The sequence below is a fragment of the Desulforhabdus amnigena genome, from assembly GCF_027925305.1.
GTDB lineage: Bacteria > Desulfobacterota > Syntrophobacteria > Syntrophobacterales > Syntrophobacteraceae > Desulforhabdus > Desulforhabdus amnigena.
Genome location: NZ_BSDR01000001.1, coordinates 736,372 through 794,042, shown reverse-complemented (window position 1 = coordinate 794,042; position 57,671 = coordinate 736,372). Strand labels below are relative to the sequence as shown.

The following is a 57,671-nucleotide window of genomic DNA, read 5'->3' as shown; positions in this document are numbered from 1 at the left end:
CTTACGGTATGTCCTTCCTGGCTCAAAAGCTTTTCAAAGCTCTGCCGCAGATGCGCATCGTCGTCGACAATCAGGATCGAAGCCAAATGCCATCCTCCTTACAGGGAAGGGTGATGGTAAAAGTCGTGCCCTTCCCTTCCTTTGAGCGAACATTCAACCACCCCTTGTGATCTTCTATGATCCGTGCGGCGATGCTCAAGCCCAGTCCCGTGCCTTCTTCCTTAGTGCTGAAAAAAGGCTGAAAAACTTTGTCCTGGAGAGATACAGGAATTCCCGGCCCATTGTCGCTCAAACGGATTACGGCTACACGCCCCAGAGGGTCCGCTACCCCTTCCTCTTCCCGGATCATTATCTTGCCCCCATCCGTCATGGCTTCACAGGCATTGACGATAAGGTTGACCAAAACTTCCTTCAATTGTTCGGCATCGCCTTCGATTTCGGGCAGCCTCCGCTGACGGTAGAGTTCCACTTCTACGCCGTACGATTCCAGGCGGTGGCGCAAGAGTTGAATGGCCATATCCACCACATCGGAAGGGCTTACGCTCTGAATCTTCAGTTTGGGAGGCCGGGAGAATTCCAGAAAATTTCTTACAATGGTATCTATATGGCGGATTTCATCAGAAATGACTTCAAAATCTTCTTTTTGAGTGGGAGAAAGTTCCAACGATCTTTCCATGGAGAAGAGACGCATCTTGACGGAAGTGAGTGGATTGCGGATGGTATGCGCTACACCGGCAGCAAGCTTTCCCACCATGGCCAGCTTTTCCGTTTGTAGAAGGTGCTCCCGGCTTTGCTGTAATTCTGATTGAGTCTGATCGACATCCTCCATGAGACTGGTGACCCGGCGGCTCAAGGCCTTGACTTCGTCGACAATCCGCCCGCTCTTGCCGTCCTTTTCCCCGGCATATGCCAGTTGCCGTATGGGTTCCAGTACCTGATTGAAAAGGATATAGAGCAGGAGCGCACCCAATAGAATTGCGCCGGGCATGGCCGTTATGGCCATGATGTTGACGAAGCGGAACTCGGAGCGAATTTCCTTGCGAGCCGCACGGATACTCTTTTCATGCTCCGACTTGTACTTTTCGCACAAATCACGTATGGCGAAAAACTCGTTTCGTATCTGCCTGTGCTGTTTGAATCCCTCTTCTCTATCTCCGCTCTTATACAGTGTCAGCACCTGGTCACGGCCGTAACTATAACGGATATATTTGGATTCAATCTCATTGAGGATCTGACGCTGTTCGAGTGTGTAGGCCGTAGTTCTGGCTTTTCGGAGCCAATCCTCAAAGGCTTCCTGGTACTGATCGAGCTGTTTGAGCCACGCCGCATCGCCATCCAGAAAGAAGTAAGTCAGAAAGCCCTTTTGCATAACGAGAGAAGTTTCCAATCCCTGCGCCACATTGAGCGCGACAACATTGGTATCGAGGACAGAGGTGAGCGTCGAACCGATACGATAGATCATGGACATGGTCAGGCCACTGCCCGTCACGGTGATCAACACCAGTGCCGCAAGGATGAGAAATATTTTGGTTCGCAAAGCGATCTGTCTGAACATCGTGGATTTCCCGATTGTGCCTGTATATAATATATACGATTGTAATTATTTAAATAACATACAAGTGATCCCCCGGAGAAGGTCCAAACTTGCCGGGAACCTGTCTGAAAAATGCCATCCGGATGCACCTTAAGAATTCTTCGACGAAGGCCGCTCGAAGGTCCACACCCCATAACGCACTCAATCCATTACCGATTATTCGGCATGAGGGCAAGTATATATTGAAGAAAAGCATCGATGCGGATAGGATAAAAATTTCGAGGACAAACAAAACGAGGATCGGCATTTTCACTGTTTATTCCGGTGAGTCGGCCGTACGGAAGGGACTTTTTTAAACGATCATAGGGAGTGCATCAAAGATGCTGGAGAAACTTAATATTCTCAACTGGTTCAGATCTTCAAAACCCAAACCGTCCAAAGATGTACTCTCGGAAGTTTTCAAAAGCAAGTACGAACGGTTCAAAGAGTTGCTGGATTCCAATGCGGAGCTTTCCAAGATCATCACGGATATGGAACAAAAACTCTTGGGGCAGCAACTCTTCGGAATGTCCTACCTGAGGTCCCAGTCGGCACGCGCAGTCTTTCATACGCTGCGCATGGTTAAGAGCCTGGATTCCCTCTCGGGGCATAAGTATCCTGCGCTCTTTACCATTCTCGAAGAGATCAACCAAAAGATAAAGGATGACCTCGGCAAGAGAAAAGAAAGCCCCATGACGGAATGGATCCTGCCCTATTCCCGCGTGACCAAGGAAATGGTTGACTGGGTCGGAGGCAAGAACGCCAATCTCGGGGAAGTGTTGAATCTGGTCAAGCTGCCGATTCCCGAAGGGTTTGCCATCACGACTCAGGCTTACAACTATTTTCTGGCGGCCAACGATCTGGTGGATGAAATCAACCGCATAAAAATCGAGCTCGACCCCGACAATCCCGAAAGCATCAATCAAATCAGCGAAAACATCCAAAGACTTATCATCTCTTCTCCCGTCCCTCATGAATTGGGCAAAGCCATTCTCTACGCTTATGATCATATGATGAAAAGAATCAAAGCCAAGGGAAGCGGTGATTTCTCGACATCGGTTTCCATGCGGAGCAGCGCCATAGGGGAAGACAGCGAACTTTCCTATGCCGGTCAGTATCTTTCCATGCTCAATGTTCCCCGCGACCGGCTTGTTCAGACCTACAGTTTCATTATCGCCAGTCTGTACACTCCCCGCGCCATATCCTATCGCGTCAGCAAAGGCATTCGCGATGAAGACATTGCCATGAGTGTGGCCTGCATCCAGATGGTGGAATCGGTGGCAAGCGGTGTCGCTTATTCACGTCATCCCTACAAGATACTCGATGACAACGTTCTCATCAGTGCTGTCTGGGGTTTAGGCCCTTATGCCGTCGACGGCGTGATCACTCCCGATTCCTACAAAGTGGCAAAAGATGCCCATCGGACCATCCTCCAGACTGAAGTTTCCACTAAGCCGGTGCAGCTGGTCAGCAATCCCGACGGGGGGCTCATGGAAGTTCCTGTGGAAGCGGACCGGCGGGACACCCTCTGTCTTTCTCCCGAACAGATTCGCTCTCTTGCCGATTACGCCATAAGGCTGGAGCAGCACTACGGCTGTCCACAGGATATGGAATGGGCTCTCGACCGCGACAATAACTTGATGGTCCTGCAGACACGTCCCCTGCACCTCGAAATTCCCGAACGGCAAAACCTTGCTGAAATGGATACACAGCTTTCCGGCTATAAAGTTCTCCTGGAAGGTGGCGAAGCCGCCTATCCGGGTGTGGGTTGTGGAAATGCCTTCCATATTCACAAGGAAGAAGACCTCACCAATTTCCCCGAAGGAGCGATCCTTGTGGCCAGGCATTCTTCACCCAAGTTTGTCGTTGTCATGAACAAGGCGCAGGCCATTGTGACGGATTCCGGCAGTGTGAGCGGCCATATGGCATCCCTTGCCCGAGAATTCGGGATTCCGACCCTCATGAATGTAAAGCACGCCACAGCAACCATTGCCAACGGCACGGAAATAACCGTGGATGCCTATTCAGGTAGAGTCTATGAAGGGAAAGTTCCTGAACTCTTGAGTCTTCAACCCGTACGTGAATCCCATATGAAGGATACGCCCGTCTACGAGACACTGAAAAAAGTGGCGGATTCCATTGTATCCCTTCATCTCTATGACCCCAAGGCTCCTACTTTTACTCCCCAATACTGCAGATCCCTGCACGACATCATGCGTTTGGTGCACGAATTTTCTTATACGGAGATGTTTACCATCAGCGACTACGTCTCTGATGGAGAAGGCTGTGCATTGAAACTCGCTGCCAGGCTTCCTCTGGACTTGTACGTGATCGATCTGGGGGGAGGACTGGAAAACCCGGGTGAAAAAGCCAGAAAAGTGGAGGTGGAGAAGGTTGTCTCGACCCCCTTCAAAGCTCTCCTGAAGGGAATGTTGAACGAGGAACTACAGCACCAAAAACCGCGTCCCGTTCAGTTGAAGGGATTCTTTTCCGTCATGAGCGAACAGATGCTTTCCAACCCGCACAGCGCCGACCGGTTTGGAGACCGGAGCTATGCCATTGTTTCGGACAAGTACCTCAATTTCAGTTCCCGTGTGGGTTATCATTATAGTATTCTCGATTCGTACTGCGGCAAAACGGTGAACAAGAACTACATCACCTTTTCCTTCAAGGGAGGCGCGGCGGACGACGTGAGACGCAGCCGGCGTGTCCGTTCCATTGCCATTATTCTGCAAGAACTGGATTTTTCCGTGGAAGTCATGGGCGACCGTGTGGACGCCCGTTTCCAAAAATACGAACTCCCGGTGATCGAGGAAAAATTGGACATGATCGGTCGTCTTCTCATCTTCACCCGGCAGATGGATATGCTCATGCACAGCGAATCGAGTGTCAACGCCATTGCTGCGGCATTCCTGAGAGGCGATTACCATTTCGACGCCGATTCTTCCAATGGAGCGAACGCATCCCGGCAAACCGCCTGAGGAAGACATAACCCGATAAAAGAATACACAGAGCTTCAGTTTTCATGCAATCCTGCCGATATGGATCCAGGCGATGGCGCAAGAGTATACGGGTTGGCATTCTCAATCAGTGGAGGAAATGAAGGCCGTGAAACAGCCCGAACCGGACATGAGAATAGAATGGTTCAAAAGCCTTACTTTTCCGAGGATCTTTCCCTTCGCACTTTTCATGGCCTTCGTCGGGCTCGAGGAACTGGCCCGATTCATGGAAAGGCATTGGGCCCTTCCCTTCCATGAACACCTTACCTTTTTCGTGTATCCCATGAAGGCGCTGACCGTCGGTGCGGCTTTGCTCTTCTTTCGGGCTCTCTACTATGAAATAAAATGGAGGGACCTGACGAAGCTCTCCCATTCCTTGACCAGCTTAGGTTCTGTTGACATTTGGGTTCTAATTAACAGATGTCAACAGCACTACTACAAGATGAAACATGGTTGAAGATCCTCCAATTCCTTCGCTCCTGTGTGGATGTTTACGTAGGAGAAGAAGGTGATTGCCGTCTTTTCATTGAGGCACTCCTTTGGATTACACGAAGTGGTGCTCAGTGGAGACTGCTCCCGGAGAAATTCGGTAACTGGAACAGTGTCTATAAACGATTCGCCCGCTGGTGTAACAAGGGTATCTTCTCCAGAATGCACGAGCACTTCATAGATGATCCCGATATGGAGAACTTCATGTTTGACAGCACCATTGTTCGTGCCCATCCCTGTGCTGCCGGAGCCCTCAAAAGATCCGGTGGACAAGAGACACAGGCTCTCGGGCGCAGCCGAGGAGGTTTTTCCACCAAGATCCACGTAGCGGTAGATGGCTTGGGAAATCCCCTGAGGTTCATTCTCACTCCCGGTCAGAAGAGTGACATCGAACAGGGACCGGCTCTTATCGAGGGTTTCACCTTCGCTCATGCACTGGGAGACAAGGGCTATGATTCGGATGCCTTCGTCCAGGCGATCACCCAATCTGGAGCTACTGCTGTGATTCCACCCCGGTCCAATCGCAAAGAGCCCCGTGAATACGACCAATGCCGCTACCACGAACGACATCTGATCGAGTGCTTTATGAGCAAGATCAAACATTTCAGACGCATCTTCTCCAGATTCGACAAGCTCGACAGAAGCTTCTTGGGCTTTCTTGGCTTTGTCGCAGCTCTCATCTGGTTGAGGTGAAATGTCAACAGAACCTAGCAACGGGGGTTCTCGTATTCGTCATGTGGATCAACGTGGACTACTCTTTTGGGGCAGAAGGAAAGGGTTTTGACCCGACCCTCCTGAAGGGGGATATGGCAAGAGCCTTGAGCATCGCCGTCAGGCTGCTCGGAGCTGTCGTGATTGTGCCCATTATGGAAGAGCTCTTCTGGAGATCCTTTCTCATTCGCTATATCACCGACAAGCAGTTTGACACGATCCCCATCGGTTTCTTTTCCTGGCCGTCGTTTGTCATAAGTTCGATTCTCTTTGGCCTGGAACACCACCTGATCATTGCCGGAATCCTCGGAGGGCTTGCCTATAATCTCCTGCTCTACGGCACCAAAAGCATCTCTCAATGCATTCTCTCTCATGGAGTCACTAATCTTTGTCTTGGCATCTATGTGCTTTCGACCGGCCAATGGAGGTTCTGGTAGCCGCAGCGGTTTCGCCATGCAGGTCGGATTCTTCATCAATACGCGAATCCCAAAAATCAGATGGAGCCATCGCCGGACTGCCCGGGGGCGCGGAACAACTGACCCATCTGTTTGCCGTTGCCTGCGGGAGATCCAGCCCTCTCGGATCGCCCCATTAGCCATTGCACAGCACGAGTCGAGATCTGGTTCAGCATCCTGGTCAGAAAGCTGCTAAAGCGTGCAAGCTTTCTCAGCACCAACGACCTGAAAGAAAAGCTGCCCGCATTTATCGACTACTTCAATCGCACGATGGCCAAACCATTCAAATGGACATGCAAAGGAAAGGCTCTGAGTGCGTGAGAGGGGGGCAGGAGGATTTCCGCCAAGCTACACCTAGGTTTTGTTGACATTTCATCTCAGCCAGATGAGAGAAGCGACGAAGCCGAGGCACATCAGAAACCGGTGAATAAGAAATCAAGTGCAGCAATGATGTCATGACGCTGGTCTTTTAGCGAGCTGACCTTCTCTCCCATAAATCGAATGTGGATACCGGCCAATTCCGCTGTGGACATAAACACTGGGGTATCTCTTATTGTGAATTGAGGATTGAGATGCTTTATGGGTTTGCCCATAGCTGAGGAGGCTATGAGCGGGACAACTACACGTGTTGAAAGGCCATCGAGCAAGTCGGCCTGGACGTCGAGTAGATAAGGAATTGCTTGATTGGTTTCTTCATTGGGATTTTCAAAGACATCAAACTGTGCCATCAAAACCTCCTCAAACCATCACTGAACACTCCACCTGCTTCGATGCGGCGATTGTAGGCTTCAATGGCCTCTCGATTCTCTTCCCGCCATTCCCGGCGTTTTTCCTCCAATAGAATTTCGATAAGACGTTGTTCTAAAGCCTTGGAAAGGTTGATGCGATGATCTTTCGCCTTCCGAAGGAGGTCGCTGTTAATACTAAGATTTGTAGACTTTTTTGGGGCTTGGGCATTATAGAGACTCTCTTGCATGACGATCTCCTTTGCGCATTCACGATGCGCATACTTTATCCTCTTTCATGGGGATTGGCAAGAGATTTTAATGAGCTACTTCCATTGGCTTTTGATCATCTGATTGCGGCGCTCACCTGCGGAGCGGACGGCAAGCTGCAGGCTTTACGGACGAACTGTTAGGTGAAGTACCTTGTTCCGAGGCGCGCTTCGCGCCCTGGATGTCTTCATGTCGGCATACCATGCCTGGAGCGGTTGCTCCGCATCGGGGTGTCTCTCTCAAAACTCCTTAAGTCTTTTCCGCGATATAATCCTCATAAATCAAAAATACCATGATCCCAATATGGGATTAACTCGGCTTTTTCTGTTTCCCGCTGACTCTCGGGTACACGGGCACAACTTAAGCGTAAGCGGCCTGGCCGAAATGATACTGAATTTCGGGCAAAACCGCTGATTGTGATAGCACCACGGATCGCCGGGTTCGCTTGAGGCAGAGTTCGAGACGCCGCAGGCGACGCGAACCATTATCAGGCCAATTAGATGATCATCCTTGTAGACTCGCTTGACAGCGTATCTCCTCTTACGCATTTCACGACTCAAGGCGAAACGGAATCAGCCGTTTTTTTCAACATCGGGGCCACTGGCGCTGGGCCTCGTACCTGTAACGCCCTTTGCGATCGCGAAGCCGGATATCGCGGATAAAATCGGAAGTCCCGCTTCTGCGGTAATGGTCTTTGTAAGCAGAAGAATAGTGAGAACGATGATGATCAGAACAGCGACTAGCACTTGTCCATACGTAGTCCAGAACTCGTTTCGACGCTCAAGATAGTCAACATATGCCTCCATGAAATGTCGAACCTGCGGGCGCACACCGTCACGATCCCAGAGTTCAAGCAGTCGGATGAAGAATGGATTGTCGATCCAATACTTCTTGACGTTAAGCGTAAAGATGCTCAAGCCAAAGAAGACAATTCCGGCCACCACTGTGAGACCTACAAAGCTTACGAGAACACACAACCAAAAAGTCTGATCCATTTTTGCATCCTCCTTCTATTGGTTTACGACTGATGGAATGGAGAATCTGCGCGTCTAATCGGGATAGGGCAAGGCCTCGCAACCTCTCCCCGGCGACTCGATCTGGGGGAGAGTTCTCTCCTCCGGCTCCAGGAGGACTTGCACCTCACAAGCTCTGTGCCATGCCCGGCACACACGCCGGGGGCTGAGTGGCCCGGCTGAAACGGCACTGAGCAACGAATTGCAGCTCGGATTATCAGATGGCATGTGGCCGCCGGGTCCGCTTGAGTCTTTGTGTACGCCTGGCATGGGCGTGAACTCATGGGGTGCAAGTCCCTGTACGTGAATCCTGCAAGTGTGTTTCACACTGGCACAAGTACTAGCCGAAGGCAAGGGCGGAACCGTGAGGGACCGTCCGGAGGAAGCCGGAGCGCAAAGCGGTGAGCCGACGAACAGAAACAGCATACAAGGCCGAGTCCCTGGGCAAGTCGGCACGACATGACGGAACCCCGGATTCAGGGGATACGGTAAATGCCGCGGTTGTGTCGTCACAGTTCACGTCCTTATCCGGTGAGACCTACCTGGCATGCACCTGGCCCATCCGGATGATGACCTACTGGAGCGGATTCTATCCCGAGAAAACATGCAGCAAGCCTGGAAACGGGTCAAGGCGAATAAAGGAGCGGCCGAAATGGACGGCATGTCCATCAAGGCCTTTCCCGATTACGCCCATGACCACTGGGAAGAAATCCGTGACTCGCTATTTGCAGGTACCTACCAACCCTCACCGGTCCGCAGGGTGGAGATTCCAAAAGCGACGGGCGGGACCCGCCCGCTCGGCATCCCCACGGTCCTGGACCGATTGATCCAACAAGCCAGAGCCCAGATGCTGACGCCGATCTTTGATCCGTGTTTTTCGGATGCGAGCTTCGGCTTTCGCCCCGGGAGGTCTGCCCATGATGCGGTGTACCAGGTTCGGGAAATCATCCGAAAAGGCTACCGCATTGCCGTAGATCTGGACCTGTCCAAGTTCTTCGATACTGTAGACCACGATGTTTTGATGCACCGCGTGGCCCGAAAGGTCCGCGACAAGCGAGTCCTGCGCCTCATCGGACGATACCTTCGCGCCGGGGTTTTGGTTGATGGTCAGCTTCAGGATACCCGAATCGGGGTCCCCCAAGGGGGACCTCTTTCACCCCTGCTGTCCAACGCCGTCCTGGACGACCTGGACAAGGAGCTGGAACGTCGAGGTCATCACTTCGCCCGTTACGCCGACGACTGTGCGCCACGAAGGCGCAGAAAGGAACTGGAAATGTAGCTCTTAAAACTGCAGCCATGCTGCACGGAAGATGAGGGCAGGCCCCTCGGAGCCGCCATACAGGTGGAGGCTTCAAACCACCTTAAGCTGCTGTGGTCAAAAGCCATGGTGGTGAGCGTTAAGGAAAAGGTGCAGCTTGACTGCATCAGGTGAGCGCCATGGAGACGAACACAAGTGAATCGCTGATAAAGTGTCGAAAGCGTAGGGACGCCATCAAAACCGGGGGGGGAGTCGTTAACCCGGGATGAGCCTGGAGAAGACCTGCTTACTGTCCAGGTGGTGGCCGGCATGAAGGCGGTGCGAACGTGGTGCAGGCTTCTGTGCGGAACGTGGGAACCTACGACTCCGATGTGAAGGGAGAAATCCAAGTGGAGGCCCCACAAGGATGAGAGTACCGATGCGGAGTATAGGGGCGGAACAGTCCGTGGTAGTGAGGAAGCCCCTGTAATGGGGGTGGAGCGAAGGGGGTAACATGTCCAAAGTTTTAAACGGATCAACCGGAAACGGGAGGAATCCGTGAGTAACGCAAAACCTACTGCGGTGGGTGGACATGAAGAGCCGTATGAATCGAGAGGTTCACGTACGGATCTGTGAGAGCCTGGGGGTGAGATTCCCCTGGGCTACTCGACTGAGGGCTGGGGGAGACAGCAGTGAAGATCCAGTAGATCTAACCACAGCTCAAAAGTGCTCCCATGGCGTTCAATGCAGTTGATCCCAGGTTGAAGATACAGCTATCCCATGTGCACTCATTCTGGTGCTGTTTATAAAGATTTATAGATGTATGGGGGATCAGAGCCTGGAACATGGACATCCTTCAGGAAGTGTCAAATCGTATTTGGAATGGCTGTGCCCGGACTCTATCGAGGAAGTCCCGAGCGAGCCTGAGGTTGCGCCAAGCTTCGAGAAGTCTGAACGCGATGTTTTTGGCCGATCCCACTCCCGTGGGGAAAGCTCTCCGAAAGAGACTGCCTCTTTGGATGAGCTGAAAAAGAGTGCAGGCGATCTGCAAGAGAAGGTAGAAGATCTTGCAGGCGACATCATTGTTGCTGTAAACATGTTCCAGTTCAAATCCCCCGTTTTTTTGGACATTGAAGCCCTCGTTTTCAATGATCCATCTGCTCCTTCCTCCATCGTTGGCTATTTCGATGGCGCTTGCCTGACTGATTTTGAAATTGGTAACCCACTGGAATCGAGTGGTCCTGATCTGCCCTGTCTTATCCGGTTTGGTCTCAAGGCACCGGAGAACGCAAAGGGAGTGCTCTCTGTTTTCAGTATCGATATAGGGAATGTTGTTTACCCACCGGTATTGCTGGTGAATTCTGGCTTCTTTGCCTGTCCGGTACTCGAGGTGACACTCAGGATGGAATCTCTGGAGGGCCTCGAACTGTTGCTCAACGGAGGGGAGGTTATCCTTGTGAACGATCAAGAACTTCCAGCCGTATCGGTTGCACAGGTCAAAGGTGGGGCCGCCGGCAAAGAGGCTATCGAGGCTGATGCACAGGGGAAGCCGGGGGAATCTTTCTTTGAGTCTTTGTGCAAGCCGGTAGAAAGCCTTGAGCTCACAGTCCTGTTTGCCGGGATTCTCCCCGGGGTTCTCGATGAATTCCGTCATAAGGGAGAAGGCGAATCCGTTTGGGGTCACGAGCTTTGCCTCGAGCACCTCGTGGTAGTAGATCGTCTTGGTTCCGTGAGTCCGGGTGAGACAGTACGGGCAATGTCTCTTGTCGAAGGAAATGGTCCCCGTCCCATCGACAGCCACAACATAGTAGATGCCCCGAAGTCTCCAGCGAGAGAGCACCTTCTTTCTGATGAGGGTTTCGGCCATCCCGGTAACGGCCTCTTGAGCCTCTTGCGGAGAGAGCCTGAGGTAGAGATCATTAAGGGTATCACCATGGGGAAAGGAGTCGACACCGAAAAGGATCTCGAACTTTTCCCTGGAGGGCTCATTCTTTCGGAGTTGGTATGTGACCTGTCTTCTGGCTCCGAGTCTCAGCAAGAACATGAGAACTCCTGCAAAGCAAAGAGATGCAAGAGGGTAGTTGATCTTCCTCTGGTCTCTCGGATCGGATGCGCCTCCAAAAATCTTCTGGAAACCACCGAAGAAATGCTCCACCGTCTTGATGAGAATTCCGATCAGAGCTTCCTGCTCCTGCTCAGCGCTGTCCGTGGTAGGATTCATGGTTCGGAAATCAAAAATGAGATTGTTTTTCAATGCGGCCTCCTTCACCCAACGGGAACTCCAGTTGAGCGTGAAGAAATTATTTTCTCTCTTGAGAGGAAGCCCTCTCGTTTTTTGATTTTATCCCGATTTACTGTGCGAAGAAAAATCAATCGTTATTGCTGTGGGGGAGAAAACCCCCCGGCTACCCGATTAGCGTCTACTCATATCAGGGCTATATCAAACCTGCCTCACGGTACATGTTTATCCCTTGTTTGACAACCGACAGCAACAATTCAGGCATTTCTTTTTCATATATTTGTAAGCGATCAGGGAACCCCATCTTTCGGGTAAACCAATAGTGTGCCAAGATCGCCTCACACTTTATGAAGGAGGCGATCAATGAAGAAGACCCAATCGACTGACAATGAAGTAAGGCAGAAATTCTGGGAGCACCACCTGGCTCAATGGCAAGCAGGTGGTCTGTCGCAGGCCGAATACTGTCGAAGGCATGGACTGAGCGTCAAGACCTTCGGCTATCACAAACGCACGAAAGGAACAGACTCGCTCTGCCTTGTGGAGGTCCCCCTGGCAGCTCCGGTTTGCTCTCTCCCTAAGCCCCTCAGTCTCACCGTGGGCTCCCGGTACACCATCCGGATCGAAGCGGGCTTTGATGCAGACACTCTGCGCGACCTCCTCGAGGTGCTCGACCGATGATCGCCCTGCCGCAGCACACCCGGGTCTATCTTGCTTTGGGCAGTACCGACATGCGCAAGGAGATCAACGGACTCTCGATTCTTGTGGAAGGGACGCTCTCGCTCGATCCTTTCTCAGGACATCTTTTCGTCTTCTGCAGAAGTCGATCGACCGTAAAGATCCTCTATTGGCAAAGGAACGGGTTCTGCCTTTTTCAAAAGAGGTTGGAGAAGGAACGGTTCCGCTGGCCTGAAACCAGAGAGCAGGTGATGGAGATCGGTCTGAGGGACCTGTCTTTCCTTCTCGAGGGGCTCGATTTCACCGCCCTCCATCCCCACCGGGATTTGCACTACTCCACCCTTCTCTAAAAGCGGTTTATTCTCCGGAATCATTACAAAAGGAACTGTTAAAGAAGGCCTTTTTAATGAGGTCCTTTTACCCAATAATTTTGAACTGCTCAAAACGATCATCCGAGATCAGGAAGCGGCGTTTCTCGACCAGAAGCAACGGTATGAATCCCGCATCGAATTCCTGGAGGAACGGTTGAGGCTCCTTCAAAACGAGCTCTTCCGGCGCAGTTCTGAAAAACGCCCTGTGGAGGAGGACCCTCGCCAGCTCCATCTTTTCAACGAAGCTGAAGTGAGTGCGGAAGAAAAGCCGGTGACCGAAGAGATCGAAGTCCCTGCCCACACCCGGCAAAAACCCAGGAGAAAGCCTCTTCCCGAACATCTGCCTCGCGTGGAAGTGATCCACGATATTGCCGAGGAAGAGAAGATCTGTGCCTGTGGAACGACACTTTCGCGGATCGGCGAGGAAGTATCGGAGAAGCTCGACATCATCCCCGCCAGGGTTCAAGTCATTCGCACCATTCGCCCCAAGTACGCGTGCAAAGGCTGCGAGGGAGTGGAAAGCGAAGGGGGAGCGGTCAGAATCGCCGAGCCTCCTCCAGAGATGATCCCCAAGGGGATTGCCACGGCAGGGACCCTTGCTTATGTGGCTACCGCAAAATACGCCGACGGCACCCCGCTCTACCGGCTCTCAAAGATCCTTGAGCGTTACGGAATCGAGATCCCCCGATCCACTATGGCCTCCTGGATGGTGATGGCAGGCGATCGGTGCCGCTTGATCATGGAGATGCTTCAGAGGGAGCTCAAATCGGGGGTCCTCATCAATTGCGACGAGACTCCCGTGCAGGTCCTCTTTGAGCCGGGACGTGCCAACACCACGTATTCCTACATGTGGGTCTTCAGGGGAGGAGACCCGCAAAAACCTGTTGTCCTCTTCCACTATGCCCCTACAAGATCGGGGGATGTTCCCAGGGAGATCCTCGAGGGGTACCAGGGGTATCTGCAAACCGATGCTTTCTCGGCCTATGATCAGTTCGACAGGCCGGGGTCCAGGATTGTGCTCATCGGGTGCATGGCGCATGTGAGAAGAAACTTCGTCAAAGTCATCGATGCCCGGGGAAAGGGGGCGAAGAAGACCGGGAGTGCCGAGGTCGCCCTCGAATACATCCGAAAGCTCTACGCCATTGAAAAGGTGGCGCGGGAGCGCAAGCTTACTCCTGACGAAATCCGTGCTCTCAGGAAAAAAGAAGCCGAGCCGATCCTCAAGGAGTTTAAAGCCTGGATGAAGGGGCGCCTGCCGCAGACCCCACCCAAGGGGCTTCTGGGCAAAGCCCTGAGCTATGCCCTCAACCACTGGCACAAACTCATCCGCTATCTGGAGGACGGCCGCATTCCCATAGACAACAACATGGCGGAGAATGCCATCCGACCCTTTGTGGTCGGTCGAAAAAACTGGCTGTTCAACGGGCACCCCAACGGAGCCAAGGCTGCCGCCACCCTCTACAGCCTGATTGAGACAGCCAAAGCCTGCGGCCTGGAACCTTACCAGTATCTGCGCTATCTCTTTGAGAGACTTCCCTTTGCCCGCAGTGAGGAAGATCACCTGGCTTTGCTTCCTCAGATGCTCACCCCGGAGCAGTTGACTCGCTCTCTCCAGTAGGTTACCCCTGCCTTCCAGTACGCGCTCGTCCGTCATCTTCAAGGATTCATCCTGCCATGGCCGGTGGCAGCCTTCGGCTTGGAAGGTGTACTTGCCAAGACGCTTATGCAAAACACGAAAAGATGCCCTGAAAACGGGTCGAGCTCCAAAGTCCCTTCCACCAGAACCGACAGTCCGTTGATGGCTTTGCGCATGTCCGTGTTTCCAGGAGCCAGGAATACCCGCGTGTTTGAAGGAATACAGATCATAGGCTTCTCAAAACCCGGACCACGCCGTCCAGCAGTCCTGGATCGAACCCTTGCCCGATCTCAATACGATAGCGCCCCCCTACCACCACGCAAAGCGGCCCCCCAGAAGCAACGACGCTGCTTTTCTCCTCCTTCGTCCCCGACCACTCCACCAGGGAGACGGTGGACTTTTGCGGACACTTTTTCTTCCAGTAAATGAAGCGGTTCACTTTGAGCCTGTTTTGCCGGCAGTACTCGTTTTGGGTCATCCCACTCGTTTCCCATCTCTTGAGGTGCTCTTCCCAAAACCTTCGCTTCTCCTCGTTTTCTTCTAACCGTGGCTTCTTCTCCATCTTTGACCTCCTCCTTCAACTTTGGAGGTCACTCTCCCATAAACGAGAGCCTAAAAAAAGATGGGGTTCGCTGATCGCTTACCAGCTACTCAACCTACAAGAACTGTCCGCTGGCAACTCCCGAGGACAGGCTGCTCTTTATGCTCATGTACCTGAAGAACAATCCGGTACAGTCCCTACACGGAAAGCTCTTCGGAATGCCGCTTGGCAAAACGAACATGTGGATCCACGTGCTGCTCCCCATTTTGGGAAATACCCTGAGAAACCTCGGCTTTGCACCCAGTCGCCAAGTCGAGCATCTGCGGGAGAGGCTCGAAATCAAGACCGATCCCCCCTTTTTTGCCACGATGGAACCGAGCGGCCGATCCAACGGCCCAAGGATCCCGAGAAGCAGAGGAGCTACTACAGCGGGAAGAAGAAACACCACACCATGAAAAACGTCATCTTGATCAATGAGTTCATGTACATCCTCTTTCTGAGCCTGACGCATCCAGGTTCCGTCCACGACAAAACCATTGCGGACTCGAGCAGCTATCCCCTGCCGAAGGAGAGTTACCTCATGCAGGATCTCGGGTTTCAGGGCTTTGATCTGCCTGGTGTCGAGATCATCATGCCCCATAAGAAACCGCCTGGTGGAAGTCTCACACCGGAACAAAAGGAAGCCAACCGGGAGGTCTCCAAAGTGCGTGTGCGTATCGAGCATGTGATGAACAGCATCAAACACTGCCATATAGTCAGGGACACGACACGTCTTCTCAGACAGGGAACAAGAGACCTCGTCATGGAGATATGCTGTGCGCTCCATAACCTCCGGGTGACACTCAATCCATGGGGTTCCATGGTCTAATCGAGAAGGTGTCTAATAGAGGGGTGGGATGCTTTTCCCCACCCCTCTATTGCTCCCCTCTATCCTTGTAGGTTATATGGTATTTGTTGCTATGTTATCCACCACCTGGCGGACATCAGCTAAACATCAGCGACGTCTCGGATTCTTGTGAGCGCAATCACATCCACCAATTTTCTTTTCGTGTGCAATTTTTTCGAGAATCATCGAACGTCCATTTTCTAAGTAGTCTTCTTCTATTTGTTTTCTCGTATATTGGAAACAATAGCACACTAAATCATTATCCTTGAATTCGCTCCTTTCTTGGTCGAGAGGATTAATCTTAATCATACTCATTCTCCATATTCTGACCGTGTGATTGCCATATAACAAGTGATTGTATAGTTTCTGTATATCTCCGGGACGTAGAACAAGTCGTAGATTCTCAACGTGGAGAATCGAGGCTGATTTGTGGAGCTCTGTGGACAAACGGTTCACCTATCGTCCTGATGTTATTTTATATTTTATAGATAAAGTCCTTGCAAGGATTTTCCGATATTATGGGTGGTCCTTTCCGACTATCATGAAAAATGGAAGGATATCCTGAAACTGGAGAGCTCGATATGCTCAACATCCATTCGGCTTTGCGGGCACAATTCGTGGAATGACTGCGGAACAGGGCGGTTCCGAACAATGCGCTTGCATCCTACCTGAAGTGGCTGCGCTATTATTTGGATTTCTGCGAAAAGTATCACTTCCACAATGCACGGACCGACAGCCTTTCCCATTTTCTCGGTAAATTGAAGGAGATGTCGGCTTCGACGCGGGTGCAGTGCTTCAATTTCGATGCGGAAGTCCTGACGGTTCATGACGGGAAAGGCCGGAAGGACCGAACGGTCCCCCTTCCGAAGACGATCCTCCCCGAGCTTCAAATACACCTCGAGTCCTTGAAGGATCTGCACCAGCGCGACCTCGACAAAGGCTATATAGGGGTCTTTCTGGCGAATGCGCTGGAGAAGAAATACCCCTACTCTGCAAAGGAATTCATCCGGCAATGGTTTTTCCCCGCCATACTAATCCCGAGGGCTTTTACGTTCTGTGATTTGACGCAAACTGTGCTCAAGGGCCGGCGAGGGTATCTCCTGCCCCATCCTCCTTGCGGTAAAGGTGCACGTGGGTCACCCCCTCTGAGAGGGGGGTCAGAAGGTGGCAGATGGAATCGGGGATATCCACGGGCCTTGGCATGGCGACGGTGAGCTGGCACCTCACTTCATCCAGTAGACTCCGAATGGTTTCCAGTGCCCTGGCATCGAGCCGTTCCGCCTCGTCCAGAGCCAGCAGCAGCATACCACGTTCACTGTGGTTGCCCTGCTCTCTCCCCATAAAGAAAAGGATCGCCAGGCAGAGAGCCAGGTTGACTCCGAGAGCCTCTCCGCTCGAGAGCCCGCTTTCCCTGGCGCGGTCATTGGCGTCCAAAACGATGCGGCGGATGCGAATATACGACCGGTAATCGGCGATCTGTTCTTCCGTCAGGGTTGTGTTGGATTCCTTCTTTATAAATGCACGCAGCTTATCGACAAATTCCTTCAGGGTAATGGATTCTCCCCTGCTGATGAGCCGCAGAAGGCTTTCCAGTTTTTGCAGAGCGTGATACGCGGGAAGTTCCTCCAGTTCGAGCGAAATCTTCTTGATCTGACCAAATCGCAGCGAAGACAGGATCCGGTTCACTTTGACCAGTTGAGTTCTCAAATACCGGATTTCCATCTCCACATTGGACCGCACCTCTTCCACGCGGCTTTTGATTTTGTATTCGATCTGCTGCAGTTCATGCTGCAGGCGGCCATACTGGGCTTCGAGCTGGTCGAGGGCGACTCCCGAAGGCAAGAGAAGCTGCAGAAGCTGTGGAATCAGGCGATCCGGTTGATCTTCCTGGGGAAGGTGAAATTCATACTTGCGACTCACTTCGGCTATCCGGGACCTCAAAACCTGGACAAGGTTGTCCCAAACCGCCTTGTACCTCTCCCGCTCATCGGGGCGGGCGCCGAAGATATAGTCGGCTTCTTCTTCGGGATAATACCTCGTCCACAATTCCAGAGCCCTTTGATGGTCTTTTCGGGCATAATCGAGATCGCGCCTGGCTTTTACCAGGGCTTCACTTTGAGTCCGGTAGCGGTTCCGCAGTTCTCCGTTTTTCCGCTCGCCCAAAAACAGTTCATTCTGCGCCTTTGTCCGTTCTTCATCCAGTTCTTTGATTCGCTTGGCCAGTTCTTCAGCGCGTCCAAAATCCACGCATCCCTCGAGAACCTCTCTGGGTTCCTCCTCTTCCAGCCTGGAACAGATGGTCTGTGCACGGTCCAAATCTCTGGTCAATGCCTGAAGGCGGCCTTTCAAAGAAGCGAGTTCCCTGGTGCATTTTGCATCTTCGTTGTTGAACCCCTTCACTTCATCGTCCATCTGCCTGTAGCGAGCATGGATCTCCTGAAGCTGTTTTTTGAGTTTTTCCATCTCTTCGGAAGCATGAACAAAATGGAAAAGCTCACTGCGCTGGAATATCCGCTGGAGCATGGGATAGAGCTTCTCTACGCCGGGCGCCGTTTTTTCGAGCTGAGCCAGGGTCTGATTCAGCTCTTCAGCCCTGAGAGGAGCTTCAACATCCGCCAGGGCATCCAGCTTGGGAAGGAAATCCTGAATCGCCCGTCTTCTCCTGGAAATCAGATCCTCCTGAAAGGCCAGCTGCTTGATCTTGCCCTCCACTTCCAGGATACTCTCCTGAGCTCGCTGTATCTGTTCCCGCCTGGCCTCCGCCCCGATCCAGACAGGCCCATGAGGCGTATACCAGGCGATGCCTCCCAACCCGGCAATAGTGCCTTGTTCGGTGCGCTCCAGAACACGAAACTCTTTCCACACATCGGGAGACAAAATCAACCAGAAGGGTTCCTTTCCACACGCCAGGCCGGCCAAGGATGGTTTCGTCTCTTCGGTTTCAGCCCGTTTTTCCTCCATGGGCTTTTGTTTCTGGGGTGAACCTGCCGGCAAGAGAGATACCGGTTCGATGGCTCTTGCAAGAGGCCCCATGGTCTCCTGGCAGTGTCGCGCCTCATCCAGCCCCAAGTGATCAAAATGCCGCGTGAAGGGACAGGCAAGCCCTTTTTCCACCAGCTCGCCGGCAGAGGCAGGAAGGGGCATACGGCCCCGCGAGAGTTCATCGATGAGAGCTTTGAGCGGTCCTTTGCTTGCCGAAAGCTCCTGCCGCTGCACCGCTACATCCTTTTCCAAATTGCGAAGCTCCGTCAGAGCCCTGTCGAGCAAAGCCCGATCCGGCGTTCGGCCATTGAAGAAATCGGGCCACAGGTCGATCATCTTGCCGGCGAGTTCCCGGGCGACATTGTGCGCCCTGGCCCGGGATTGCCATTGCCCCAGGAGCTGCCGAAGCGGCTTGACCTCCTGAACCTTGCGCCGTGCTTCGTTGATTTCTACCCAGGCGCTTTCGAGATCGGAGAGGGATCGAATTTCCCGTTGCAGCAGTATCCCCGCCCGCTCCAGGTCTTTTTTGAATTCCAGCCATTTCCGAACCTGACCCTCCAAATTCTCTTCCCCGCTTTTCAGCCGGGCCAGTTCATTGGAAAGGAGCAGCATCTCTCCTCGAATCTTTTGAGCCTTTTCACGAACCTCTCGAATCTTTTCTTCGAGGGGGAGAATGCCCTCTGCGGCCGCCGCCAGTTCTTTTTGAATCTCTTTCCTGATTTCACGATTCTCCATGTATTCCTGGTAGTGCTTATACTTGCGGCTCCACTCCCCCTGTTCCCGAAGATACCGGTCGCGTTCCTTTCCCAGTGCATCCAACCGCACACGGACGCCGTCCAGTTCCTGGTTCAGGGCTGCAATGCGTTCATCCAACTGCTGAAAACGCTTCTCCCCCTCTTCAATATCCTTTAAAAGACTTTCCTCCCGGCGTTTCGACAATCCAAGCTGAACAGAGAGATAACGCCGCCTATGATAATCGAGATCACGCGCCTTCCCCTGCAACTCTCCACTCAATTCCTTGAGTTGCCAGAGTTGATTGAGCTGCCTCTCTGTATGGAGACGCTCATGCATGAGTTTTTCCACATCTTGAAAAGTCAGCCTCTTTTCGGGTTCGTGGCAGAGGGTCTGCTGCAGAAAATTGTTGAGTTCACCCAGATGAGGCTGTGTAGCCTGCCGCCACAGGAGAGAAAACTGTCGCCTTCCTCCCCGTGAAAGATCCAGGGGCAGAAGGCCTTCCTCATATAGAAAGCGGTGATAATCGTTGATACTGCCGAATTCTTTGACTCTCGCCCCGGAAGAGAAGCGTTTGATGCTCTGATTGAGAGCACGGAGGTCTGAAGCGACCTCCCCCTTGTCACGATTCAGAAAGAGGTTCTCCTCAGGCGGAATTCCGAGAAGGGCGAAGGGTTTCAAATCGACATATTCCGCGGCAGCACGCCGGGCGAGGAGGACTCCAACGGCCTGAATTTTAGAATGTCCTCCGATATGAACCAATGCCCATCCGATTCTATTTTGAAGCTGTCCGCCGAGATCCCGGTCGTTTTGCCCCGACGCCACATTGAGGTGCAAGTATCTCTGGTCGGCAAGGATCACGGTCTGCAGGGCATCGAGGAGAGTGGTCTTTCCCACGCCATTGCCTCCCGAAAGAAGGGTCAGCCTGGGATGCAGTTCCACGCGGGTGTAGGGATAGAGGCGGTACCCCACCAGTATCAGTGCCTTTGCATGAACCTCCTGGGGGCGGAAAAAGGGAAGATTCACAGATCCTCTTCCTCCGTTTCCGAATCCACGTTGCCCCAAACTTGAGCCACCACACTATCGATATCGATGTCCCGGTCGCTGCCGCCGTTTCCACGCACGTGCAGAGCCAGCTCCCAGAAGCGGTAAAGGGCGGGAAGCCTTTGCACGACAAGATCTTCCCAATCGGATCGGGAACCTGGCCTGAGATCCACAAAGCGGTATTTTGCCAATTCCTGAAGTTCCTTACGAATATACCCCCGCAGCTTCTCGGCCTGGTCTTCGCTCAGTTCCAATGGGCTGAGATTTCCCGGCTTTCTGATGAAGATGGATCGCAAAAAATGAAATTTATAGCTGCTGATCAGTCTTTGAAAGATGTCGTTTGCGGAAATCCAGCCGGATTCCCCCGGCCCCTCCATGAAAAAATGCCACGCCAGATAGAGTCCCAGAAATGTCGCTCCCCTGCTCAATCGGGACCGGCCGGCCAAGTCAGTAGCTGGATCCAGGTAAAAGAAAGGATTCCCACCCAGTTCACTGCGTCTCAATCTATACCCCATCCATTGAAAAAACTTTTCCCACGCCGATGGATGGTTTTCCAGGAATTGGAATTCCTCGGCCAGGTAGGGATCGATATGCCTGCCTCCCAACAATGAATGAACGACCTTTTGGGCGGAATCCGGCCTTTTCCATAGAACCAGAAAAGCATCTTCCTCCTGCGGGTTCTCCTTTCGATCGTAACTTCCCAAAATGAACCACTCCTAATTCGACATTGTCAGATGATCAGTTCCATTGTTTTGGGTTTCGCTCCACTCATCCATCCCACGCCTTGAACCCTCAAGGGACAGGAACGATAAAAAACGCCTCCATCATCCACTCTTCACCCAGCGGCACCCAAACACCTTTTTGATGCTCCAGCGTGATTTTGGGTATCCATTTCGGCCAATCCTGGCTGAGATACCAGACCGCAAGGGGTGGGCTCTCACAAGATTCCGGTATCTTATCACCAAGCCTTCGCACCCATTCCCCAAAATCGACCTTTCCATGCCGGGACAAGGTTTTCCACTCTTTTCTGGCCAGTTCCAGAAGGGGCTCTTTCCAGGCAGGCTCCACGGGAGGCAGCTCAGGAGGGGAATAAGCTTCAAGTGTCTTTAACCGTTGAACGTCAAGAACCACTTGCCTTTCCCGAACCTGAGGATTCCACTTGAAATCCAATCGAGGCAGCTGGGGAGGTTCAAGGAGCGGCATACGGATTTCATGCTCCAGGGCATGAGCGATTATCCTTTCCTGAATGCGCCGCAGGCGATCCCGGGAATCCACCGTAAACGCAAGAGAGCGGAATGCGACACAGTCGTGTATAAAAAGGACGACATCTTTCAACATCACATCCACCCGGCTCCGAAGGATATAAATGAAATGCAGAGACTGCTCCAGGATATCACTCAGTTCAGGCGCCTGTCCTTCATTCATACAACTGTGCAAGAGTCCTTCCAGACGCACACAAGCCGAAGACTCCTGCACGGCATCCACGAGCTCCGTCAGAGCCGTTCGACAATATTGTATATTCCTGATTGCACTTTCAAAGTCCGTTTCATTCCTTCCTGAATAGGCTCGTCGTACGTCCCTTTTGCGTTCCGCCAAATCTTCTTCGATGGCCAGGAGTTTGAATTCCACTTTTTCCCGTATGGTCCCCAGAAAAACATGCTGCAGGTATTGCAGGAGGGTACCTCCACCTTCTTTCAGAATGGCATCCACCTCACGAAGGGCGGAATTCAACAGTACATTCAACTGTTCAGAACTATAATCCGTTTCTTCGATCAAGTTTTTCGCCAGGCTTCGGCCCAGTCGCGTCAGGCAGTATCCCTTCCTTTTACTGTCTGTAATGGTGAGTCTCAAGACACCGAACCGCATCAACCTCTGGACCACCTGAGGCATTTGTGCAGATTCCATATTCAACTTCAGGTGCTTACCCGCCTCTGGAATCAGCCACCTGATGTCCGATTCGGAGATCCCCTGAGACCGTGTTTCCAATTCATAGAAATAGAGCCAGCCGGCCAATGCAAGATCTTCCCGGCTCAAATCCATTCCCTTTGGGAAACGTCCCATAAGAAAGTGCAACTTTTGTACGATGCCGTGTTGATTTGCCTGTGGTGTTTCGACCGCCATCCGTATCCTTTGGGCTCTTACCACTCATGAAGGTTCAAACGCTCCGCCCTGTCCTTCTCAACAAAACACGCGATATGGGCATATCCGCAGATTACGCAGATATCGCAAGTTTTTGAATTTTCTTTATTCTCCGCACTCTCTGTGTCCTGTGCAGCGAACGGTTATCAGTCGAGGAACGGCGGCAGGTTCTTCTGCTTGCTATTGCGCCTGTGATCATGGTGATTATACAGATAAATATAGCTGAATTTTTAAATCGGATTATGGTAGGTTGAACAAACAAAGCTTCTTTGACAATCCCTTCTCTCTTTGGACCATTTTAAATGAACCGCCCCATTCGATACGGAGCTCGTTTTGGTTCACAAGGGGTTTAGAATAAAGGAGGAATCTTGTAAACTCAAAAAACGTCTCACATCTCTTCGTATCTCAACACTCAAACAGATTTCCACTTCAAAAGAGGAGGCTGCAAAAATTTTGGGATTCAATACGCTGTCAGAGGTGCCGCTAGGCAGTTTTGCCTGAAATGGAAGAAGGATCTCTCCTTCGGTCGGAAATCGAGACGAGACGGGCGGGTTGGCCCGTTGCCGCAAGGACAATCCCCCTAATGGGAACCGCTGAATGTTCATGGGTCATTAAGAAAAGCGCCTGCCGGAAGAAATGCAACGGGCAAGGCGTGAGCAGAGGGATGCATGATAAGCATTCAGGAGGACCAACAACTCAACAGAGGGAGGAATAAGCGATGAAGGTGCTTCAACCGCAAACGATTCAGGAACTCAAGGAACGTAAGGGTCGAGAGGATTCTCCTGTATTGAGTCTGTATTTGAACTTGGACCCCGCAAATCCGGTCAACCTGCGGGGGGGGTACAAGGTCTCCCTGGATGGAATTTTGAAAAACCTTGAATCTCAGATCACAGATGAAAACCAGCTTAGACATTTCCAGGAAGATGCTGAATGGGCCAGACGCAAAACCGAGTTTCACATTGCAAAGGGAAGAAGCCTTGTACTCTTTTGCGACGTTTCCGAATCCTTCTTTTTTGAAGAGGATCTTCCCATCCGTTTTGCCAATCAGGCATGGTACGGCGGTTCTCCCTATATTCGGCCCCTCCTGGAAGCAAGAAACGAATATGAACGGTACGGCGTTGTCGTCGCCGATCGCGAAAAGGCGCGGTTCTTCCTGATTTCCATGGGTGAAATCGATGAAATCTCCGATATTTTTCAGGAACCTCCTGTGAAACACCGCAGCGCGGCTGGAAGCGATCATATGCGATCTCAGATGATTTTCCAAAGAAGAGCCGCTAAGTGGAGTGAAGAGTTTCTGAAAAACGTTTCAGACACCTTGCACGATATTATGTTTGAATATGATATCGACCGCATTTTGCTGGGTGGGCCGGAGGAAGTTACGGCAGAGCTGCAGAGGTTGCTCCCCAAAACAGTGAGTGCACGAGTGGTGGACCGAATCAGAGTCTCCGTCACCGCCAAAAGCAATGAGGTTTTCGATGCCGCCTTCCCGCTCATCGAACAGCTTGAAAAGGAACAGGAAGCGTCCCTCGTTCAGGACCTCATCACCACCGCACACAAGAGCAAGGCCACGGGAGTGAAGGCTGTTTTAGGCTTCGACGCCACGCTGGATGCCATCAATCAGGGGCGCGTATACCGGCTGGTCTATCCAAACGGTCTTCGAATGAATGGCTATCACTGCGCTGGATGCGACGTCCTTTTAGACCATTCTCCATCGGATAAACTATGCCCCTATTGTTCAAAACCCCTCACGGAAATCGAAGATGTCATATGGCCAGCCTCGGAACGGGCCTTGGACATGGGAGGAAGAATAGAAGAAATACGAAGCGCGGAAGCGGTTGCTCTTCTCAACGGAGCAGGGCAAATCGGAGCTTACCTGCGTTAGATGCCTTCAAAATAACAACTCATTCCAATTGATTTTGAACAAAGATGGAAGTTCCGGCAGCGCTTCCATCTTTGTTTTTTTATTGCACTATTTATAATGAAACATATCATGGTTTAACATTGTCAGATTTTATCTGAACCACGGAGATTTCATTGGAAGGTCTTTCTCTGTGCCCTCCGTGTCTCCGTGGTTGATGTGACGATGTCGTAATAGACGGGCGGATTTAATCGCTGAAGATATAGATCAGGTACCGATCCATTCAATCCTGAAAGGAGTGCGAACAGAGTCTTCATGATCACAGAGTCTGAAAACATACATCGATTGCAATACGAAGAAAAAGAAGTCCTCCTTGTCGGGACGGCTCACGTTTCGCGGGAAAGCGTCGATCTCGTCGCCAGAGTGATCGAAGAAGAAAAGCCGGATACCGTGTGCATAGAACTTTGTGCGTCCAGATACCAGGCTATCACGCAAGAAAACCAATGGCAGAATACCAATATCCTGAAAGTGATCAAGGAAAAGAAGGCGTTTCTCCTCCTCGCCAATCTCATGCTCGCATCCTTTCAGAAAAGGATCGGCAAGAAGTTCGGGGTCAAGCCGGGCGAAGAAATGATCCAGGCCATTCACTCCGCAGAAGCCATCGGGGCTCATGTCCATCTCGCGGACCGCGATGTGCGGACAACCCTTTCCAGAACATGGCGCCTCATGAGGTTCAGGTCCAAGATCAAAGTGCTGGCCGAATTGATGACCTCCTTTGGAGCATTGGACGATATCAAAGAAGAAGATATCGAAAACATGAAGAACAGGGACGTTCTGGAAACTCTGCTTACTGAAGTAGGGGATGCCCTCCCTGAGATCAGGAGTATTCTCATCGACGAAAGGGACCAGTACCTGGCCCAGAAGATCCGGTCCGCCCCGGGCCGGAAGATTGTGGCCGTTGTGGGGGCTGGCCACGTACCCGGCATTCAAAAATACTGGGAAGCACCCATTGACATGGACGAACTGGAACAAATTCCCCCCAAAGGAAAGCTGTTTAATGTGCTTAAATGGGGACTTCCCCTCATGATCCTGGGACTCATGGCTTCCGGCTTTTACAGTGCGGGTACCGCTTCAGGGACGGATATGATCAAGTGGTGGGTTCTGGCCAATGCCATACTGGCTGGACTCGGAGCAACCATTGCCCTGGGACACCCCGTGACCATTCTTTCCGCTGCCTTTGCCGCTCCCATCACTTCCCTCAATCCCATGATCGCGGCAGGCTGGGTATCGGGGCTGGTGGAAGCTTTCCTGAGAAAACCGAGAGTCGTAGACTTTCAGGAATTGCCTGAAGATATTTCTTCTCTGAAGGGATTCTGGCGGAATAAGATCACGCGGATTCTGCTGGTGGTCGTATTGACCAACATGGGGAGTGCGGTAGGCACTTTTGTCGCCATTCCCATGATGTTGAAATTTATAAGTTAGGCCCTGGCCCTACTCCAATGAAGCCCGGGCTTTGTCCGCTACTTCGTGGTCAATCGGTCGGTCGGATTCAGAAAATGCTCAGTCATTTCTGGAAACCATGAATCCAGGTTGAACAGCGCAATCCAAATCCACTGTTGCAACAGCATCGGTCATGGAGCAACTCTTCACAGTGATATTCCGGATGGGATTTCCCTCCTTGTCCAGAAGGGTGAGGGTTGCTCCCGGTTCGATGCCATGCAGCGTTCCCATGCCGAAGGCAATCTCGTATTCGGATTCCTTTCTTGCAATATGATACACATCGGCAATCCCCCGTTCCAGCAACAGGCGTTCTCTGCGGTGTGAGAGATAAAAAACAAAAGCGAAGGTGAGCAGGGTGAGCGGCAGAAAGGCAGCGAAGACCAACCAGGGAGAAATGTCCAGGTACCGATGAATAAAAGACTTGGCATCCTTGCGCATGCTTTCGGAATCGTTGTAAACATGGACATAAAACACCGTTGTCGCCCTTGGGGAATTGTCACCTTTGAGATTCACACTCACACGAAATTTCCCCGGTTCCTGATCGGGACTCACCGTCAACAAGCCGCGCCACATTTTCCCGCCCAGCCAAAAACCTGCGTGAATGTCCTCGAAAGCAACCTGAATGCGATCAGAGGGGCTTACATATGTCAACTCACCGATATCATTTACATCCCCCCTCAAGGAACCATTCACTTTGACAGATTCTCCACGAAGAAGATGAAAAATATTCTCAGGCTGTCTGAAATGAAGTACGAGCCCATCTACAGCGGCAACGAGAAATACGATGCAAAAGAAGGCACCAAGTTTCCCGAACAGATTCCTCAAATGATTGGTCTGATCTAAAGTCATGCGTTCAACTCTGTTTCCTTCAGCCGGAGTCGCTTCACTGCAATTCTGGCAAAAATGAGGGTCGGAATAAGCATGGAAAAGAAGTACTTCATGAATAAAATAGTAAACATTTCAGTGTCTTTGTTGGCAAAATAGATGCTGACGCAAAGTTCTATGATGAGAGCGACATCCAACAACGCAACGGCTATTTTCTGGGAGTAATTCATATTCATGGCTTATCCACTCCTTCAAACGGAAAGAAGAGAATCCTTCCGGCATTGTTTCCAGTTTCAATATTCCGGAGAGGATTCTCTTTTATCAAGTTAACAAATTCGCCTATTTTTTGTAAATATCCGTCTTGCTGATGTTCATGAATCTCAAGGCCTTTCCATCTTCTTTGTAGTAGATGCGGACTTCGTCGCCGGAATCCCATGTATAATCCGGCAGGGCAAAGTATTCTTCAGGCAGAGAGAAAGTCACCAAAATCTTCTGTCTACCGGAATAGATCGTGATCGTTTTCTTCTCACGGTCCACGATGGGGAATTTCTTGTCTTTGACCAATTCGTCCGTCTTGGCCACGTTGTCTTTTTCGTCGATCAGAGTGTAATCGATATTCTTGAAGCTCCGAGTTGCAGGATCATAGATAACGACCTGACGATTCTTGGTGTCAAGCTTCATCCGGAGGCCGGCTTTCGGCTCGGCACCCGTTTCATTGGGATTTGTGGGCAACGCGTAGGTCACCGCAGGCAGATGACTGTAGTCTGGATTCTGTGGGTCCGCTTTCATATCCTGGATGAGCGTTACGGTCTTTTTGTCCTTATCGAATTTAACCACTCGCCCCTGGTCCACCTTGCCATATTCCGAACAGCCGGCGACCAGGAACAAAGGAATTACAAACAGCAGGCAAAGGAGCAAACTCCGTTTCTTGTACATATCCGTCCCCCTATCCATTGAATCCTAAGATTCATCATTAGAGTGCTTCCCCCCCCCCTCGGAGGAGCTGGTCTGTTCTGAGTACCCCATGCAATGACCGGCCCTTCCGGGAGGATTCTCGAAAGCACGTTGATCCATTTCAAAACAGGCGCCACAACACTCCGGACATCCTGCTCACGCGGTTTGCCTTGCCAGTACCGCCTTCTTTGCGGCAACTTCGGCCTTGGCGCCCTGGAGCATCCTTACGAAGATGTAGACTGAAAGAGCGGTCACAACGCCGAGAACCAGAACCGTGGAGATGTTATCGCAAAGTTGCTTGGATACCGAGACATAGCTGGGGAGGAGCTTCAAAATGATGGAGAGGGAGCAGCCGATGACCGCGACACCGAAAGCGATACGGATTCCATAGCCCTTGATGTACTTGGTGGCGACTGTGCCCACTTGAGCTCCAATGGAGGCGCCCACCAGCATGATGACCGCAGCCACCAGTTCCGTACGACCCTTGAAGGTATAAGTGGCTGCGCCGTAAAGACCGGAGATGGCCACTTCGAAAAGGTCTGTTCCAACAGCGACGTGAGTCGGGCAGCCCAAGATGTAGATGAGGGACGGCATGCGGATCAAACCACCGCCGATGCCCAGGATGCCTGCCAACCACCCCGTTAGAAAACTCACCATGATGGGCAGCCAGGCGGAGCAGTAGATCTGCGCGACATTGAGATGGATCATGGGAGGGATCTTGATTTTCTGAAAAGTCTTATGCCATTCCACGCCGGTGGAGAGAGGATCCACTTCCCTGCCCGCAGCCCGGGCTTCTCTATCTTTTCTCTTCTTTTTGGCGACGTCGTTGAAAACCATCCATGTGATGAAGGCAAGGAGCACCAGATAGAGGATACGGACGGTTTTCTCGACACTCCCTATGCGTTCGAGCCACATGACCATCTGGGCGCCGACTTCGAAACCGACGACTGTGCCGACGAGCATGATCAGGCCCAGTTTGTAGTCAACGTTTCCGAATTTGCCATGTCGCATGGTCGAAATGAGGGATTTGCCGGCCATGTGGGCAATGTCCGTTCCGATGGCGAAAGCCATGGGAAAGCCAAGAATGTTGAGACCGGGGGTCACCATCCAGGCGCCGCCCATTCCAAAGAAACCACCGATGATGCCAACCCCGATTCCCAAGATAATCAAACCGGGCCAGAATATCTTCACTCCCGCGATGGGCATAAGAACATATAACCAATCCATGAGATTACCTCCTGTTTAGTAAAGGAAATTTTCGTCACCCTGTCTTTTAATGTTCCGACAGTTCACGCGATTTGAGATCGATCCCGATGTGGCTCATGATGAGGTCCGCAAGAACCCCGAAAGCCACTCCGATAGCCGGGATGAGAATAACCGTGAAAACCGTGAATTCCACCATACTCTCATTGTACATATTCCCCCACCAGGCCAGGATCCCGCTGAGCTTCCGCGTATCCGCCACAATGATAAGAGGCGCAGCAGCCCCCCCACCGGCTGCAGAAGCGATTCCCGGCAGAAGTACGGATACCATGGCGATCAACCCCAAGAATTTTACCCATAATTTTTTCATTTCCCTCGACCTCCGCTTTGAGTGATCAAACCCCGACTCCCATAACCTTCAACTTCTTTCGACTCCAAACCACTTGCTTTTTCACTGAAAAATTGAATGATTCATCGATCTATGAAACCCCCTAGTAATTCAGTGAGACCTCCTTGCCCGTTCCTCTCCTCGAACCACAGATCCCGGCAGTCACCTCCTTTTTATTATTTCTGCATGATTTCATTTCCATCATGCGTTTCGTCCGTCGTGAGGATACTTGAGCAAGACATGTGCCACAGAATTCACAAGCTGAATAAATAGGTAATTACAGAATGTTAGAAGGTATGGCGATTAAGGTTTTGAAAAAATTCGGGAGGAAAAGTGAAACTTTCAGGTGACAGGAGTGTCATCTGAAAGCGGACAGATTCGCGAATTCAGACGGAAGAAAGGCAGTAAAATTCGTCGATTTTCTTTCGGAAAGAGTCGATCTTGATGGGTTTGATGATATAGCCGTGCGCTCCGAGGCTCAGAGCCTTGGTGATGAGTTCTCTCTGGTGAAGATAGGCATCGATGATGAGGATGAGGCGAGGATATAAGTTTTTAATTTTTCTGAGTAATTTAAAATCTTCGGCAAAAGCCGTTCCCAGGTCCACCAGAAGAAGATCGAAGGAGATATCCTTCAACAGGTCGACGACCTCTTCCTGTCTGCTTGCCAGGTAACACTTGCAGTCTCGGCGCGCTTCCAAAGCACGGGCAAAGAGTTCCCCGATGTCTCTTTCGGGATCCAAAATGAGGATATTTTTGCGGCTCATTTCATTCATGCTTAAATCACCTTGAGTATGAACAAGTCGATACTTGCACTCTTCTCCCCAGGATCCAAGGGATCACAACGAAACATGAAACGGCAGGGCGGGATTCCCTTCCCGACAGAAAGGCGCCGGCTTTGAAGGCCGACCTGCCATTTCATATAAACTCAGAGCTTAGCCTATTCAATAGTCGCGCCAAAGTTCAGGGTTTGGGAGGGTTTGCATCGCGAGCAGAAGGGGGGACCTCGGTGAGGGATTCCACATGTACCGGCAGAAGGATCGTGAAGGTTGTGCCTCCATGCCCGGGCTTTCCATCATCCACATGACTTTCACACTGAATGGTTCCACCATATTTCGTGATAATACCATAACTTACAGAAAGTCCCAGTCCAGTACCTTCCCCCACCTTCTTGGTCGTGAAGAAGGGATCGAATATTTTCTGAAGGAACTCTTTCTTTATGCCACAGCCCGTATCCGATACGATCGTCTCCACCCAGCCGGGCTTTGGAGCCAACCGCGTCGAAACGGTCAGGGTGCCCTTCCCGTTCATGGCATGAATGGCGTTGCTGATCAGGTTGAGAAGCACCTGCTGCAGCCCTCGCGAGTCTCCCCGCACAATGGGGAGATCGTCATCCAGTTCCGTGACGAGCCTGATATTGTTCATATCCAGGGTATGTTTCACGACGGAAAGGATGGCTTCCACATTTTCATTGATATTGCAGCCTTCTTCGGTTTCTTCACTGATGCGGGCAAAGCTGAGGAGGCGTTCCACGATGCTTTTGCAATGAAGGCCGTGCCTTTCAATGGTCTTGAGATCGTTGTATTCCATCGTGCCCGGTTCCATCTTTTCCAGCAGCAAATCGCAAAACCCCAGCATGATCCCGATGGGATTGTTGATTTCGTGCGCTACGCCAGCGGCCAGGGTGCCCAGGGAGGCCAGTTTTTCCGTGTTGATGAGCTGCTTTTCCAGGCTTTTCCGGTCCGTGATGTCCCGCCCGATCCCCAGGATGGCCCGATCTTCATTCCCTTCCCCTTTGACGGGTATATACTGGATATTGAACCAGAAATCTTCATTCTGAATGTTGATGAGGATCTCGGTTCTCTGGGCCTTTCCCGAACCGAGCACCTCTCGAATCAGCCTCAACTGTTCGTCCGTCTGTTCCCTAGGAAGAAAGCTATAGAGGCTCTGCCCAACCAGTGTGCCGCTTTCTATACCGAACAGCCGGGACATATGTTCATTGGCCGTTTTGATGAATCCTTCCGAATCCAGGGTAAAGATGAGATCCTCCGCGCTTTCAATGAGAGAGCGGTACTTGGCCTCGGACCGTTCCAGCTGTTCTGCATAATGCCGGATATGATCTGTCTTTATGTTCACTTCATGTTCGAGAAGTGTGGACCATCTCATTTCATAGATGATGACGGTAAGGCTTCCAATGAGAATGATTAGAATGACAATCCCCTGCAGTCCCATCTGCCTTTCGTAGACCATACCGATGGTTCCCTCGATTTCTTGCAAAGGGGCAACAACCGCCACGGACCAAGCATAATCCATATATGGCCCCTGTATGTGCACGGGTGCAAAAGCGATGAGTTTTTCCATGGGTTCCACCACATCCCGATGCCAACCCGAGGTGTAGACGGACTTGCCTTCCTTGCCTTTGAGCATCTCTTCACGCTGAATCTGGTTGATCTTGGAAAAGGAGATGGCCTGATTCCTGTTGCTGCGGACTTCGAAAGCGTTTTCACCCACAAAGGAACTCTCGGGATGATAAAGAAAAGTTCCCGAAGAATCCAAAACCCACGCATAACCCGTTTTCCCTGATCGAATGGATGGGATGATCTGGTGAAACAGGCGGGCCACGTCCAGTGTCACTTTCAAGTAGCCGGAGAAGCGGTGTGAAGGCCGTGGATGCGCACTATCCGTGGAATCCTCGTAGGTGGGTGTGATCAAATCGAATACAAGGGTCTTCTTGTCTTTGGCTTGATCCTTGGAACGAACTCCCGTTCCCATGGTTTTTCCGCGATGGTTCAAGTCGGAAGCCCATGAAAGATAAACCCCCGCCTCCTGATGTAACAACCCGAAATGCTTCATGCCTATCCCCTGATCATTGGCCACAAAGAGGGTGTTCCCTTCGCGGTCTACCCGGCGAATTTCAACGATATTGTCCCGGTTCAGCACGGGCAGGGTGGACAGAAGGAGAATTTCATAGGCATCTGAATCGCAGTATTGAATGGCGGGCAAGGAATTCAGGAGGACCAGGTCGGCAATGGCAGACTGAATGGTGGATTCGATCCGGTGAGCCGTGGCTTTGGCAAGAACCAGCTGCTGTTCGTTGAACTGATCGCGTATGGTATCCTTCATATACCTCGCCGTAGAAATGCCGAGATACAAAGCTCCACACATGAGGAGCAAAGTGATTCCACCAAATATTTTCAAAACCTTGTGAAGTTTGATTCTCTCTTTACTTTCCATAGTTCCGGGTAGTCCTGGTCAAAAGTTGACGAAACGGATTCACAAGAGTGAAACTTTCAGGTGACATACCTGTTGACTTGTCGCCCTCTTGGGAGTGAAAATAACAATCAGGAATTGATTCTTCGCCAAGGAGATGCACATGCCGGGGAAAATTTTGGTGATTGACGACGAAAAAGATATGCTTGTCCTTATCACACGCATCTTGTCGGGTAAAACTCCCCACGCAATAGACACCACGGATGATCCTCTTCGGGTGCCTGATCTGCTCAAGAAAAATCGGTATGACGTGATACTCACGGATCTCAAGATGCCCCAGCTCAACGGCATCGAAGTTCTGGAGATGGTCAAAGAACACGATGCAAGTACCGCCGTTATCATCATGACGGCCTACGGCACCATTGAATCGGCCATCGAAGCCACTCGAAAAGGAGCATTTGATTATATCACCAAGCCTTTTCGCAAAGAAAGAATTCTGCATGTCGTGGACCAGGCATTGAAGTGGCGGCACATGCAAAAAGAAAACCTTTACCTGCGGGAACAGCTGGAGGGAAAGCCGCTTTTTCCGGCGCTCATCGGAAACAGCATAGCCATGGAAAGGCTGAAGAGCCAGATCGACCGTGTAGCCAAGACTGCCGCTACGGTGCTGATTACGGGAGAAAGCGGGACAGGAAAAGAACTTGTGGCCCGCGCCATTCACTCCCACAGCCTTCGCAAGGACAAGGCTTTCATCCCCATCGACTGCAGCACCATTCCGGAATCCATTATAGAGAGCGAACTCTTCGGACACGTGAAAGGTTCATTCACTGGGGCACTCAAGGACAAGAAAGGATTGGTGGAAGAGGCCAACGGAGGAACGCTCTTCCTGGACGAAATCGGGGATTTGAACCCGACCATGCAGGTCAAGCTGCTGAGGTTGCTCCAGGAAGGGGAATACAAGGTCATCGGCTCCAACACCATTCGGAAGGCCGATATCCGCTTCATTGCTGCAACCAATCAAAATCTCCAGGAAAGAATCAAGAAGGGGGAATTCCGGGAGGACCTTTTTTACCGCTTGAACGTCATCAACCTGCACCTCCCATCCATCCGGCAACGACCGGAGGATATCCCCATCCTCGCTCGGCACTTTCTTGAAAAATACAGTGTACTCTACAACAAGAATATAAAGGGCTTATCCAGAAATGCGCTGGAATATCTTTCCCGCCGCGAATGGCCTGGAAACGTGAGAGAACTGGAAAACGTCATGGAGCGTGGGGTGATCATGGCATTGGGTGATATCCTGGAGGTGGGCGATCTTTCCACCCCGGACTCCGGTTCCTCGCCTCCTTCCCTCGCTACCATGCCTACTGAAGATATTTTCTCACTGCCGTTCAAGGAAGCCAAGGACAGGTTAATGGAGGAATTTCAAACGCAATACATCACCAAAGTGCTTGAAAAACATTCCGGAAACGTATCCCAGGCTGCAAAAGAATCGGGCCTCAAGAGGCAATACCTCCACCGACTCATTCGCGACCACAAAGTGGAATCGAAAACCTTCAGGAAGTCTGAGCCGATTGAGTAGCCACAGCCTTCTTGAGACGTTCTTCACGGGATAACTTGCGTTCGTGAGCGGCCTCGATCTTTTCCATCAGTTCATCGGTGGGACAAGGTTTGAGGAGGTACTCGTAGCCTCCGAGCCGCATGATCTCCACGGCCACATCGACGGAAGCATGCCCCGTCAGCATGATCACCTCGATGCCCGGCTTGATCTTCTTGATCTCAGCCAGAGCTTCTATACCATTCATTTCCGGCATTTTCACATCCAGCAAAATGACATCGTAAGGATTCTTCTCCAACTCTTCCAAAGCCAGTTTCGCACTGCCCAGGTGCGTCACATCGACACCCTTCGCTTTGAGCAGTTTGCTCAAAGTAATTCTGAACCTCTCTTCGTCATCAACAATCAACACCCGGGGATTTGAAGCCATGCTCACTTTTCTCCTTCTCCTTGCTGCAAAGGCAGATGCACGGTGACTGTCGTTCCCTTGCCCACTGTGCTCTCAACAGAAAATTTACCCCCCAACCGTCTTATGATTCCGTGACAAATGGAAAGCCCCAAGCCCGTACCCTTACCGGGAGGCTTGGTCGTAAAGAACGGATCGAAAATCTTATTGATGTCCTCTTTTGGAATACCACAGCCTGTATCCCTAATGCCAATATCTAAAGTGCGATTTTCTGAAATGGCAGTGGTCACGGTTATATTGCCATTTTGTCCAATAGCGTATGCGGCGTTGTTCAGAAGATTCAGAATCACCTGACGCAAAAGGGGCGGATCGGTGTAGACAAGAGGAATATCCTGGCGATAAGCTCGGATGATCTTGATATCCTTGTGAGAAGCATCTTTTTCCACCAGCTTCACCATGTCTTCTATGAGCTTGTTGATTTCAACGCCCTGAATGAGAGGCTCCTTTTTCCTTGCAAAATCAAGCAACTTATGAGTGATCTCCCTACACCGGTTTACCTGGCGGCCGATTTCCTGCATAGAATCCGTGAGATCTTCAATCCCTTTCAACCCCTTCTCTTCGTTTTCTTTCAGAAGGTGGCGCATCCACTCTATTTCCTGGCCGATGATGGCGAGGGGATTGTTGATTTCATGAGCGATTCCTGAAGAGAGTTCGCCAATGGAAGCCAGTTTCTGGGATTGGATCAACTGTTCATCCAGATAGCATTTTTGCGCGTTGGCCTTTGTAATGAGGCAAACGAGATGGTAGGTGGAGACAATAGAAAGGGCTCCAAGCAGCAAAGCCAGACACGCCAGGATCTTACTTCCCACAAACCAGAGGGGGACGGACATTGCCACCGTCAGGAAGGCCGGCGCGGCATGCTGAAGGTATAAGGACAATCGCTCGGTTTGCACGATCATCGGCTTCATTTTTTCCCACAGTCCAAAAGAGGAGGTCCGGTATGATACAGCAATTCTCATTTTGAAAAGTGAACACCCCTCATGTCCCCCCTCAAAGCGGAATTCCTGGGGTATGGTTCCCCTTCAAAGAGGGAATTTATCTTTAAAATTCCCCTCTTGTTCAAACAAAAACTCATAGGATTTCCTTGCCCTGGCGAATTTTTTTTTCGTGTAAGGACTTCCTTTCGTAAGCTTGGTGGACTCTTTCCAGAAGATCATCTATTGCCGCCGGCTTGAGCACGTAGTCAAAGGCCCCCAACTGCATTCCCTGCATCCCGGATTCAACAGATCCATGTCCGGTGAGCATAATCACTTCCATAAGCGGCCTGATCCTCTTGATTTCCTTGAGCGTTTCTATCCCGTCCATTCCGGGCATGCGAACATCCAGTATGACCACATCAAAATGTTCTCTCTCCAACAAATCAAGCGCCTTTTTACCGCTGTCCACTCCTGCAGCGTCGACCTTTCGCTTTTTGAGACGCTTCACAATGGTCTCAAGAAAATCCGGCTCATCGTCGACAACTAACACCCTAAAATCTTCCATAATCCATCCTCACTGCAAGGAATTTATACTCCGCACGGATAAAATTAAGACTTTTGATCATCTCATGTACAAAAGCGCAACTATCAACCATTACGAGTATATCCCAACATCCTTGTCGTCAAAAAAAGATGACCGGTGCGCGTCAACAGTGCACTCCAGGCATTCTGAAAAGACTACACCTTTTCATGACGGACTATGGGCAGATAGATGGTGAAAGTAGTACCCTTCCCTACTTCACTGGCCACCAGAATGCGTCCACCCAACTTTTCCATGATACTGTAGCTGATGGAAAGACCCAATCCCGTCCCCATACCCAACTCTTTGGTCGTAAAGAACGGATCGAAGATTTTGTTCAATACATCGTTGGGAATGCCGGGACCATTATCCGTTATGCTGATTGCCATCTCCCGGTCACGGGAATTGAAACTTGTCTTGACGGAGATAACCCCATCCTTTCCGACGGCATCGATCCCGTTGTTCAAGATATTGAGGAATACCTGCTGTAACTGAGCGGAATCGCTTACTGTTTCCGGTAGATTTTCCGAATAGGCAGTCTGGATTTCAATGTTCCTGTAATGAGCCTCGTTCCGCAGGAAATCTATCGTTCCATCCAAGAGTTTATTGACATCCACATTCTCCTGGACAGGTTCCATGCGCCGGGCGAAACCCAGCAATCGATGGGTCACTTTCTTTGCGCGGTCCACGTGGAAATCGATTTTTCGAACTGCGTCCTCAAACTCACTGAAGTTTTCGCTTTTGGAAATGTCCTCCTCATCCAGAAGATCCCTGATCCAGCCCACTTTTTCCTTGATGACCGCCAGGGGATTGTTGACTTCGTGTGCAATGCCCGCCGCCAGTTTCCCAAGGGCCGCCATCTTGCTGGATTGAACGAGATTGGAATCCAGTATGGCCTTTTCCCGATCTCTTTCAACCAATTGAGCAATCATGGATCGAGCCACAAAAAGGGTTCCAATGATAATGAGCACAAGACCCGCGGCGCCCATTCCCAGAACCAGAAACCGTGCATGTTCGAGAGGCAGAAGCTCTTCCCGCGGGTCTTCCTTGATGATCAACAACCATTCTTTGTTTTTGAGCCATGTTGTAGCAAAAAGAGCCTTATCTCCATTGATCTGCATGTCCTCGACATGCGTGCCGGCAAACTTGGGTAGATCGAAAAAATCGACCTTGCTCAATAGATCTCCGCTGAAGCGAGGCTTTGTCTGCAGGATGTTATCTCCGTTGAGGACATAGGCGTCTCCCTTCTTTCCCACCTGGGCGGCTTTCACCATGGAATCAAAGATATCCGTATCGATGGTGGCCCGAAGAATCCAGGTCCGGTCACCTTCCCTGCGCATGACCGCTATAATGAAATGGGGTAGTTTTCTAAATCCTGTGAATACATCACTGATATAAACACCGCGCAGCATGGTTTCATGGAACCATGCTTCATTCTTGTAGTTGAGCCCTCTAAGTTCATACGGTCCGACGTAGGCGACATGAGTTCCATTGCGATCGATGATTCCAATATCGACGAACGACCTGCTGCGCATCTGCATGAGAGTAAAGACCTTGTTCAGATACTCCTCGTTTGTCAGTTGATCAAAGGTATGCGTGTAGGCGAGAGAATTCAACTGAGACACACGTTCGTCAAAAAAGAGGTCTATCGCGGCACGCCTGTTTTCGGCCAGAGTTCTTAGATTTTCCATTATCTTGGCCGTATAAGACACACTGAATTGGTAATACATGCTCAAGCCCAAAGCGAGGAGAGGGATGAGCGAAAAACCAAGTGTCGTGAGAACGATCTTAAGATACAGCTTTCTATAACCTTTTTCTTCCATCTGGGCACCTTAAATACTGAGAAGAAGAACATACCGATCGAGAAGAACGGGCACGGGAAGAAGTTGGCAATGGTCGTGCCAAAAGGCACATGCAGATGGAATAAGGGGAACATATTCCGTTAACCATCTAAAAACACATGATATTATCTATGAAGATGGAATTGTGCGAAAGCGATACTCCCGAAATTGCTGTCGAGCTTTTTTACAGACTGTAAAAGATTGTGTGCATCGGCTCTACCATAACCGCTCATCGTAGGGAAAACAAAGAGCGCAGGGAATAAACAAAATTTAAAAGCCGGCTGTTTTCACCTCTCTGCGAAATCTGTGTAACCTGCGGATGTTCAAGTGGAGGATGATGGGGAGGGTTATAAACAATTGGATTGCCGAACCGGTACCATACCAAACATTCATAGGGTTTTGTGGACAGGCGGAAACGACTCTCATCATCAAACTTGGAGTTCCAACTCACTATGGTAAGGGGTGATCATCCATAGCGGAAACATTCCAATGTTTTTCCTGGATCATGACGCGTTTCAACATTTCCTGTCGGTATGCCTTCAAAAGATGATTACGGGTGATGATCCCTTTGATTATTCGCGAGGTACCATTGGCCTCCACTACGGGCAGTTGTTCCATATCGATAAAACTGAACTTATTGAGGGCCGAAGCGAGGGATTCATCCGGGGTGACGTAGACCACATTTTGGTTGGCCAAATCCCTTGCCAGCACGATGTCTTTCAGTCCCTCTTCAAATACAAATTCCTTGAGGTCGGAAAAAGAGACTACTCCATCGAGGTTGTCATCGTCATTCACGATATAAAGATAGTTTCCCGCATTGGTGAGGCAGCGTTTCAACACCGCATCATAGGTGGCATGAGCTGGAATCTTTATGAATTGAAATTCCATGATATCTTTCACCTGAAGACTGGAAAGAATGCCCATTTCCCTTCCCGCTTCGATGTCAATCCCTCTGCGAGCGAGACTCAGAGTGTAGATGGATCCCTGCAGAATGCTTTTCTGCACCAGAGTTGCAACAATGCAGGAAGTCATCATGGGCAGGATGACCGTGTAGGCATTGGTCAGTTCGAACACCATGATGATCGCCGTCATGGGCGCCTGCACCACGGCCCCCAGCATGGCTCCCATGCCCACAACTCCATAGGCTCCGGGAGTTACAACGATATGCGGAAAAAACCGATTGAAAATATCCCCGCAGGCGCTTCCAAGCACAGCGCCCAGAAAAAGAGACGGACAAAGGATGCCTCCGGAGCCCCCGGAACCGATGGTGAACCCGGTAGCCACGATTTTCAACACGACCAGCGCCAGCAGGGTACTCAGAACGAATTGGCCGTATATCGCTTCAGTGATCGGCACATAAGAATAGCCGAAAATCTGAGGATAGAACAGTCCGATCCCCCCCACCAAAAGCCCACCCAACGCAGGTTTCACGGCTCTGGGGAGTCGCACCTTATGATGGAAAAATTGCTCTGCAATTTGCATCCACCGAATGAAGCCGACCGAAATGAGACCGGCCACAGTCCCCATCACAGCGTAAAAAATGATCTCCCAAGCACTGTGTAGTTCATAGGGAAGAACCGTTAAAACATTGCCGGTCTTAAGATAAGCCCGGGAAAAAGCTGTCGCTATCACTGAAGATATCACGATGGGGCTGAAGGAATGGACGTTGAATTCTCCCAGAACGACCTCAAGGGCAAACAGAACGCCTGCAATGGGAGCATTGAAAATGGATGCCAGTCCCGCAGCCGCACCGCAGGCGACAATGACACGCAGACGGTTCCCCGAAACCCGAAGGAACTGCCCCACACCCGAAGCAAGAGAAGATCCGATCTGGATGATGGGCCCTTCGCTGCCTCCCGAACCTCCCGAACCCAAAGTGATGGCCGACATGAACATTCGAAGGAAGGAGTTGCTCCAACGCATCAGGCCGTTGTTCAGAGCCACGGCTTCCATCGTGGCAGGAACACCGTCCTTGGTAGCATCCACGGGAAAGAGCAAAATGAAGGGAACTAAAAGAAAGGCCCCCAGGCACGGAGTGAGAACAATCCATAATTTATTTTCGCCCAGCCACTTGGGGAGGATCTCCCAGAAAAAGGCGTTGGAAAACTCCAGCATCTTTTCAAAAAGAAAGGATCCCCCTCCCACCACCAAACCAACAATCACAGCCAATAGAATCAAAAAAGTCTGGTCGCTTATTCGAAGACGCCGGAGAACGGATAGGAATTGCTTCTGAAGCCAGATCAAAGAGAGCGGATACCTCATTACCCCCCCAAGTGCAAAGCTGCAAGGGACACAGAACAAGTCAAAAAGTCCCTCCTTTTTGAACATAAAACTCATGCACTGTCCAGAGATACTTTATCCAGAAGCCCACTCTCGTATACAGTGAACGGTTGAGATCAATTGCCTTTATTTCGTGGATTCCTGGGAGTGCGGGCATCCCACCGCAGAAGGCGGCTGAGATGGCCGCATTCCCAGGGGGTCAGTTTCATCCGTTCACTGTATCATTTTATATTTCAACCATGAGCAACCATATGGAAGCGATGACCAGAGTCACGGCTGTCGGAAATGCAGCGATTTTCACATATTGCATGAAGGATACATGGTATCCGGCACGTTCGGCCATGCCCACCGTGACCACATTGGCGCTGGCGCCGATCATAGTGCCGTTTCCTCCGAGACATGCCCCCAAAGCCAGAGCCCACCAGAGGATTCCGCCTTCCGCTCCCGGTATGGAAGTGGTGAGATACGCCACAATGGGAAGCATGGTCGCTGTAAAGGGAATGTTATCGATGATGGCGGAGGCAATGGCCGAAACCCAGAGAATCATGAGAATCCCCACCACCAGCGAGCCTCCCGACATATCCTTGACCCAATCTGCGATGACCTGAATGAGCCCCGTTTCCTCGGCGCCGGCGACAACGATGAAGAGCATCATGAAGAAAATGAGTGTCGGCCACTCGATTTCGTGTTCCAGCATCTCGACGATATCTACTCGACTGATCACCATCAACACCGCTGCTCCGATCATGGCCGCAATACTCGGTTCCATGTGCAGCGCTCCGTGGATGATGAAAAGAAAAATAGTGATCCCCAGGATGGCGCCGCCTTGAACCAACAGGGTCGTATTGGTGATCTTGTATTCTTCCTTCAGGTGCGCGATCATTTTATCCACGTCACCCACCTGGGCCTTCAGATAATCTTTTTTGTACATGAAAACAAAGTAGGCGAGGGTGAATACCAGCCCAATCAGGCACACGAGGCTCAGGTTCTGCACAAAATCGAGGAATGAGAGCTTGGCGTAAGACCCGATCATGATATTGGGAGGATCTCCAATGAGTGTGGCGGTGCCTCCCACATTGGAAGCAAAAACTTCGGGCATGAGAAAAGCGACAGGGTTGATCTTCAGAGTCAGGGCGATTTCAACCGTCACTGGAATGATGAGCAACATCGTGGTGACGTTGTCGAGAAATGCAGAGCCTACCGCAGTGATCGTCATCAGAATGCAGGAGAGGACGTATACATTGCCCCTGGCCATCTGGTAGGCCTTATAGGCCATCCACTGGAACACGCCGGTTTTTTTGAGTATGCCCACGATCATCATCATGGCCATCAAAAGAAAAATGACGTTCATGTCCATTGCCTGCATGGCTTCTTCGAAGGGGAGAATCACGTAATTCGGATTGAAAGTACCCGCCGTGTACGTAATGGTCATGAGAACTGCGGCACCGAGGAAGGCCGCCAGGGTTCGGTGCATGAGTTCAAGAGCGATCAACGCATAGACCGCTATGAGCACTAGGGCGGCAATCCAGAATGCCGGTGTGATCTCCCTCATCAATGTGAAGCTGTGATGCGCTAGGTACGAGGTATTTCCGGATGCATCCACATCTTCCTTGACTATCTTGTCCAGGACAACCAGACCCGTATTCTTGAAAGAAGGCTTGTCCGCTTCTATTTCTATCTTCGCGCCGGGAAGGGTGCCGGGGGGCAAGGTGATTTCAGCCTCGTAACGTCCCGCTTTGGACGTTACAACTTCTTCTTCAAGTTCAACTTCCTTTCCATCCACGAAAAATTTCAGCTCAGCTTCTTCGACGGCTTTACCCTGGGCGTTGAGAATCGTCCCCGAAACCACTAGAATGTCGGAGGGTCCTTTTGCATGAGATGCCTCGGCTGCGCCACATTGTGCTGAACCGAAAAGAGCCAGCATAGCGAACGTTAAAATCATAAAAAGCATTTTTTTCATTCTATTCATCCTTCTCGAATACATTGATTTCAAAAGGTTCATCCAGCATACGATTCATAAAAGGCTTGAAAAAACATTCCCTCCATCTCCGCCAAAAAGAATAACATGACCAATAAATGAATCTTTTCGTTCTATGATGCATCTTCCGAGACGTATTCTTTTGAACCTGGAGTGTTCATGAAGTCTTTGCCCTTGCGGAGTCCAACAACACAGCCAATACCGGTATAAGCTGCGAGTGCATCTTGCGTTTGAGAATGTAAGCATCCGCACCTGCGGTAACAGCATCGGTCCTGTATTGAGATGCTTCATGAATGGTCAGCACCACGACACGAATGTCCGGAGTCTCCTTTTTTATCTTTCGGGTCGCTTCAATGCCGTTCATTTTCGGAAGAGCAATGTCCATGACGACGACATCCGGCAATTTTCCAAGTGCCACAAGTACAGCCTCTTCTCCATCTCTTGCCTCCAACACATCACAGCAGGGGAAGGATACGTTTATCCAGTCAAGAAGGGATTTTCTTAAAATTTCATTGTCTTCCGCTATCAATATTCTTGGGGCCAAAATGTCCGTTCTCTCCGTCCCGATGTTGGACTCGGTCATCTCTCGGTTAAAAAATGAATAAGGGCAGAAAATGAATTCGAAGTTTTTTATAATCTTTTTGAGAAAACGCGTCTGTAGGGAAACTATGACAATGCGTGTGGGGTATATTGAACAATGGATCACAACCGCCGGAGCCTATTTCTGTGCCGGCGGGCCGGTTTCCAGGGGGGTCAATCCATGTTGGATGGCGAACTTTACAAGTCCCGGCAAGTCGTTGATTCCAAGTTTTTGCATCAGCCGGCTGCGATACGTTTCCACCGATTTGACGGAAAGGTTCAGGATTTCTGCGATGACAGCACTGGAGTTGCCTTCCACCACCAGCTGCAGCACCTCACGTTCACGGGCGCTGAGGCGTTCCAGGGGACTTTTAGAAGAAGCCTGCCGCTGGAGCACGTAATCTTCTATGAGAGTATCTTCGATTTTGCGGCTCAGATACCTCCTGCCAGAGTAAACAGCTCGAACGGCCTTTACCACTTCCTTTCCCGCCGACTCTTTGAGCAGATACCCTTGAGCGCCCGCCTGCAGAGCTCGAAAAATGTGTTCCGAGGTGGCATATACCGACAAGATGATAACAAGCACTTCCGGACAGTTTTGTGAAACCTGTTTGGTTGCTTCAATTCCATTGAGGTCAGGCATGGCAATGTCCATGATGACCACATCCGGATGCAATTCCATAACCTGTTGCACCGTCTGGCGACCGTTGGAAGCATCACCCACAACGGAGATATCGCCTTCCACCTCCAACAGAAATCGTAATCCGTCACGTACGACCGCATGGTCGTCGGCCAGAAACACGCGGATAGGCATATTTCACCCCGTCATTTCAACGAATACGGTTGTCCCCGTCCCGGGACCGGATTCCACTCGCAAATGGCAACCTATGGCCATGGCACGTTCACGCATGGTAATGAGTCCCCAGCTCGGGTGTTCATTGTAGCTATGGGAAATCTTGGGATCGAATCCCACTCCATCATCCGAGATGGTCAAACGGGTACTGCCCATTTCATCTCCCAGCGTCACGGTCACACGATCCGCATGGGCATGCCGGACCACATTGGTGAGGGCCTCCTGAGCAATCCTAAAGAGGGCTGTCTCCACCAACGGAGGGAGCCGCGGATTGAATTCCTCACCATCAAAAATCGTCTTTAGCCCCGTACGCTCTGAAAACCTTTCGAGATACCAGCGCAGAGCGGCAGCCAGTCCGTAGTCATCCAGCACAGGAGGCCTCAAATCCACCATCATGTCCCGGATACATTGCATGGTTTCATCCAGGAGGGTGACTGAATCGTCCAGGCGGCTTCCCAGCTTTCCTCTGGACTCCGGTGACAACAGGTTGATCATGATGCTCTGGTTGATGCTCAAAGCGGTGAGATTCTGACCCACCCGGTCATGCAGCTCACACGCAAGCCTGTGCCGCTCCGCCTCCTCGGCCTCCGCCAAGCGGGTGGCCAGCGCCCTGAGCCGGTCCGCATAACGTTGAAGAGCTTCCTGCACTTCCTGGCGCTCCTTTTCACGCCTCTCGAGAGCCTCAGCCATCTGGTCGAATGCCGTGGTCAATTGCCCCAGTTCCCCCGGCCCTTTGGGAATCCCCGTGCGAACACTCAGGTCCCCCGAACTCAAACGTTGTGTAGCGTGAACCAGTTTATTCAATCTGCGCAAAAGGAATATGTCTCCACCAAACCAGGCTGCAAGGGTGGAGAGCAGCATGACACCGCCCAGAAGAACGATGTCGAAAACCAGGGCGCGGTTTACGGGAGCATAAGCCACTTCGGACGGGATTCCGATGCCCACATAGACCCTGCCGTTTACGTCTCCCGCAAGAGGTGTGAATGCATACAGCCGAGGTACGCCGTCTTCCCCGACCCCTTCTATGGTCCCTTCCTCCTGATGCGCGAGGATCGCACGAACCACAGGGGATTGAGGCAGAATTTTCCCCACGTGCTCCGTACCATCGGGGTAGTAGGCCAGAACCATGCCCTGAGAATCAATGACAGTGAATGTGGAACCGGCAGGCAGCTTTGCATTCCCCACCATTCCATTCAGCCACTCCAGATCCAGGGTTACAAAAACGACGGACTGAACATCTCCCGTTTTGCTGAGGACCGGATACCCAAAATTGAGAGATGCTTTACCTGTAACAGGGCTGATATGAAAATCTCCAATGGCAAAATCCCGATCCAGCAGGGCCCTTTTGAAGTATGTGAGATCCTCGGTATCTATGGGTTCGTTGACGGGAAACGCACCGCAGAAAAGATGCCCATCCGCTTCAATAGCACCAAGGTTTCCGTAAAGAGGAGATTCGGCCACCAACGCACCAAACAGTGCGTTGCACTTTTCGGAATCGCGCTCGCGCACCATAGGGAGTTGAGCAAGAACAATCAGCATCTGCCGTGTACCCTCAATGAGCCGGTTCTGCTCTGTGGCGGCCAGGCGAGCCAACCTCAGCGCCTCCAGTTCGCCCGCTTTTCCCATCCATTGTCTCTGCTTTGAGGCACTGTAGATGACACCGCCCAGAGCAGGCAATATGGCTATAGTAACAAGAAGAATCAGACGAAAACGAAGGCCGAATAAGATCCGGGACATGAGGAAGTTCTCCTGGCCAAGGATGACCCAGGCAATGAGTTGCCTGGGTCATCCTTGCACTGTAAGCGGGTTGCATAATTACAACAAACAGAACTAGAGTGCGGCTTTTTGGGAACGACGGTCGAATCCGAAAATCAGCGGCCGGCAGCCCAGGCTTGGAATCCATTGGAATGACTTGAATGATTTTGATGATCCAAAATGGGTAGCGCCGCCTTCCACAGCAGCGCTTGAACATGGACGGGGAAAATCTACGTTGCAATCTCCACAACTCAAAAAGCACGTAGGTCGCGTTGAGTCTCGAAACGCGACATTGTCTATTATTGTCCGTTGCGTTTCATTCCATTCAACGCAACCTACGCACTTAAAAAACGGCGTCATGGAAAGCGGCGCTACCCTTATTAGTGATCGGAAGCACTTTTTGCTGTATGATTACAACCTTTTGCATTCAACCAACCACAGAGACATCGATGCCCGTCTTTTTTTTCAGTTCCTGCACGTGAGATTCTACATCTCCTTTGAACAATGCCTTTTCAAAGAATGTCCGCTCTTCATGCCCCAGGATCAGCAGGTCCGCATTTTCTTCAGCCACAACCTCCTGCAGGGATTTCAATACCTTCCCAGTTTTCAAGACCTTCTTGGGCGTCACTCCCTGCGAGAGAGCCAACTGCTCCGCCATTTCCAATATATGTGTTCCCAAATGCTGCAGTGTTTCCGTGATGGTTTTGGAAGACAGTTCAACAGCTATGCCTTTATGAAAGAACTCGGTATCGATAACATAAACATAAACCAAATTGGCATTGTTCTCTTTGGCGATTACCGCCGCCTGTAAAGCTGCCTTCTGAGCGTGAGCAGAACCCGTTACACCACAAACAATACTTTTATAGGGCATAAATTACTCCTGCATTTAGAGGGTCATTCAATTCTATTCACTTTTCGATCGGTCTGAACGCTTACAACCTCTCCGAAAATTTCCTGTAGACTTTCGAACACCCCCTTAGTCCCCTCTTGAGGGTGGAATTGAAGAGGGGTGTCCGCTGCCGGGGAAGGTTTTCGAAAAAAACCTAAATTTCCACCACGAGCAACCAGAAGGTACAAAGGATGATCGTGATCAAGGTGGGAAATGCAGCGATCTTCATATACTTCATGAAAGAGATGTTATATCCGGCGCGTTCGGCCATGCCCACGGTGACCACGTTGGCGCTGGCTCCAATCATGGTGCCGTTCCCACCCAGGCAGGCTCCCAATGCCAGCGCCCACCAGAGAATGCCGTGCTCTGCACCCGGTATCACCACGGTGAGATAGCCGACAATGGGAAGCATGGTGGCCGTGAAGGGGATATTGTCTATGAGCGCCGATGCGATGGCGGAAACCCAGAGGATCATTACAATTGCCGTCACAAGGGAGCCCTGGGACATGTCCTTCACCCACTCCGCGATCACTTGAATCAGCCCCGTTTCCTCAGCCCCCGCCACCACCATGAAAAGCATGATGAAAAAAATCAGCGTCGGCCACTCTATTTCATGCTCGATCATCTCCACGATGTCCACACGACTCATGGCCATGAGCACTGCGGCGCCTATCATCGCCGCGATGCTCGGTTCCATGTGGAGGGCGCCGTGAGCGATAAAAAGCAGAATCACGATTCCCATGATAATGGAGCCCTGAGTGAGCAGGGTCTTGTTTGTGATCCTGTATTCCTCTCTCAGGTGATCGATCATTTTCTGAACATCTCCCACTTGGGCTTTCAGATAATCCTTTTTGTATAAGAAGATGAAGTAAACTAGACTGAAGACCAGCCCTATGGCACAGATAGCGGTGAGATTCTGCACAAAATCCACAAAAGAGAGTTTGGCATAAGATCCGATCATGATATTGGGCGGGTCACCGATGAGGGTGGCGGTCCCCCCCACGTTGGAAGCGAAGACCTCAGGCATGAGAAATGCGATGGGATTGATTTTCAAAGTCAAGGCGATTTCAACAGTTACGGGGATAATGAGAAGCATGGTAGTGACATTGTCCAAAAATGCCGATGAGACAGCCGTGATGACCATGAGGATGCACGAGAGAGCATAGACATTCCCCTTGGCCATCTGATAGGCTTTGTAGGCCGTCCATTGGAAGACTCCGGTTTTTTTGAGAATGCCCACAATCATCATCATGGCCATGAGAAGGAAAATAACGTTCATATCGATGGCGTGTATGGCATCTTCAAAACTCAGAATGACGTAATCATCATTAAAAGTCCCAGCGGTGTAGGTAATGAAAAGAAGGAGGGCTGCTCCCAGGAATGCCGCCAGGGTCCTGTGCATGAGTTCGAGAGCGATCAGAGCATAAACAGCGATCAAAACGAAAGTGGCGATCCAGAAGCCCGGGGTGATGGCGCGCATGAGAGTGAGATTGTAGTGTGCAAGATAGTTCACGTTTCCTTCTGCATCTGTTTTCTCTTGGACAACATCCTCCAGCAGGATATGGCCGGAGGATTTATACGCCGGTTTATCCGCTTCTATCTCCACTTTTGCTCCCGGCAGAGTGCCTGGGGGAAGCAATAGTTCCGCTTCATACCTTCCAGCCTTGGAAGTAATCACTTCCTCTTCCAGCTGTACCTTTGCACCGTTGACATAGAAATTCACTTCGACTTCTTTGACAGGTTTGCTTTGCGCATTGAGGATGGTTCCCGAAACAACCAGAATATCATGAGGACCCTGGGATTTCTCCTCTTCAGCTGCGCCGGCCGGAATTACAAACACAAAAAACATAAAGAGAAGATAACAAAAGAGCGCGGTTCTTTTCATCGACTGTTTCCTTCCTGGTATGTTGCACTCTTGATCAAATAACCGATCGGAAGTTATCTAACATTTTTGGTAGTTACCGCCTACGTCATTTCGGCATGCTTTTAACCGGAATCCAGCCAGACGGCAAATTCTCTGGATACCGGCTTTTGCAGGTTGTGAGACTGTTGAGAAAATTCTGTTCAGACTTAACTCGCTCTTGAATGGAGAGGCGGAGGGTGGATTAAAATTCACCCTCCTGGATCTCTCCTCAATAGAGCCAGGGAAAATATGATCTCTTTACAATGAACTGGGACCGTGAACCCGGCAAAAGCATGAGACCCGAATTACCCGGCGGCAAGAGTGACGGGCATTCCCATGATGGGCCAGATCACCAGGGCTGCAAGAGCGACTACGGCCATGAGTATCAGGCTCGCTGGAATGCCGTACATAAAGAATTCTCCGCTGGTAAACTGCTTGGAATCATAAGCGATGGCATTGGGTGCCGCTCCGACGAGAAGAAGAAAAGGCATGCCCGCCGTCACCAGAGAGGCAAACAGGATCACTTCAGGGGCTACTCCGAGATAGGGAGCTATGACCAGCGCCACGGGAAGGGAAATGGCAATGGCCGCCACGTTCATGATGAAGTTGGTCATGACCATGACAAAGAAAGCAATGCCCATGACAAACACAAACCAGTTGGCTTTCTTGAAAAGCACCAGCCAGTTGACTGCCAGCCATTTTGCCGCTTCCGTCTGCCAGAGGCAAAAACCGATGCTCATGGCCCCGCTGAAGAGCAGAATAATATTCCAGGGGATAGCCTCCAGGTCCTGTATATCCAGAATTTTCACGACAAAGAAAAGAATCGTTGAAACCAATAGAACGGCTGACTTGTTGAGGGGTTGAAGGGCAGGGACAAAAGACTGCAGGGACATGACAAGAATGACACCGAAGATGATGAGCCCGGCAAGAATTTCTCTCTGGGTTACGGAGCCAAGGTCCGCATACAATTCCTTGGCCCGTTCCCTCAACCCGGGAATGGTCTTTTTCTCAGGCTTCAGAAAAACCATGAAAAAGCCCCAAAGCAGAAATACCATCAACCAGCCAATGGGGAACATGTAGTACGTAAGATTGAAAAAGCTCACGTCTTTTCCGGCGATTTCCTTGAAAAAGCTGACAGCGACCGCACCACGTGCCGCACCCAGAAGCGTGATGATACTGGCGGCACCAGCAACATAGGCCATTCCAATGAAGAGGGCCTTGCCGAACTTGGAGGGTTTGTTTCCTTCCCCATAAAGCGCATAGATGACGAGGAAGAGCGGATAAACCGTGGCGGCAACGGCCGTGTGAGCCATGATATGGGTTAGTGCCGCTGTAACGACAAAGGCTCCCAGCAGGATGTTGCTCGTCTTCTCCCCCACAATGATGAGCATTTTGTAAGCCAGACGCTTGGTGAGACCCGTTTTGGTGAAAACCATGCCGATAACGATGGAGCCGAAAATGAACAAGACCGAAGGGTCCATGAAATCCCGGAAGGCCTCTTTGGCCGGGCGGACCATGAAAAGCACCTGAAGCACCCCGATGGCAAGACTCGTCACGCCAATGGGCAGCACTTCAAAGACCCACCAGGTGCCCGCCAGCAGAAACACCGCAAGGGCCCCCTTCCCTTCTTTGGAGAGAGGAAAATGTTTGCCCATGGGATCGATGGCATCCGGCCAGGGTGGAGAAAAATAGACCCCTGCAAAAATGGCGATTCCAACCAAAAGAAAAATGATGCGGCTCCAGTTGATACTGCTCTCCTTGCGAGAAGCACTCACCTCAGCACTCATAAAGACTCCTTACTCTATGCATCCTTCGATGCCTCGAATCACTCAAAAATTCAGCAAATGAAATTTCAACCGACAGGACTTTAAAGAGCACAGGCTTTCATGGCATCGCACACGGCTTCAAAGACATCGGTAAGCCGCAAAACTCCCACAATCTCCTCTCCATGCGTGACCAGCAGAGATTGATGTTGCCCCATGATCAACTGGTGAATGGCCGCATCGAGAGAATCCTCATCCGAGATATATTCTCCCTTGCCCGGAGTGTACATAATATCCTTGACCTTCTTTTGAGCGGCTTTCTTGCAAAGATCCTGGAGGGGCTTTTCCCAGAGACCGTAGTTTTTGAGCATGGAACTCACGAATTCCCTGCTGAAGCCGAAGCGGGAAATGGCATCAAGTTTCCCGATGTCTTCGTATTTGGGTTCCAGGCTTTTCAACACATCTAATTGACTGAGCTTTCCGACAATCCGCTTTTTCGCGTCATAGACGAGAATGGCCCGGTGCTTGTGACGCGAAGGATCTAAACACTCCTGTGCCGCCTTGAGTGCAACGACCGCCTCATAAAGAGTCGCATCCTCAGAAACTGTGGCATACTGCGCCAGAGGAACCATCAATTCTTTGACCTGAATAGACTTCATACCACCCTCCTCACAAAGGGAAACTCCTCGAAAAATAAACCCCATATATTACGCACTGTTCGGCGCATCTAAGCTTCCAAATCATGTGAATGTGCTCACATAAGATGAGAAAAATAAAAGGCAGCTGTCTCTTTTTCCCGGCTGCCCGGCAGTCCAACACCCCCTATCCAAGCAAGATGTCCCGCCCGGCCTCAACCCCATCCCCGCGTCATCATGATGCGCTCGATTTCGGCCTGGCGAATGCGTTCCTCCTGTTCCGCTTTGCGCTTGTAGGCCTTGACGATCTTCGCCACCAGATCCTTGGTCTCGGTGGGTTTCATGAGGTAGTCGAAGGCCCCGATTTTCATCCCTTCCACAGCAGATTCCACCGTGGCATTCCCGGTGAGCATGATGACTTCCAGGATAGGTTTGATTTTCTTGATTTCCATCAGTGTTTCGATGCCATCTTTTCCGGGCATGAGCACGTCCAGAATCACGACATCCATTTCCTTTTCCTTAATCTTTTCGATGGCTTCGTCGCCATTGTAAGCAATGGAAACTTCAAAATCGCGCGTTTCCAATCGCTCGGCCAAAACATCCACAAAATCTTTTTCATCATCTACCAAAAGAACCCTGATTTTCATCTATCTCTCTCCTTCGGTTTTTGTTGCACCCTTCTTCTCTGATTTCTCTCATCCATTATCCGAACTCCTCCACGTTTTCCAAACACGTGACAACAATTCTTTCAATCCTTCAGGACTTCGCTCCGTAGGCTCTTTCCAAAGCACTGACCAGCTCCCGGATATCCACGGGTTTTTGCAGATAATCAAAGGCCCCCAGTCTCCTTGCGATTTGCTCGTCGCTTTCCGAACCATGCCCCGTCAAAATGAGCACCTCAATTTCAGGGTGCGATTTTTTCACCCGCCTCAGCACCTCCATCCCGTCCATACCCGGCATCTTGAGGTCCAGCACCATGACGTCGGGAGGGCTATCCTCGACAATCCGCAGGGCTTCTTCTCCATTCAAAGCAATCTGGCAGGAGAGCTTGCGAATTTCCAAACGCTCCGCCAAAGCCTTGACCAATTCTTCCTCATCGTCCACCAGCAGTACTCTGAATTTCCCCATGATCCGCCCTTCTGTCTTTGACAAGCTTTTCAACAATCTATTCTTTTTCGGACCCAACGACATGCAATCCGCACAAGAGTCCTTTCATGTCTCTGATTTTAATACAATTCAGTAGCCCTTCCCATGGATCAAATCTTGGCTTTCCCCGAAAGATCTTCATTGCTTCGCTCTTCTTCGGCAACTTCGGTACTTGATCTTCGCCGACCGCTTTTCCTCTTTTTCTGCCTGAATGCTTCTTCCACGCGTTCCAGCAGAGTTTCCATATCGAAGGGCACCAGAAGATCGTCAAAAGCGCCCAACTTCATCCCTTCGATGGAAAGTGTGAGGGAGAGACCTTCAGAAGGGGTCATGAGAATGACCTCAGTCAGTGGCCTCAATTCTTTGATTTCTTTCAGCAGGGCCAAACCCCGCTTTTTGATGGAAGCCAACCCCAGCAAGACGACATCCACGTCGGTTCTTCGAATAATGTTCTTTGCCTCGGTTTCTCCGTTCGCCTCGAAGATCTCATAATTTTCGAGGCGCAGTCGCTCGGAGATATTCCGGCGAAACAAGTCATCCGCTTCAATGATCAGCAACCTTACTTCCACGGGTCGAGGCAAACCAGTATCCCTGCATCCCGTCCGTTTGCTGTGAAAGCACAACGAACATCTTTAAGAGTATTTCACATTCAGAAGAGACACCCAAGATTCCTGTTTTTCAGAAAATGGACATAAAAAAAGGGAGCGTCGGGGTCCCTTCACACAGGTCCCTTCAGTCTCCCTTTAATTGGCAATGATTGTGCCATTTTTAACTTAGCTGCAATTACAATAACTTACAGCTAATTTCGTTAAAGAAAGTTCACGATCAAGCCATATTGAAACAATTTAAAACAATAAGAATAAGACAAATTGAAACAATATAGCACGAAAATTTTATTTCGTCTCTGCGGGCAATGCTAGGGTAAAACTAAAACTGCCATGGCCCTTCTCCATCCTCCCCCCAAGGTGCTCCATAGTGTTTACAGCGACCATCCAGTTTTCAGCGCACGTGACATCTTCATGAAAAGCATCTTCGCTGCCAAGCTCTCCGGAACATACCACGCAAATTTTGACATCTTCCCCTTTGGGTTCTACCAGAAGCGTGATTTCTCCCCCGTTTTTCATCTGATTCCATAAAGATTCAAGGGCCCAAAACAGGCACATCTGAAAGTGGAGTGGGGAGGTCATCGTCGTAGGATTCGTGTCCGAGGGAGTACACCTGAGAACGACGCCCTTGAGCCTTGCAAAACGTTCACAAAGGAGGACCATCTGCCGACATGTATCATTGAGATCGATCGTAGCCAGGGGAAAATCCGGACTGTGGGCCAGGCGATTCAGCCGTGTCGACAGATCCACTCCGCGTTCCACCTGCTCCAGAATACGCGTCAAAGCCCGGGAAAACCTTTCCTGGTGAGGAAAAGCCCCTGCAGGAGTGACGGAAAGCAGGTCTTCCATAAGTCCCGCCGATTCCTTGATGATAGCCAGGACGTTTTTCAATTCGTGAGTAAAACCGGCAGTGACTTTACCCAGGAATGCTGCTTCCTTCCCTTCCATTGCCATCCTCCCGCAGTCCGACGGTCCGCTGCCCTAAAAAATCATTCGTCTTTCTTTCTCGCTTTGATCTTGGCATACGCTTCTTTCATTGTCCTGGTGAGGGTGTCAATATCCACCGGTTTTTCCAGGTAAGCACAGGCCCCCATCTCCATACACTTCTTTTCGATCTCGCTGGAACCATGACCGGTCAAGACGATGACTTCCACGTTGGGATGTTCCGACTTCACCCTTTGCAAAACTTCCAATCCATCCACGCCGGGCATCTTGAGGTCGAGAACCATGACTTCCGGTTCTTCTTCGGCCACCACGCTGAGGGCTTCTTCACCGCCATAAACTACAGCAGTGCCCAGATCACGCATTTCGAGCCTTTCAGATAGGGTCTGCACGAATTCGCGTTCATCATCCACGAGCAGCACCTTGCTGGGCAAAGGCACCTCAAAGTCGAATTTGCGATAGATATCCGTCTGATAATATCCGGCGCCCACTTTCGTTTCAATGTCCTTCACTCCCGGCACCGTCTGAACAATCCTTTTCAGATCCTCTTCCAGAGAAGAGAGCATCAGTACGTGTTTGTTGATGACCAGGGTGACCAAGCCGTCTTTTGCCGAAACAGAAACATTGTGACCCTCTTTGGCCAGCTTCATGTCCACCTGAGCAGCGAGGATGAAATCTTCCACAGCCTTGCGGGACGCTTCCGTCACCCTCAGCACGTCTTTTTTCACATTGGTAAAAATCAGAGCGGCCGCTTCATCCACACTGTTCTTGTCCATGGGAATGAGCATATCATAGAGTTCCGGGTCCCAGGGGTCTTTTCGACCGAACAGGTAGTCCACCCAGAGCACACTGCTTTCGTCTTCTTTGTGGACCCTCTTGACGGCATCCTTCTCCGAAAGCCCTTCGACTTGGGCAGCGATTCCGGCACGGTATTTCAGGTCCGCGATGATGCAAACCTTCAAAACGTGAGAAATGTCGGGGGGGACCATCAGAGCCGGAAAACCGGAGATGAGCAGGTTGTCCTGCTTGAGCAGGCTGGCAAGCGTCATTTTCAGACAGGCAAGCGCACGTTCTTTTTCATGAGTGAATTTATTGAAAACAGATGTTTTTCCCCTCAGCGCCTTGATCAGCTTGCTCTCATCCATTTGAAACTGTTTGCCGGCTTCAGCAATCAAAGAAGGTTCATCCACCAAAGTGTACCCGGACATTTCAACGACTTTCCGGATGACATCCGCTTCCTGACAATAGGAACCGCTAAAAAGTGTGATTACAGGCATGGTATCTTTTCCTCCAAGTTCGAGAGGGGGACGACCCTATTTAAGAAAACAAACCGACATCAGCGGACATTCCTCTTCATGGCACTGCGTATGCGCTCTCCCATGAATCACCTCGACCGCCTGCACCATGGTGGGGAATATGTTTTCCTCACGGATTTTTTCATATAAATGGGTACGTCTCATTACTGCAAGGACTTTTTCATTGATACCCGAGAAGGATATGTCATACCCAGCGCTTCGGACGCGGTCCACAATGAGAGAGAGCATTTCTTCACCGGAGGCATCCAGGTCATTGATTCCATTGGACACGATCAAAATGTGTCTGAGATCCTCTTTGTTCAGCATCAGGTCGGAAATCTGATCTTCCAGATACCCCGCGTTGGCATAGAAGAGAGGCCCGTCAAAACGAATCATGGCGATGTGTTTACATTCCTTGAGACCAAAGTCCTTCGCGCTCCGGAAGGAACGGTCGGGATACATGGAGAGCGTCGTGACTTTGGGCCGCATGCTCTTGTAAAGGAACATTCCAAGCGAGAGCAACACACCGATGATGATGCCCTTGTCCAGATGGGGAGCCGTAATGAGGGTGGCCACAAATGTGATGACCGAAAAAACCCCATCGTACCACTGGGCCTTCCAGGCATGAATGAAACCGCTGACGTTGATCAATCCCATGACCGCCATCATGATGACGGCGGCCAAAACGGACTGGGGCAAATGGTAGAGAAGGGGGGTAAAGAAGAGGAGCACGACCCCTACCGTGATGCTGGTGAAAACGCTGGAAAGTCCCGTGACGGCCCCAGCTTGAATGTTCACCGCTGAACGGGAAAAAGACCCGGAAACGGGAAAGCTCTTCCCGAAGGCTCCCAGGATATTGGCAATCCCCTGTCCGATGAGTTCCTGATTGGGATCGAGGCGCTGCCCTGTTTTGGCGGCCATGGCCTTGGCGATGGAGATGGCTTCCATGAATCCCAGCAAGGAGATGATGGCTGCGATGGGAAGGAGATGAAGAGCGATCTTTATGTCTACTTTTGGAACCGTGAGAGCGGGAAGGCCTGCAGGAATGCTTCCGACAACGCTTCCCCCACCCATCATGGACAAGGCGTTTTCATCCAGCGGCTTGTTGCCTACCTTGATTCTCCAAATGCGCCCGTCACTTTTCATGTCCGCCGGTAGATCTTTCTTTAAATAATAGACGCGGTTGCCATCGGGCCCTTCAACTCCTGTAAAGAGGCATGCACGCAGCTTTTCCCTGATGGTGCTGGCTTCCTCTTTGAGCTGATCCATCCTGGCGGTCATCAAATTGGCTTCGTGTTGCAGATTCAGGAACTCAGGCGAATGAACACCATGGGTTTCCTCAGCTTCCGTAATCCTGGGAGTGAGGTTGGTCCTTTCAGCGGCGAGCCTGTTGTTTTCATTCACGGCTGCGTTGAAATCGTGGATCAATCGTTGAACGTCCCCGGAAACGATGGCGCTGACAGGGGCCTTCACGTTGCGCTCATACCCCGTAGCCCACGAAATGATCGTTGTCACCACTACGGCTGCGAGCACATACGGGATCCTCTTGTCGATGCGCCTCAGGCCATACATGATCACGAAGGCCAAGACCCCTAGTCCCAATGTGGGCCAGTGCGTATAGTTGAGCGCTGCGAGGATGACCTTGTATACGGTTTCGTAATGATGTTCCGCGCTGTCGACGGAAACATTGAACATCTTGGACAACTGCGATGTGGCGATAATGATGGCACCAGCATTGGTAAAACCGTTCACAACAGGGTGGGAAAGAAAATTGACCACGAGGCCTAAGCGCAAAACCCCCAAAGAGAGCTGAAACAGACCCACTATCAGGGCAAGCAGGATCGCATACCCTATGAAGGCGTCACTTCCCGCTGTCGCCATGGGACCCAGGGCCGCCGAGGTCATGAGAGAAACGATCGCCACGGGACCCGTGGCCAGTTGACGGCTGGAACCAAACAGAGCCGCCAAAAGGGGTGGAAGCAAAGATGCATAAAGCCCGTAATGAACAGGCATTCCCGCAAGCTGTGCATATGCCATGGATTGAGGAATCAGGATCAAGGCAACGGTCAGGCCGGCCAGAAAGTCCACTCTGAGCGTCATGAGGTTCACGTCCTTAATCCAGTCAACAAACGGTAATATTCGCCGAATCATAAATCTACCTTCCTCCACACCCTCATTTACAAAGAACCGTTCCCTGTGGAATCGCAAAGATCTCTCTCATTTCCCACCCACCGATTCCAACGCCTTGCCTATTTTCTCTATGAGTTCGCCAATGTTCAGGGGCTTCATCAAATAATCGAAGGCCCCCAGCCGCATCCCTTCCATTCCATCCCTGGTGGAACTGTGCCCCGTAAGCAGAATCACCGGAATCTGCGGATATTCTTTTCGGATCCTTTGAAGGACCTCCAATCCTCCTAAACCCGGCATCATCATGTCGAGCACCACCACCTGCGGAGGATCCTCCTCAAGGCACCGCAACGCCTCCTCGCCGTCGAATGCCGTTTGGGCATGAACTCCCCGCAGATTCAGTCTTTCGGAAAGGGTCGTGACAAACTCCACCTCATCGTCAACCAGCAGCACTTTCCATTTGCTCATTATCTAAACTCCAGATCCATTCCGTGGTTTCTTGGGCAAATAGACCGTCATGGTCGTTCCCTTGCCCTCTTTGCTCTGAACCTCGATGTCGCCACCAAGCTTTTTGATGATGCCATAGGTGATGGGGAGCCCCAGGCCCGTTCCAGTCCCCTTCTTCGTCGTAAAGAATGGCTCAAAAATGTGCTTGATGGTTTCTTCGGACATCCCGCAACCATTGTCCTGAATGGAGACCGCTTCAGTATCCATGTCCTTTTCGTAAGTGGTGACCGTAATGATCCCACCGTCTTCCACTGCAGCAAAGGAGTTGTTCAGCAGATTGAGAAAGACCTGTTGCAACTGACCACGGTCGGACGCGATTCTAGGAAGATTATCCGCCAGCTGAAGACGGACATCCAGGTTCCGGTACAGGGCTTCCTTTTCAAGAAAAGTAAAAGTCTCTTTCACT

General features: G+C 51.0%; 53 protein-coding genes and 2 pseudogenes (2 of these 55 only partly in view). 14 read left to right on the top strand and 41 right to left on the bottom strand.

Annotated elements, in window-relative coordinates; genetic code table 11:
- Positions 1–86, bottom strand: partial view of a sigma-54-dependent transcriptional regulator gene (locus QMG16_RS03535; protein ID WP_281792292.1) — the 5' portion only. Its footprint begins 1,354 nt before the window's first position; the window shows 86 of its 1,440 coding nt (coding positions 1–86); the start codon lies at positions 84–86; its stop codon lies beyond the left edge, outside the window.
- Positions 71–1,555, bottom strand: a complete 1,485-nt coding sequence (locus QMG16_RS03530) for an ATP-binding protein (protein ID WP_281792291.1) — start codon at positions 1,553–1,555, stop codon at positions 71–73. The genes QMG16_RS03535 and QMG16_RS03530 overlap by 16 nt, the downstream gene beginning before the upstream one ends.
- Positions 1,556–1,914: 359 nt before the next feature.
- Between QMG16_RS03530 and QMG16_RS03525 the strand changes: the two genes are divergently transcribed.
- From QMG16_RS03525 to QMG16_RS03510, 4 genes are all read left to right on the top strand, one after another.
- A complete protein-coding gene (locus QMG16_RS03525) occupies positions 1,915–4,554 on the top strand; it encodes a PEP/pyruvate-binding domain-containing protein (protein ID WP_281792290.1) in 2,640 nt (879 codons plus the stop codon).
- 73 nt (positions 4,555–4,627) lie between these two features.
- On the top strand, positions 4,628–5,029 hold the full coding sequence (locus QMG16_RS03520; RefSeq protein ID WP_281792289.1) for a hypothetical protein: 402 nt from the start codon (positions 4,628–4,630) through the stop codon (positions 5,027–5,029).
- Entirely contained in the window at positions 4,993–5,754 is a 762-nt protein-coding gene (locus QMG16_RS03515; protein ID WP_281792288.1) for an IS5 family transposase, read from the top strand. Before QMG16_RS03520 ends, QMG16_RS03515 begins: the two co-directional genes overlap by 37 nt.
- A gap of 53 nt (positions 5,755–5,807) precedes the next feature.
- Positions 5,808–6,209 carry a CAAX prenyl protease-related protein gene (locus QMG16_RS03510; protein WP_281792287.1) on the top strand — a complete coding sequence of 134 codons (402 nt, stop codon included), beginning with the start codon at positions 5,808–5,810 and terminating at the stop codon, positions 6,207–6,209.
- Between the two features lie 431 nt (positions 6,210–6,640).
- Here the strand turns inward: QMG16_RS03510 and QMG16_RS03505 are convergent, their stop codons facing one another.
- The 3 genes from QMG16_RS03505 to QMG16_RS03495 form a co-directional block, all read right to left on the bottom strand.
- Entirely contained in the window at positions 6,641–6,955 is a 315-nt protein-coding gene (locus QMG16_RS03505) for a CcdB family protein (protein WP_281792286.1), read from the bottom strand.
- Positions 6,955–7,203: a type II toxin-antitoxin system CcdA family antitoxin gene (locus tag QMG16_RS03500; protein ID WP_281792285.1), complete on the bottom strand. Its 249-nt coding sequence runs from the start codon at positions 7,201–7,203 to the stop codon at positions 6,955–6,957. The genes QMG16_RS03505 and QMG16_RS03500 overlap by 1 nt, the downstream gene beginning before the upstream one ends.
- A gap of 591 nt (positions 7,204–7,794) precedes the next feature.
- Complete coding sequence (locus QMG16_RS03495) at positions 7,795–8,217, bottom strand: hypothetical protein (protein ID WP_281792284.1); 423 nt, start codon at positions 8,215–8,217, stop codon at positions 7,795–7,797.
- 565 nt (positions 8,218–8,782) lie between these two features.
- Here QMG16_RS03495 and ltrA point away from each other — a divergent pair.
- Positions 8,783–9,475: pseudogene (gene ltrA, locus QMG16_RS03490) on the top strand (group II intron reverse transcriptase/maturase); the annotation flags it as partial.
- Between the two features lie 853 nt (positions 9,476–10,328).
- Here ltrA and QMG16_RS03485 read toward each other — a convergent pair.
- Entirely contained in the window at positions 10,329–11,726 is a 1,398-nt protein-coding gene (locus tag QMG16_RS03485) for a hypothetical protein (RefSeq protein WP_281792283.1), read from the bottom strand.
- 348 nt (positions 11,727–12,074) lie between these two features.
- Between QMG16_RS03485 and tnpA (QMG16_RS03480) the strand changes: the two genes are divergently transcribed.
- Genes tnpA (QMG16_RS03480) through tnpC form a run of 3 tightly spaced genes read left to right on the top strand, consistent with a single transcriptional unit; the run spans position 12,075 to position 14,375 of the window.
- A complete protein-coding gene (tnpA, locus tag QMG16_RS03480) occupies positions 12,075–12,389 on the top strand; it encodes an IS66 family insertion sequence element accessory protein TnpA (protein ID WP_281792282.1) in 315 nt (104 codons plus the stop codon).
- A complete protein-coding gene (gene tnpB / locus QMG16_RS03475) occupies positions 12,386–12,736 on the top strand; it encodes an IS66 family insertion sequence element accessory protein TnpB (protein WP_281792281.1) in 351 nt (116 codons plus the stop codon). Before tnpA (QMG16_RS03480) ends, tnpB (QMG16_RS03475) begins: the two co-directional genes overlap by 4 nt.
- Positions 12,737–12,758: 22 nt before the next feature.
- Positions 12,759–14,375, top strand: coding sequence for an IS66 family transposase (gene tnpC, locus QMG16_RS03470; protein WP_444979687.1), 1,617 nt, complete (start codon positions 12,759–12,761; stop codon positions 14,373–14,375).
- Positions 14,376–14,413: 38 nt separating this feature from the next.
- On the opposite strand, the gene tnpB (QMG16_RS03465) is transcribed toward tnpC, so the two are convergent.
- Both tnpB (QMG16_RS03465) and tnpA (QMG16_RS03460) read right to left on the bottom strand, forming a co-directional pair.
- A complete protein-coding gene (tnpB, locus tag QMG16_RS03465) occupies positions 14,414–14,623 on the bottom strand; it encodes an IS66 family insertion sequence element accessory protein TnpB (protein WP_281792279.1) in 210 nt (69 codons plus the stop codon).
- Positions 14,620–14,955, bottom strand: a complete 336-nt coding sequence (gene tnpA, locus QMG16_RS03460; protein ID WP_281792278.1) for an IS66 family insertion sequence element accessory protein TnpA — start codon at positions 14,953–14,955, stop codon at positions 14,620–14,622. Before tnpA (QMG16_RS03460) ends, tnpB (QMG16_RS03465) begins: the two co-directional genes overlap by 4 nt.
- Before the next feature lie 110 nt (positions 14,956–15,065).
- On the opposite strand from tnpA (QMG16_RS03460), the pseudogene QMG16_RS19505 reads away from it, so the two are divergent.
- Positions 15,066–15,200, top strand: a pseudogene (locus QMG16_RS19505) (transposase family protein); the annotation flags it as partial.
- Positions 15,176–15,802: an HARBI1 family protein gene (locus tag QMG16_RS03455; RefSeq protein ID WP_281792277.1), complete on the top strand. Its 627-nt coding sequence runs from the start codon at positions 15,176–15,178 to the stop codon at positions 15,800–15,802. The pseudogene QMG16_RS19505 and the gene QMG16_RS03455, both read left to right, overlap by 25 nt.
- A gap of 126 nt (positions 15,803–15,928) precedes the next feature.
- Here QMG16_RS03455 and QMG16_RS03450 read toward each other — a convergent pair whose 3' ends face one another.
- From QMG16_RS03450 to QMG16_RS03430, 5 genes are all read right to left on the bottom strand, one after another.
- Positions 15,929–16,129, bottom strand: a complete 201-nt coding sequence (locus QMG16_RS03450) for a bacterioferritin-associated ferredoxin (protein WP_281792276.1) — start codon at positions 16,127–16,129, stop codon at positions 15,929–15,931.
- A gap of 230 nt (positions 16,130–16,359) precedes the next feature.
- Entirely contained in the window at positions 16,360–16,833 is a 474-nt protein-coding gene (locus QMG16_RS03445; protein WP_281792275.1) for a hypothetical protein, read from the bottom strand.
- Between the two features lie 64 nt (positions 16,834–16,897).
- A complete protein-coding gene (locus QMG16_RS03440) occupies positions 16,898–20,560 on the bottom strand; it encodes an ATP-binding protein (RefSeq protein WP_281792274.1) in 3,663 nt (1,220 codons plus the stop codon).
- Positions 20,557–21,282 (bottom strand): condensin complex protein MksE, encoded by a 726-nt coding sequence (locus QMG16_RS03435; RefSeq protein ID WP_281792273.1) that lies wholly within the window; start codon positions 21,280–21,282, stop codon positions 20,557–20,559. The genes QMG16_RS03440 and QMG16_RS03435 overlap by 4 nt, the downstream gene beginning before the upstream one ends.
- Positions 21,283–21,370: 88 nt before the next feature.
- Positions 21,371–22,699 (bottom strand): hypothetical protein, encoded by a 1,329-nt coding sequence (locus tag QMG16_RS03430; RefSeq protein ID WP_281792272.1) that lies wholly within the window; start codon positions 22,697–22,699, stop codon positions 21,371–21,373.
- 736 nt (positions 22,700–23,435) lie between these two features.
- On the opposite strand from QMG16_RS03430, the gene QMG16_RS03425 reads away from it, so the two are divergent.
- Together QMG16_RS03425 and QMG16_RS03420 are read left to right on the top strand one after the other, a co-directional pair.
- Complete coding sequence (locus QMG16_RS03425; RefSeq protein WP_281792271.1) at positions 23,436–24,599, top strand: baeRF10 domain-containing protein; 1,164 nt, start codon at positions 23,436–23,438, stop codon at positions 24,597–24,599.
- Between the two features lie 291 nt (positions 24,600–24,890).
- Positions 24,891–26,057 (top strand): TraB/GumN family protein, encoded by a 1,167-nt coding sequence (locus tag QMG16_RS03420; RefSeq protein ID WP_281792270.1) that lies wholly within the window; start codon positions 24,891–24,893, stop codon positions 26,055–26,057.
- A 78-nt stretch (positions 26,058–26,135) separates the two neighbouring features.
- Here the strand turns inward: QMG16_RS03420 and QMG16_RS03415 are convergent, their stop codons facing one another.
- Entirely contained in the window at positions 26,136–26,768 is a 633-nt protein-coding gene (locus QMG16_RS03415; RefSeq protein ID WP_281792269.1) for a hypothetical protein, read from the bottom strand.
- A 24-nt stretch (positions 26,769–26,792) separates the two neighbouring features.
- Here QMG16_RS03415 and QMG16_RS03410 point away from each other — a divergent pair, with 24 nt between their 5' ends.
- On the top strand, positions 26,793–26,918 hold the full coding sequence (locus tag QMG16_RS03410) for a hypothetical protein (protein ID WP_281792268.1): 126 nt from the start codon (positions 26,793–26,795) through the stop codon (positions 26,916–26,918).
- Between the two features lie 2 nt (positions 26,919–26,920).
- Here QMG16_RS03410 and QMG16_RS03405 read toward each other — a convergent pair whose 3' ends face one another.
- The 6 genes from QMG16_RS03405 to QMG16_RS03380 all read right to left on the bottom strand — a co-directional run bounded on the left by QMG16_RS03405 (position 26,921) and on the right by QMG16_RS03380 (position 32,676).
- Positions 26,921–27,136, bottom strand: coding sequence for a hypothetical protein (locus QMG16_RS03405; RefSeq protein ID WP_281792267.1), 216 nt, complete (start codon positions 27,134–27,136; stop codon positions 26,921–26,923).
- Between the two features lie 103 nt (positions 27,137–27,239).
- The gene (locus QMG16_RS03400; protein WP_281792266.1) at positions 27,240–27,836 is read right to left on the bottom strand and encodes a DUF4881 domain-containing protein; all 597 of its coding nucleotides are present in this window, start codon (positions 27,834–27,836) and stop codon (positions 27,240–27,242) included.
- A 174-nt stretch (positions 27,837–28,010) separates the two neighbouring features.
- The gene (locus QMG16_RS03395; protein WP_281792265.1) at positions 28,011–29,081 is read right to left on the bottom strand and encodes a sulfite exporter TauE/SafE family protein; all 1,071 of its coding nucleotides are present in this window, start codon (positions 29,079–29,081) and stop codon (positions 28,011–28,013) included.
- Positions 29,082–29,127: 46 nt separating this feature from the next.
- A complete protein-coding gene (locus QMG16_RS03390) occupies positions 29,128–29,427 on the bottom strand; it encodes a DVU0150 family protein (RefSeq protein ID WP_281792264.1) in 300 nt (99 codons plus the stop codon).
- A gap of 404 nt (positions 29,428–29,831) precedes the next feature.
- Entirely contained in the window at positions 29,832–30,218 is a 387-nt protein-coding gene (locus tag QMG16_RS03385) for a response regulator (RefSeq protein WP_281792263.1), read from the bottom strand.
- A gap of 187 nt (positions 30,219–30,405) precedes the next feature.
- On the bottom strand, positions 30,406–32,676 hold the full coding sequence (locus QMG16_RS03380; protein WP_281792262.1) for a sensor histidine kinase: 2,271 nt from the start codon (positions 32,674–32,676) through the stop codon (positions 30,406–30,408).
- A 139-nt stretch (positions 32,677–32,815) separates the two neighbouring features.
- Here QMG16_RS03380 and QMG16_RS03375 point away from each other — a divergent pair, with 139 nt between their 5' ends.
- The gene (locus QMG16_RS03375; protein WP_281792261.1) at positions 32,816–34,234 is read left to right on the top strand and encodes a sigma-54-dependent transcriptional regulator; all 1,419 of its coding nucleotides are present in this window, start codon (positions 32,816–32,818) and stop codon (positions 34,232–34,234) included.
- Here the strand turns inward: QMG16_RS03375 and QMG16_RS03370 are convergent.
- The 21 genes from QMG16_RS03370 to QMG16_RS03270 all read right to left on the bottom strand — a co-directional run.
- Entirely contained in the window at positions 34,209–34,637 is a 429-nt protein-coding gene (locus QMG16_RS03370; protein ID WP_281792260.1) for a response regulator, read from the bottom strand. The two genes, QMG16_RS03375 and QMG16_RS03370, sit on opposite strands and share 26 nt — an antisense overlap.
- Before the next feature lie 2 nt (positions 34,638–34,639).
- Entirely contained in the window at positions 34,640–35,572 is a 933-nt protein-coding gene (locus QMG16_RS03365; protein ID WP_281792259.1) for a sensor histidine kinase, read from the bottom strand.
- Positions 35,573–35,744: 172 nt separating this feature from the next.
- Positions 35,745–36,155 carry a response regulator gene (locus QMG16_RS03360; RefSeq protein WP_281792258.1) on the bottom strand — a complete coding sequence of 137 codons (411 nt, stop codon included), beginning with the start codon at positions 36,153–36,155 and terminating at the stop codon, positions 35,745–35,747.
- Positions 36,156–36,328: 173 nt separating this feature from the next.
- Positions 36,329–37,993: a sensor histidine kinase gene (locus QMG16_RS03355; RefSeq protein ID WP_281792257.1), complete on the bottom strand. Its 1,665-nt coding sequence runs from the start codon at positions 37,991–37,993 to the stop codon at positions 36,329–36,331.
- A 468-nt stretch (positions 37,994–38,461) separates the two neighbouring features.
- On the bottom strand, positions 38,462–40,273 hold the full coding sequence (locus QMG16_RS03350; protein ID WP_281792256.1) for a chloride channel protein: 1,812 nt from the start codon (positions 40,271–40,273) through the stop codon (positions 38,462–38,464).
- 244 nt (positions 40,274–40,517) lie between these two features.
- A complete protein-coding gene (locus tag QMG16_RS03345) occupies positions 40,518–42,251 on the bottom strand; it encodes an ArsB/NhaD family transporter (protein WP_281792255.1) in 1,734 nt (577 codons plus the stop codon).
- Positions 42,252–42,426: 175 nt separating this feature from the next.
- Entirely contained in the window at positions 42,427–42,852 is a 426-nt protein-coding gene (locus QMG16_RS03340; protein ID WP_281792254.1) for a response regulator, read from the bottom strand.
- 135 nt (positions 42,853–42,987) lie between these two features.
- Positions 42,988–43,659: a response regulator gene (locus QMG16_RS03335; RefSeq protein ID WP_281792253.1), complete on the bottom strand. Its 672-nt coding sequence runs from the start codon at positions 43,657–43,659 to the stop codon at positions 42,988–42,990.
- Between the two features lie 3 nt (positions 43,660–43,662).
- Positions 43,663–45,435, bottom strand: a complete 1,773-nt coding sequence (locus tag QMG16_RS03330) for a sensor histidine kinase (RefSeq protein ID WP_281792252.1) — start codon at positions 45,433–45,435, stop codon at positions 43,663–43,665.
- Positions 45,436–45,880: 445 nt separating this feature from the next.
- On the bottom strand, positions 45,881–46,324 hold the full coding sequence (locus tag QMG16_RS03325; protein WP_281792251.1) for a universal stress protein: 444 nt from the start codon (positions 46,322–46,324) through the stop codon (positions 45,881–45,883).
- Positions 46,325–46,496: 172 nt separating this feature from the next.
- Positions 46,497–48,227, bottom strand: a complete 1,731-nt coding sequence (locus QMG16_RS03320) for an ArsB/NhaD family transporter (RefSeq protein WP_281792250.1) — start codon at positions 48,225–48,227, stop codon at positions 46,497–46,499.
- A gap of 323 nt (positions 48,228–48,550) precedes the next feature.
- The gene (locus tag QMG16_RS03315) at positions 48,551–50,032 is read right to left on the bottom strand and encodes an SLC13 family permease (protein ID WP_281792249.1); all 1,482 of its coding nucleotides are present in this window, start codon (positions 50,030–50,032) and stop codon (positions 48,551–48,553) included.
- An 80-nt stretch (positions 50,033–50,112) separates the two neighbouring features.
- Positions 50,113–50,667 (bottom strand): CBS domain-containing protein, encoded by a 555-nt coding sequence (locus QMG16_RS03310; protein WP_281792248.1) that lies wholly within the window; start codon positions 50,665–50,667, stop codon positions 50,113–50,115.
- A 191-nt stretch (positions 50,668–50,858) separates the two neighbouring features.
- Positions 50,859–51,290, bottom strand: coding sequence for a response regulator (locus QMG16_RS03305; protein WP_281792247.1), 432 nt, complete (start codon positions 51,288–51,290; stop codon positions 50,859–50,861).
- Positions 51,291–51,399: 109 nt separating this feature from the next.
- Positions 51,400–51,771, bottom strand: a complete 372-nt coding sequence (locus tag QMG16_RS03300; RefSeq protein WP_281792246.1) for a response regulator — start codon at positions 51,769–51,771, stop codon at positions 51,400–51,402.
- Positions 51,772–51,899: 128 nt separating this feature from the next.
- Positions 51,900–52,370, bottom strand: a complete 471-nt coding sequence (locus tag QMG16_RS03295) for a response regulator (RefSeq protein ID WP_281792245.1) — start codon at positions 52,368–52,370, stop codon at positions 51,900–51,902.
- A gap of 312 nt (positions 52,371–52,682) precedes the next feature.
- Positions 52,683–53,342 carry a sensor histidine kinase gene (locus tag QMG16_RS03290; protein ID WP_281792244.1) on the bottom strand — a complete coding sequence of 220 codons (660 nt, stop codon included), beginning with the start codon at positions 53,340–53,342 and terminating at the stop codon, positions 52,683–52,685.
- A gap of 41 nt (positions 53,343–53,383) precedes the next feature.
- Positions 53,384–54,613, bottom strand: coding sequence for a response regulator (locus tag QMG16_RS03285; protein WP_281792243.1), 1,230 nt, complete (start codon positions 54,611–54,613; stop codon positions 53,384–53,386).
- A 36-nt stretch (positions 54,614–54,649) separates the two neighbouring features.
- On the bottom strand, positions 54,650–56,782 hold the full coding sequence (locus tag QMG16_RS03280; protein WP_281792242.1) for a SulP family inorganic anion transporter: 2,133 nt from the start codon (positions 56,780–56,782) through the stop codon (positions 54,650–54,652).
- Positions 56,783–56,848: 66 nt separating this feature from the next.
- Positions 56,849–57,226, bottom strand: coding sequence for a response regulator (locus tag QMG16_RS03275; protein WP_281792241.1), 378 nt, complete (start codon positions 57,224–57,226; stop codon positions 56,849–56,851).
- Positions 57,227–57,229: 3 nt separating this feature from the next.
- Positions 57,230–57,671: the 3' portion of a sensor histidine kinase gene (locus QMG16_RS03270; protein ID WP_281792240.1), read on the bottom strand. The gene runs 1,280 nt beyond the window's last position; 442 of the gene's 1,722 nt are visible here — the last part of the coding sequence; its start codon lies off the right edge, out of view; it ends in the stop codon at positions 57,230–57,232.

Excerpts from the sequence above, each read along its gene's own strand:
- QMG16_RS03530 (WP_281792291.1), bottom strand. The coding sequence starts at position 1,555 with ATGTTCAGACAGATCGCTTTGCGAACCAAAATATTTCTCATCCTTGCG.
- QMG16_RS03525 (WP_281792290.1), top strand. The coding sequence starts at position 1,915 with ATGCTGGAGAAACTTAATATTCTCAACTGGTTCAGATCTTCAAAACCC.
- QMG16_RS03520 (WP_281792289.1), top strand. The coding sequence starts at position 4,628 with ATGGCGCAAGAGTATACGGGTTGGCATTCTCAATCAGTGGAGGAAATG.
- QMG16_RS03515 (WP_281792288.1), top strand. The coding sequence starts at position 4,993 with ATGTCAACAGCACTACTACAAGATGAAACATGGTTGAAGATCCTCCAA.
- QMG16_RS03505 (WP_281792286.1), bottom strand. The coding sequence starts at position 6,955 with ATGGCACAGTTTGATGTCTTTGAAAATCCCAATGAAGAAACCAATCAA.
- QMG16_RS03500 (WP_281792285.1), bottom strand. The coding sequence starts at position 7,203 with ATGCAAGAGAGTCTCTATAATGCCCAAGCCCCAAAAAAGTCTACAAAT.
- QMG16_RS03495 (WP_281792284.1), bottom strand. The coding sequence starts at position 8,217 with ATGGATCAGACTTTTTGGTTGTGTGTTCTCGTAAGCTTTGTAGGTCTC.
- tnpA (WP_281792282.1), top strand. The coding sequence starts at position 12,075 with ATGAAGAAGACCCAATCGACTGACAATGAAGTAAGGCAGAAATTCTGG.
- tnpB (WP_281792281.1), top strand. The coding sequence starts at position 12,386 with ATGATCGCCCTGCCGCAGCACACCCGGGTCTATCTTGCTTTGGGCAGT.
- tnpB (WP_281792279.1), bottom strand. The coding sequence starts at position 14,623 with ATGATCTGTATTCCTTCAAACACGCGGGTATTCCTGGCTCCTGGAAAC.
- tnpA (WP_281792278.1), bottom strand. The coding sequence starts at position 14,955 with ATGGAGAAGAAGCCACGGTTAGAAGAAAACGAGGAGAAGCGAAGGTTT.
- QMG16_RS03450 (WP_281792276.1), bottom strand. The coding sequence starts at position 16,129 with ATGATTAAGATTAATCCTCTCGACCAAGAAAGGAGCGAATTCAAGGAT.
- QMG16_RS03430 (WP_281792272.1), bottom strand. The coding sequence starts at position 22,699 with ATGGCGGTCGAAACACCACAGGCAAATCAACACGGCATCGTACAAAAG.
- QMG16_RS03425 (WP_281792271.1), top strand. The coding sequence starts at position 23,436 with ATGAAGGTGCTTCAACCGCAAACGATTCAGGAACTCAAGGAACGTAAG.
- QMG16_RS03420 (WP_281792270.1), top strand. The coding sequence starts at position 24,891 with ATGATCACAGAGTCTGAAAACATACATCGATTGCAATACGAAGAAAAA.
- QMG16_RS03410 (WP_281792268.1), top strand. The coding sequence starts at position 26,793 with ATGAAAAATATTCTCAGGCTGTCTGAAATGAAGTACGAGCCCATCTAC.
- QMG16_RS03405 (WP_281792267.1), bottom strand. The coding sequence starts at position 27,136 with ATGAATATGAATTACTCCCAGAAAATAGCCGTTGCGTTGTTGGATGTC.
- QMG16_RS03400 (WP_281792266.1), bottom strand. The coding sequence starts at position 27,836 with ATGTACAAGAAACGGAGTTTGCTCCTTTGCCTGCTGTTTGTAATTCCT.
- QMG16_RS03395 (WP_281792265.1), bottom strand. The coding sequence starts at position 29,081 with ATGGATTGGTTATATGTTCTTATGCCCATCGCGGGAGTGAAGATATTC.
- QMG16_RS03390 (WP_281792264.1), bottom strand. The coding sequence starts at position 29,427 with ATGAAAAAATTATGGGTAAAATTCTTGGGGTTGATCGCCATGGTATCC.
- QMG16_RS03385 (WP_281792263.1), bottom strand. The coding sequence starts at position 30,218 with ATGAATGAAATGAGCCGCAAAAATATCCTCATTTTGGATCCCGAAAGA.
- QMG16_RS03380 (WP_281792262.1), bottom strand. The coding sequence starts at position 32,676 with ATGGAAAGTAAAGAGAGAATCAAACTTCACAAGGTTTTGAAAATATTT.
- QMG16_RS03375 (WP_281792261.1), top strand. The coding sequence starts at position 32,816 with ATGCCGGGGAAAATTTTGGTGATTGACGACGAAAAAGATATGCTTGTC.
- QMG16_RS03370 (WP_281792260.1), bottom strand. The coding sequence starts at position 34,637 with ATGGCTTCAAATCCCCGGGTGTTGATTGTTGATGACGAAGAGAGGTTC.
- QMG16_RS03365 (WP_281792259.1), bottom strand. The coding sequence starts at position 35,572 with ATGATCGTGCAAACCGAGCGATTGTCCTTATACCTTCAGCATGCCGCG.
- QMG16_RS03360 (WP_281792258.1), bottom strand. The coding sequence starts at position 36,155 with ATGGAAGATTTTAGGGTGTTAGTTGTCGACGATGAGCCGGATTTTCTT.
- QMG16_RS03355 (WP_281792257.1), bottom strand. The coding sequence starts at position 37,993 with ATGGAAGAAAAAGGTTATAGAAAGCTGTATCTTAAGATCGTTCTCACG.
- QMG16_RS03350 (WP_281792256.1), bottom strand. The coding sequence starts at position 40,273 with ATGAGGTATCCGCTCTCTTTGATCTGGCTTCAGAAGCAATTCCTATCC.
- QMG16_RS03345 (WP_281792255.1), bottom strand. The coding sequence starts at position 42,251 with ATGAAAAAAATGCTTTTTATGATTTTAACGTTCGCTATGCTGGCTCTT.
- QMG16_RS03340 (WP_281792254.1), bottom strand. The coding sequence starts at position 42,852 with ATGACCGAGTCCAACATCGGGACGGAGAGAACGGACATTTTGGCCCCA.
- QMG16_RS03335 (WP_281792253.1), bottom strand. The coding sequence starts at position 43,659 with ATGCCTATCCGCGTGTTTCTGGCCGACGACCATGCGGTCGTACGTGAC.
- QMG16_RS03330 (WP_281792252.1), bottom strand. The coding sequence starts at position 45,435 with ATGTCCCGGATCTTATTCGGCCTTCGTTTTCGTCTGATTCTTCTTGTT.
- QMG16_RS03325 (WP_281792251.1), bottom strand. The coding sequence starts at position 46,324 with ATGCCCTATAAAAGTATTGTTTGTGGTGTAACGGGTTCTGCTCACGCT.
- QMG16_RS03320 (WP_281792250.1), bottom strand. The coding sequence starts at position 48,227 with ATGAAAAGAACCGCGCTCTTTTGTTATCTTCTCTTTATGTTTTTTGTG.
- QMG16_RS03315 (WP_281792249.1), bottom strand. The coding sequence starts at position 50,032 with ATGAGTGCTGAGGTGAGTGCTTCTCGCAAGGAGAGCAGTATCAACTGG.
- QMG16_RS03310 (WP_281792248.1), bottom strand. The coding sequence starts at position 50,667 with ATGAAGTCTATTCAGGTCAAAGAATTGATGGTTCCTCTGGCGCAGTAT.
- QMG16_RS03305 (WP_281792247.1), bottom strand. The coding sequence starts at position 51,290 with ATGAAAATCAGGGTTCTTTTGGTAGATGATGAAAAAGATTTTGTGGAT.
- QMG16_RS03300 (WP_281792246.1), bottom strand. The coding sequence starts at position 51,771 with ATGGGGAAATTCAGAGTACTGCTGGTGGACGATGAGGAAGAATTGGTC.
- QMG16_RS03290 (WP_281792244.1), bottom strand. The coding sequence starts at position 53,342 with ATGGAAGGGAAGGAAGCAGCATTCCTGGGTAAAGTCACTGCCGGTTTT.
- QMG16_RS03285 (WP_281792243.1), bottom strand. The coding sequence starts at position 54,613 with ATGCCTGTAATCACACTTTTTAGCGGTTCCTATTGTCAGGAAGCGGAT.
- QMG16_RS03280 (WP_281792242.1), bottom strand. The coding sequence starts at position 56,782 with ATGATTCGGCGAATATTACCGTTTGTTGACTGGATTAAGGACGTGAAC.
- QMG16_RS03275 (WP_281792241.1), bottom strand. The coding sequence starts at position 57,226 with ATGAGCAAATGGAAAGTGCTGCTGGTTGACGATGAGGTGGAGTTTGTC.